Source organism: uncultured Cellulomonas sp. (assembly GCF_947494015.1).
Lineage (GTDB): Bacteria > Actinomycetota > Actinomycetes > Actinomycetales > Cellulomonadaceae > Pengzhenrongella.
On the sequence record NZ_CANLTL010000019.1, the window covers coordinates 1 to 56,620 of the forward strand.

51 protein-coding genes and 1 pseudogene (1 of these 52 cut by a window edge) are annotated in these 56,620 nt (G+C 74.3%); 35 read left to right on the top strand and 17 right to left on the bottom strand.

Annotated elements, in window-relative coordinates; translation table 11 throughout:
• A partial coding sequence (locus Q0840_RS17240; RefSeq protein ID WP_298461999.1) for a DUF222 domain-containing protein occupies positions 1–1,109 on the bottom strand: 1,109 nt, incomplete at its 3' end.
• A 457-nt stretch (positions 1,110–1,566) separates the two neighbouring features.
• On the opposite strand from Q0840_RS17240, the gene Q0840_RS17245 reads away from it, so the two are divergent.
• The 6 genes from Q0840_RS17245 to Q0840_RS17270 all read left to right on the top strand — a co-directional run bounded on the left by Q0840_RS17245 (position 1,567) and on the right by Q0840_RS17270 (position 6,835).
• Positions 1,567–2,637, top strand: coding sequence for a spore photoproduct lyase family protein (locus Q0840_RS17245; protein ID WP_298461855.1), 1,071 nt, complete (start codon positions 1,567–1,569; stop codon positions 2,635–2,637).
• Positions 2,638–2,826: 189 nt separating this feature from the next.
• A complete protein-coding gene (locus Q0840_RS17250) occupies positions 2,827–3,876 on the top strand; it encodes a spore photoproduct lyase family protein (RefSeq protein WP_367183150.1) in 1,050 nt (349 codons plus the stop codon).
• 109 nt (positions 3,877–3,985) lie between these two features.
• The gene (locus tag Q0840_RS17255) at positions 3,986–4,534 is read left to right on the top strand and encodes a dihydrofolate reductase family protein (RefSeq protein ID WP_298461860.1); all 549 of its coding nucleotides are present in this window, start codon (positions 3,986–3,988) and stop codon (positions 4,532–4,534) included.
• 15 nt (positions 4,535–4,549) lie between these two features.
• Positions 4,550–4,855: a DUF1905 domain-containing protein gene (locus Q0840_RS17260; protein ID WP_298462001.1), complete on the top strand. Its 306-nt coding sequence runs from the start codon at positions 4,550–4,552 to the stop codon at positions 4,853–4,855.
• A gap of 136 nt (positions 4,856–4,991) precedes the next feature.
• Entirely contained in the window at positions 4,992–6,212 is a 1,221-nt protein-coding gene (locus Q0840_RS17265; RefSeq protein WP_298461865.1) for a M20 family metallopeptidase, read from the top strand.
• A gap of 149 nt (positions 6,213–6,361) precedes the next feature.
• Complete coding sequence (locus Q0840_RS17270; RefSeq protein ID WP_298461868.1) at positions 6,362–6,835, top strand: aromatic ring-opening dioxygenase LigA; 474 nt, start codon at positions 6,362–6,364, stop codon at positions 6,833–6,835.
• A 109-nt stretch (positions 6,836–6,944) separates the two neighbouring features.
• On the opposite strand, the gene Q0840_RS17275 is transcribed toward Q0840_RS17270, so the two are convergent.
• Entirely contained in the window at positions 6,945–7,724 is a 780-nt protein-coding gene (locus Q0840_RS17275; protein WP_298461873.1) for a sulfite exporter TauE/SafE family protein, read from the bottom strand.
• A gap of 120 nt (positions 7,725–7,844) precedes the next feature.
• Between Q0840_RS17275 and Q0840_RS17280 the strand changes: the two genes are divergently transcribed.
• The gene (locus Q0840_RS17280) at positions 7,845–8,273 is read left to right on the top strand and encodes a pyridoxamine 5'-phosphate oxidase family protein (RefSeq protein ID WP_298461876.1); all 429 of its coding nucleotides are present in this window, start codon (positions 7,845–7,847) and stop codon (positions 8,271–8,273) included.
• Positions 8,274–8,336: 63 nt separating this feature from the next.
• On the opposite strand, the gene Q0840_RS17285 is transcribed toward Q0840_RS17280, so the two are convergent.
• Complete coding sequence (locus tag Q0840_RS17285; protein ID WP_298461879.1) at positions 8,337–10,340, bottom strand: S-layer homology domain-containing protein; 2,004 nt, start codon at positions 10,338–10,340, stop codon at positions 8,337–8,339.
• Between the two features lie 284 nt (positions 10,341–10,624).
• Here Q0840_RS17285 and Q0840_RS17290 point away from each other — a divergent pair, with 284 nt between their 5' ends.
• Positions 10,625–11,974: a Gfo/Idh/MocA family protein gene (locus tag Q0840_RS17290; RefSeq protein ID WP_298461882.1), complete on the top strand. Its 1,350-nt coding sequence runs from the start codon at positions 10,625–10,627 to the stop codon at positions 11,972–11,974.
• Positions 11,975–12,012: 38 nt separating this feature from the next.
• Here Q0840_RS17290 and Q0840_RS17295 read toward each other — a convergent pair whose 3' ends face one another.
• Complete coding sequence (locus tag Q0840_RS17295) at positions 12,013–13,227, bottom strand: Gfo/Idh/MocA family protein (RefSeq protein ID WP_298461885.1); 1,215 nt, start codon at positions 13,225–13,227, stop codon at positions 12,013–12,015.
• Positions 13,228–13,637: 410 nt separating this feature from the next.
• On the opposite strand from Q0840_RS17295, the gene Q0840_RS17300 reads away from it, so the two are divergent.
• The 3 genes from Q0840_RS17300 to Q0840_RS17310 all read left to right on the top strand — a co-directional run bounded on the left by Q0840_RS17300 (position 13,638) and on the right by Q0840_RS17310 (position 16,905).
• Positions 13,638–14,576 carry a carbohydrate ABC transporter permease gene (locus Q0840_RS17300; RefSeq protein ID WP_298461886.1) on the top strand — a complete coding sequence of 313 codons (939 nt, stop codon included), beginning with the start codon at positions 13,638–13,640 and terminating at the stop codon, positions 14,574–14,576.
• Complete coding sequence (locus Q0840_RS17305) at positions 14,569–15,471, top strand: carbohydrate ABC transporter permease (protein ID WP_298461889.1); 903 nt, start codon at positions 14,569–14,571, stop codon at positions 15,469–15,471. The genes Q0840_RS17300 and Q0840_RS17305 overlap by 8 nt, the downstream gene beginning before the upstream one ends.
• Before the next feature lie 93 nt (positions 15,472–15,564).
• Positions 15,565–16,905, top strand: coding sequence for an ABC transporter substrate-binding protein (locus Q0840_RS17310; RefSeq protein WP_298461892.1), 1,341 nt, complete (start codon positions 15,565–15,567; stop codon positions 16,903–16,905).
• Between the two features lie 89 nt (positions 16,906–16,994).
• Here Q0840_RS17310 and uvsE read toward each other — a convergent pair whose 3' ends face one another.
• Together uvsE and Q0840_RS17320 are read right to left on the bottom strand one after the other, a co-directional pair.
• A complete protein-coding gene (uvsE, locus tag Q0840_RS17315; RefSeq protein ID WP_298461894.1) occupies positions 16,995–17,981 on the bottom strand; it encodes a UV DNA damage repair endonuclease UvsE in 987 nt (328 codons plus the stop codon).
• 174 nt (positions 17,982–18,155) lie between these two features.
• The gene (locus Q0840_RS17320; protein ID WP_298461898.1) at positions 18,156–18,344 is read right to left on the bottom strand and encodes a hypothetical protein; all 189 of its coding nucleotides are present in this window, start codon (positions 18,342–18,344) and stop codon (positions 18,156–18,158) included.
• Between the two features lie 142 nt (positions 18,345–18,486).
• Here Q0840_RS17320 and Q0840_RS17325 point away from each other — a divergent pair, with 142 nt between their 5' ends.
• Positions 18,487–19,830 (top strand): FAD-dependent oxidoreductase, encoded by a 1,344-nt coding sequence (locus tag Q0840_RS17325; RefSeq protein WP_298461901.1) that lies wholly within the window; start codon positions 18,487–18,489, stop codon positions 19,828–19,830.
• Positions 19,831–19,832: 2 nt separating this feature from the next.
• On the opposite strand, the gene Q0840_RS17330 is transcribed toward Q0840_RS17325, so the two are convergent.
• The 3 genes from Q0840_RS17330 to Q0840_RS17340 form a co-directional block, all read right to left on the bottom strand.
• Positions 19,833–20,666, bottom strand: coding sequence for an SDR family NAD(P)-dependent oxidoreductase (locus Q0840_RS17330; protein ID WP_298461904.1), 834 nt, complete (start codon positions 20,664–20,666; stop codon positions 19,833–19,835).
• A gap of 121 nt (positions 20,667–20,787) precedes the next feature.
• Entirely contained in the window at positions 20,788–23,784 is a 2,997-nt protein-coding gene (locus tag Q0840_RS17335; RefSeq protein ID WP_298461907.1) for an amidase family protein, read from the bottom strand.
• A 340-nt stretch (positions 23,785–24,124) separates the two neighbouring features.
• On the bottom strand, positions 24,125–24,799 hold the full coding sequence (locus Q0840_RS17340; RefSeq protein WP_298461910.1) for a hypothetical protein: 675 nt from the start codon (positions 24,797–24,799) through the stop codon (positions 24,125–24,127).
• Positions 24,800–24,950: 151 nt separating this feature from the next.
• Here Q0840_RS17340 and Q0840_RS17345 point away from each other — a divergent pair, with 151 nt between their 5' ends.
• Positions 24,951–26,594, top strand: a complete 1,644-nt coding sequence (locus tag Q0840_RS17345) for a phospholipase D family protein (protein ID WP_298461912.1) — start codon at positions 24,951–24,953, stop codon at positions 26,592–26,594.
• A 54-nt stretch (positions 26,595–26,648) separates the two neighbouring features.
• Here Q0840_RS17345 and Q0840_RS17350 read toward each other — a convergent pair whose 3' ends face one another.
• Entirely contained in the window at positions 26,649–26,999 is a 351-nt protein-coding gene (locus Q0840_RS17350) for a hypothetical protein (protein WP_298461915.1), read from the bottom strand.
• Positions 27,000–27,117: 118 nt separating this feature from the next.
• Here Q0840_RS17350 and Q0840_RS17355 point away from each other — a divergent pair, with 118 nt between their 5' ends.
• The 7 genes from Q0840_RS17355 to Q0840_RS17385 all read left to right on the top strand — a co-directional run bounded on the left by Q0840_RS17355 (position 27,118) and on the right by Q0840_RS17385 (position 33,567).
• Positions 27,118–28,083, top strand: coding sequence for an ATP-binding cassette domain-containing protein (locus Q0840_RS17355; protein ID WP_298461917.1), 966 nt, complete (start codon positions 27,118–27,120; stop codon positions 28,081–28,083).
• Positions 28,080–28,901: an ABC transporter permease gene (locus Q0840_RS17360; protein WP_298461920.1), complete on the top strand. Its 822-nt coding sequence runs from the start codon at positions 28,080–28,082 to the stop codon at positions 28,899–28,901. Before Q0840_RS17355 ends, Q0840_RS17360 begins: the two co-directional genes overlap by 4 nt.
• A gap of 78 nt (positions 28,902–28,979) precedes the next feature.
• Positions 28,980–30,065: a hypothetical protein gene (locus tag Q0840_RS17365; protein WP_298461923.1), complete on the top strand. Its 1,086-nt coding sequence runs from the start codon at positions 28,980–28,982 to the stop codon at positions 30,063–30,065.
• Between the two features lie 47 nt (positions 30,066–30,112).
• Positions 30,113–31,234 (top strand): sensor histidine kinase, encoded by a 1,122-nt coding sequence (locus tag Q0840_RS17370; protein WP_298461926.1) that lies wholly within the window; start codon positions 30,113–30,115, stop codon positions 31,232–31,234.
• The gene (locus Q0840_RS17375; protein WP_298461931.1) at positions 31,231–31,896 is read left to right on the top strand and encodes a response regulator transcription factor; all 666 of its coding nucleotides are present in this window, start codon (positions 31,231–31,233) and stop codon (positions 31,894–31,896) included. The genes Q0840_RS17370 and Q0840_RS17375 overlap by 4 nt, the downstream gene beginning before the upstream one ends.
• Before the next feature lie 150 nt (positions 31,897–32,046).
• A complete protein-coding gene (locus Q0840_RS17380; RefSeq protein WP_298461934.1) occupies positions 32,047–32,526 on the top strand; it encodes a VOC family protein in 480 nt (159 codons plus the stop codon).
• A 54-nt stretch (positions 32,527–32,580) separates the two neighbouring features.
• Positions 32,581–33,567 carry an aldo/keto reductase gene (locus Q0840_RS17385; RefSeq protein ID WP_298461937.1) on the top strand — a complete coding sequence of 329 codons (987 nt, stop codon included), beginning with the start codon at positions 32,581–32,583 and terminating at the stop codon, positions 33,565–33,567.
• A 79-nt stretch (positions 33,568–33,646) separates the two neighbouring features.
• Here Q0840_RS17385 and Q0840_RS17390 read toward each other — a convergent pair whose 3' ends face one another.
• The gene (locus Q0840_RS17390) at positions 33,647–35,038 is read right to left on the bottom strand and encodes a 6-phospho-beta-glucosidase (RefSeq protein WP_298461939.1); all 1,392 of its coding nucleotides are present in this window, start codon (positions 35,036–35,038) and stop codon (positions 33,647–33,649) included.
• 242 nt (positions 35,039–35,280) lie between these two features.
• On the opposite strand from Q0840_RS17390, the gene Q0840_RS17395 reads away from it, so the two are divergent.
• From Q0840_RS17395 to Q0840_RS17410, 4 genes are read left to right on the top strand one after another with little or no spacing between them, the layout of a single operon-like run.
• A complete protein-coding gene (locus tag Q0840_RS17395) occupies positions 35,281–36,462 on the top strand; it encodes a PfkB family carbohydrate kinase (RefSeq protein WP_298462004.1) in 1,182 nt (393 codons plus the stop codon).
• Positions 36,459–37,823 carry an ABC transporter substrate-binding protein gene (locus Q0840_RS17400; RefSeq protein ID WP_298461941.1) on the top strand — a complete coding sequence of 455 codons (1,365 nt, stop codon included), beginning with the start codon at positions 36,459–36,461 and terminating at the stop codon, positions 37,821–37,823. The genes Q0840_RS17395 and Q0840_RS17400 overlap by 4 nt, the downstream gene beginning before the upstream one ends.
• The gene (locus Q0840_RS17405) at positions 37,795–38,730 is read left to right on the top strand and encodes a carbohydrate ABC transporter permease (RefSeq protein WP_298461944.1); all 936 of its coding nucleotides are present in this window, start codon (positions 37,795–37,797) and stop codon (positions 38,728–38,730) included. The genes Q0840_RS17400 and Q0840_RS17405 overlap by 29 nt, the downstream gene beginning before the upstream one ends.
• Positions 38,727–39,545, top strand: a complete 819-nt coding sequence (locus tag Q0840_RS17410; RefSeq protein ID WP_298461948.1) for a carbohydrate ABC transporter permease — start codon at positions 38,727–38,729, stop codon at positions 39,543–39,545. Before Q0840_RS17405 ends, Q0840_RS17410 begins: the two co-directional genes overlap by 4 nt.
• A 20-nt stretch (positions 39,546–39,565) precedes the next feature.
• On the opposite strand, the gene Q0840_RS17415 is transcribed toward Q0840_RS17410, so the two are convergent.
• A complete protein-coding gene (locus tag Q0840_RS17415; RefSeq protein ID WP_298461950.1) occupies positions 39,566–40,408 on the bottom strand; it encodes a formate/nitrite transporter family protein in 843 nt (280 codons plus the stop codon).
• Positions 40,409–40,736: 328 nt separating this feature from the next.
• Here Q0840_RS17415 and Q0840_RS17420 point away from each other — a divergent pair.
• The 4 genes and pseudogenes from Q0840_RS17420 to Q0840_RS17435 form a co-directional block, all read left to right on the top strand.
• Positions 40,737–40,844: pseudogene (locus Q0840_RS17420) on the top strand (alcohol dehydrogenase catalytic domain-containing protein); the annotation flags it as partial.
• A 255-nt stretch (positions 40,845–41,099) separates the two neighbouring features.
• Positions 41,100–41,669, top strand: a complete 570-nt coding sequence (locus tag Q0840_RS17425; protein ID WP_298462007.1) for a hypothetical protein — start codon at positions 41,100–41,102, stop codon at positions 41,667–41,669.
• Between the two features lie 2 nt (positions 41,670–41,671).
• Entirely contained in the window at positions 41,672–42,058 is a 387-nt protein-coding gene (locus Q0840_RS17430) for a cupin domain-containing protein (RefSeq protein WP_298461951.1), read from the top strand.
• Between the two features lie 111 nt (positions 42,059–42,169).
• Positions 42,170–43,042 carry an SRPBCC family protein gene (locus Q0840_RS17435; RefSeq protein WP_298461954.1) on the top strand — a complete coding sequence of 291 codons (873 nt, stop codon included), beginning with the start codon at positions 42,170–42,172 and terminating at the stop codon, positions 43,040–43,042.
• Positions 43,043–43,189: 147 nt separating this feature from the next.
• Here Q0840_RS17435 and Q0840_RS17440 read toward each other — a convergent pair whose 3' ends face one another.
• Positions 43,190–45,001 carry a SpoIIE family protein phosphatase gene (locus Q0840_RS17440; RefSeq protein ID WP_298461958.1) on the bottom strand — a complete coding sequence of 604 codons (1,812 nt, stop codon included), beginning with the start codon at positions 44,999–45,001 and terminating at the stop codon, positions 43,190–43,192.
• Positions 44,998–46,260, bottom strand: a complete 1,263-nt coding sequence (locus Q0840_RS17445; protein WP_298461961.1) for an ATP-binding protein — start codon at positions 46,258–46,260, stop codon at positions 44,998–45,000. Before Q0840_RS17445 ends, Q0840_RS17440 begins: the two co-directional genes overlap by 4 nt.
• A 203-nt stretch (positions 46,261–46,463) precedes the next feature.
• Between Q0840_RS17445 and Q0840_RS17450 the strand changes: the two genes are divergently transcribed.
• The 6 genes from Q0840_RS17450 to Q0840_RS17475 all read left to right on the top strand — a co-directional run bounded on the left by Q0840_RS17450 (position 46,464) and on the right by Q0840_RS17475 (position 51,198).
• Positions 46,464–46,676, top strand: a complete 213-nt coding sequence (locus Q0840_RS17450) for a DUF2945 domain-containing protein (protein WP_298461964.1) — start codon at positions 46,464–46,466, stop codon at positions 46,674–46,676.
• On the top strand, positions 46,673–47,020 hold the full coding sequence (locus Q0840_RS17455) for a DUF3140 domain-containing protein (protein WP_298461966.1): 348 nt from the start codon (positions 46,673–46,675) through the stop codon (positions 47,018–47,020). The genes Q0840_RS17450 and Q0840_RS17455 overlap by 4 nt, the downstream gene beginning before the upstream one ends.
• A 121-nt stretch (positions 47,021–47,141) precedes the next feature.
• On the top strand, positions 47,142–48,287 hold the full coding sequence (locus Q0840_RS17460; protein ID WP_298461968.1) for a hypothetical protein: 1,146 nt from the start codon (positions 47,142–47,144) through the stop codon (positions 48,285–48,287).
• 149 nt (positions 48,288–48,436) lie between these two features.
• Positions 48,437–49,363, top strand: coding sequence for an ABC transporter ATP-binding protein (locus Q0840_RS17465; RefSeq protein WP_298462009.1), 927 nt, complete (start codon positions 48,437–48,439; stop codon positions 49,361–49,363).
• Complete coding sequence (locus tag Q0840_RS17470) at positions 49,350–50,192, top strand: ABC transporter permease (RefSeq protein WP_298461971.1); 843 nt, start codon at positions 49,350–49,352, stop codon at positions 50,190–50,192. Before Q0840_RS17465 ends, Q0840_RS17470 begins: the two co-directional genes overlap by 14 nt.
• 31 nt (positions 50,193–50,223) lie before the next feature.
• Positions 50,224–51,198 (top strand): pentapeptide repeat-containing protein, encoded by a 975-nt coding sequence (locus Q0840_RS17475; protein ID WP_298461974.1) that lies wholly within the window; start codon positions 50,224–50,226, stop codon positions 51,196–51,198.
• Between the two features lie 30 nt (positions 51,199–51,228).
• Here Q0840_RS17475 and Q0840_RS17480 read toward each other — a convergent pair whose 3' ends face one another.
• Positions 51,229–51,474 carry a YbdD/YjiX family protein gene (locus tag Q0840_RS17480; protein WP_298461977.1) on the bottom strand — a complete coding sequence of 82 codons (246 nt, stop codon included), beginning with the start codon at positions 51,472–51,474 and terminating at the stop codon, positions 51,229–51,231.
• Positions 51,474–53,771 carry a carbon starvation CstA family protein gene (locus Q0840_RS17485; protein ID WP_298461980.1) on the bottom strand — a complete coding sequence of 766 codons (2,298 nt, stop codon included), beginning with the start codon at positions 53,769–53,771 and terminating at the stop codon, positions 51,474–51,476. The genes Q0840_RS17480 and Q0840_RS17485 overlap by 1 nt, the downstream gene beginning before the upstream one ends.
• Before the next feature lie 137 nt (positions 53,772–53,908).
• On the opposite strand from Q0840_RS17485, the gene recQ reads away from it, so the two are divergent.
• Positions 53,909–55,933 (top strand): DNA helicase RecQ, encoded by a 2,025-nt coding sequence (recQ, locus tag Q0840_RS17490; RefSeq protein WP_298461982.1) that lies wholly within the window; start codon positions 53,909–53,911, stop codon positions 55,931–55,933.
• Between the two features lie 39 nt (positions 55,934–55,972).
• Here recQ and Q0840_RS17495 read toward each other — a convergent pair whose 3' ends face one another.
• On the bottom strand, positions 55,973–56,620 hold the 3' portion of the coding sequence (locus Q0840_RS17495) for a DeoR/GlpR family DNA-binding transcription regulator (RefSeq protein WP_298461984.1). The gene runs 114 nt beyond the window's last position; 648 of the gene's 762 nt are visible here — the last part of the coding sequence; its start codon lies beyond the right edge, outside the window; the stop codon is at positions 55,973–55,975.

Consider the following 56,620-nt stretch of genomic DNA (forward strand, 5'->3'; position numbering starts at 1 on the left):
GGGTATTGGCAGTGCTTGTCGCGGGCGGTGATCGCGGCGCGTAGGTGTCGGGTGAAGGTGCGTTCGGCGCGTCCGACATCGAGGACTTCCGCGTGGGGTCCGAAGATGATGCGGTTGATCTGGCTGTCGCACGCGATCCGGTCCAGCAGCGCGCGGGGGATCGGGGTGCGGTCTTCGTACTGCGGCCCGCCGGCGACCGCCTGACCGGTGAGCATCGCCGCCGTCAGCGCTGGCGGAGCGCTGGGGGCTGAGTCGTGGCCGCTGGCCGGGGTGACCGTCTCCTCAAGCAGCGTGCCCTGGGTGGGACGGGCCAGGGCGGCTCGGGCGCGGGCGCGGAACGTCGGTTCGTCGACCAGCACCGTGACCCGGGGCCGTACCGTCCGGCCGGTCCCGACCAGTCCCTGGTCCAGGGTGATCGCTGCGAGGTCGGCCAGCGCCTGGGCGCGGCGTTGGGTGGGGGTGCGGTCGTCGTCGACCGCCGGCACCGGCGTGACAGCGGCCAACGCGGCCTTCAACGTCTGGCCGTGCTCGATCGTCAGCTGCCCTTCCAGGTGATACCCGTCGCCCATGCGGGACAGTTCGAGGTGTTCGCGGTCGCAGGACTCGACGTAGCCGCGGTCGTCGGCGTCGGGGTCGGCGTAGGCGGCCCACTGCCGGGCCAGCACCCGCGTCTCATCCACCGACAACCGCGCCGCCTGGCCGACCAGGAACGCCTCGTTGCACTCGTGCGCCGGGTCCGCCAGCACCTCGCGGCGCTGCGCCGTGGTCGGCGCCAAGGTCGCCAGCACCTGCGCCTGCTCGACCGTGACCGCACCAGCGGCGGCGGCGTCAGAGGTGGCGGGCAGGTGGTCGCGCAGGGCCCGGCCCAGGCGGACCTGGGCCCGGGCGGTCTGCACCGACACCTGGTGGTCGTGGGACACCCACACCGGGAACGACCGGGCCCCGCTCAGCGCCCACAGCCCGTCGGTGTCGATCACCGGCAGCAGCCGCACCCGCGCCACCACCGCCCGACTGGCCACCACCGCCAACCGGCGCGCGACCACTGCCGCCGCCGGCCCGTCGACCACCGCCAGGTCCAGACCGGCCAGCACGTCGACCGCGGCCTCCATCGCCGACAACGCCGCACCCACCTGGGCGGAAAGGCGCGAAAGGTCACCGGAAGCGGCGCCCCCGGGCGGGGTGGGAGAAGTATTGTCGACACTCACGGCCCGCCCTCCTCCTGCCGGCTTGATCCCTCGGGTGACTTATTGCGATGCCGCAACTCTACGGCGGGCCACTGACATTCTCTGAAGCAGAGTCACATTGTGTGGACGGATGGTCGATGCGCGGGCCTGGGGGCGGCCGGGCTGCTCGATCTGCCGCCGCCCTGGGCGTGGGGCGGGCAGGAGATGAACAAGAAGAGCTTCGCTGAGATCGAGGGCCCGGCCAGAACCCACGGACCGTCGGTGCGCGAGCCCCTAGCAAACCCCCGAAGAACCACCGCGGAAACGCCGACGGTGACCACTCTCACAGCCTCCGCCGGTCCACCACCGGACGCCCTACGCACCCGCCGGTGTTGTCCATGACGTGCCCCGCACCCCCTGGCTCCCCAAGCGTGTCGTCGTCACCCGGTCGGCCGCTGACCTGCCGCACGGCCGGCGGATCGTCGACCGCGCGACCGCGGCCGGCGTCCCGCACGTCGAGGTGCTCGCGGGTGACCGCCTGACCGGCATGACCGCGGACACCCCTCGCGCGACCTACGCCCGGGCGAAGTCCACCCTGGCCGTCGTGGTGGCGCCGCCGTCGAAGCGCGCACTGCAGCCCATCCCGCCCAGCGCGGACTGGCGGGTCGACCTGGCCGAGGGGTGCCCTGCGCACTGCCAGTACTGCTACCTCGCCGGGTCGCTCACCGGTCCACCGGTCACGCGTACCTACGCCAACGTCGACCAGATCCTCGACGGCCTCGCGCCCGCGGTGGGACGAGGCTCGGTGACCACCGGAACCGACGCGCGCGGCGCGGAGGGCACCACGTTCGAGGTGTCCTGCTACACCGACCCCCTCGCGCTCGAGCACCTCACCGGGTCGCTGGCCGCCGCGATCACCCACGTGGGCACCACCGACCTCGGCGGCCCCGTGCAGCTGCGGTTCACCACCAAGTTCGCCGACGTCGAACCGCTGCTGGACCTGCCCCACGCCGGGCGCACGCGGGTCCGGTTCTCGGTCAACGCCGCCTCGGTCGAGCGGTTCGAGGGCGGCACCGCCCGCATGGCCGACCGCATCGCCGCCCTGCGCGCCCTCGCGCTCGCCGGCTACCCGGTCGGTCTGACCGTCGCGCCGATCATGCCGGTCGACGGGTGGCGCACCGAGTACGCCGCGCTGCTCGACGCCGTCGCCGCCGCGACCGACGACGTGCCCGGCCTCGACCTGACCACCGAGCTCATCACCCACCGGTTCACGCCCCGCAGCAAGGAGGTGCTGCTGGGCTGGTACCCGCAGACCCACCTGGAGATGGACGAGGACCTGCGCCGGCAGAAGCGCGGCAAGTACGGCGCCGTCAAGCACGTGTACCCGGCCGCGGTCATGCACGAGCTGCGCTCCTGGTTCGACGACGCGCTCGCCGAGCGTCTGCCCGCCGCCCGCTCGCTCTACTGGACCTGACGAGGAGATGACGTGACGCAGCCCACGTTCGACCTCGACCTCCTCACCACGCCGTCGCCCCGGCCCGACGACGCCCCGCCGCCCGCGCGCGTGTCCGGCGCCGCTCGCGCGACGCCGTCGTCGGCGACGGCCCGCGCCATCCCGGAGCCCGCGACGACGTCGTCCACCACGCCGCGCCCAGCCCGCCCCCTGCTCGACGTCCGCCGGATCTACGTCGAGCCGGAGGCCGCCGCGCTGCCCCGGGGCCGGCAGGTCCTGGACCGCTGGCCCGACGCCGAGCGGATCGAGGTCGCGTCGCACTGGAACATCCCCGAGCTGCACGGCGACGAGACCAACGTCGACCGCTGGGTGCGGATCAAGACCGAGGCGCTCGTGCTCGGGGTCAAGAAGTCCCTCGCCGCCCGCCCCAACGGCCGCTCGGCGGACTTCATCGCGCCGTCGACGGCGAACGGCTGCGCCATGGCGTGCGCCTACTGCTACGTCCCCCGGCGCAAGGGCTACAGCAACCCCGTCACCGTGTTCGCGAACATCGACCAGATCACCGGCTACCTGGCCCGGCACGTCGCTCGGCAGGGGGGCAAGGCCGAGCCGAACCAGTGCGACCCCCGGGCGTGGGTGTACGACATCGGCGAGAACAGTGACGTGAGCGTCGACGCAACCGTCAGCGACAACCCCCGCGACCTCGTCGACCTGTTCCGCGGCCTGCCCACCGCGAAGGCGTCGTTCGCGACCAAGTACGTCAACCGCGACCTGCTCGACTGGGACCCGCGGGGGCGTACCCGGGTGCGCTTCTCCCTCATGCCCGACCGCGTGGCCCGCCTGGTCGACGTCCGGACGTCCCGCGTCGCCGAGCGCATCGCCGCCATCGACGACTTCGTCGAGGCGGGTTACGAGGTGCACCTCAACTTCAGCCCGGTCATCGTGCACGACGGCTGGCTCGAGGACTGGGCCGAGCTGCTCGACCAGGTCGATGCCGGCATCGGTGCGAAGGCCAGGGCGCAGCTCGCGTGCGAGGTCATCATGCTGACCCACAACGAGGCCCTGCACGAGGTCAACCTGGGTTGGCACCCCCGGGCCGAGGAGATGCTGTGGCGCCCGGACCTGCAGCAGGCCAAGCGGTCCGAGTCCGGCGGGCGGAACGTGCGCTACCGCACGGGGGACAAGGGACGGTACGTGGCCGCGCTGACCGACCTCATCGCCGAGCGGCTGCCGTCCTGCCGCGTGCGCTACGCCTTCTGAGCGCGCCGGCCCCGCGCACACGGTCCCCGCGACGGGGTGACCGATGAGTTCGAGACGCCGGCCGAGTCATCCTGGCCGACACCGCACCGAGAACCGCCAGGAGCACCCCATGCGCACCGTGAGCACCGCCCTGTTCCACTCCGTCGACGGCGTCGTCGAGTCCCCGCACCTGTGGCAGCTGGACGCCTTCGACGACGAGCTCGGGGCGGCCATGAACGCCGCGCTCGCCGAGATCGACACCGTGCTGCTCGGCCGCGTCACCTACGAGCAGTGGGCCTCGTACTGGCCGGACAACGACACCGACGACTTCGGCGCGTTCATCAACCCGGTGGACAAGCTCGTCGCGTCGCGCACCCTCCAGGGCGACCTCGCCTGGAAGAACTCCCGCCTGATCGACGGCGACCTCGTCGAGTCGGTGTCCGCACTGAAGCGCACCGAGGGCGGCACCATCTCGGTGTGCGGCAGCATCTCGGTGGTCCGCCAGCTGCTCTTCGCCGGCGTCCTGGACTCGCTGATGCTGATGACGCACCCGGTCGTCGCCGGCTCCGGACGGCACCTGTTCGAGCCCGGCGACCCGCTGACGCGGCTCGCGCTCGTCGACGTCTACCGCACGTCCGCCGGCAACGTCGTCAGCACCTACGCGCGCCGCGGGTCGTGACGGGAGCGGGTGACCATGACCCTGGAGTTCGACGCCGACCTGTGGCGGTGGGACGCCCGACGCGACAGCTGGACCTTCGTCAGCGTGCCCACCGACCTGGCCGACGACGTGCTCGACCGCACGGCCGCGGCAGGGCCCCCGCGTGGCTTCGGGTCGGTGCGGGTCGAGGTGGAGCTCGGCGCCACGACCTGGCGCACGTCGCTGTTCCCTGATGCGACCCGTCGGACGTACGTCCTGCCGGTCAAGAGGGCGGTGCGCGAGGGGGCGGGCGTCGACGTCGGCGACACGCTGCACCTGCGCGTCCGGCTGCTCGACCTGTAGGCCACCGCGGTGGTCCCGGCCCCGACGTCGGGCGCCCGTGCCCCCGGGTCCGACGCCCGGCGCGTCGGCTAGCGTGCGAGGCGCACCGCACGCCCCCCACGCCGCCCACCACCCGGGCCGACCCGAGGACCTCGCCGTGACCCAGAGCGCCACCCCCGTCCCGACCGACCTGCTGGCCGAGGCGACCCGCCTCGCCGCCGACCTGACCGAGCTGCGGCACGACCTGCACCGGACCCCGGAGATCGGGCTGGAGCTGCCGCTCACGCAGGCGCGCGTGCTCGAGGCCCTCGAGGGGCTCGGGCTGGAGGTCACCACCGGCACCGGTCTGAGCTCGGTGGTCGCCGTGCTGCGCGGTGCGCACCCCGGGCCGGCGGTCCTGCTGCGCGGCGACATGGATGCGCTCCCGGTGACCGAGGACTCCGGTGAGACCTTCAGCAGCGAGCACGCCGGGGTGATGCACGCCTGCGGCCACGACCTGCACGTCGCCGGCCTCGTGGGCGCCGCCCGTCTCCTCGCCGCGCGGCGGGACCAGCTCGCCGGCTCGGTCGTCTTCATGTTCCAGCCCGGCGAGGAGGGCAACCACGGGGCGCGGATCATGATCGAGGAGGGTGTGCTCGACGCCGCGGGGGAGCGGGTCGTGGCCGCGTACGGCGTGCACGTCGTCTCGGCGATGATCGCGAACGGCGTCGTCACCGGACGCCCCGGGACCGCGATGGCGGCGGCCGACCAGATGTACGTGACGGTCCAGGGGCGCGGCGGGCACGGCTCGATGCCGCACCTCGCGGCGGACCCGGTCACCGTCGCCGCGGAGATCGTCCTCGCGCTGCAGACGGCCGTGACCCGTCAGTTCGACGCCCACGACCCGGTGGTCGTGTCCGTCGGGCGGATCGCCGCCGGCACCACGGACAACGTCATCCCGGGCGCCGCGGAGCTCGACGCCACCATCCGCACCTTCTCCCCGGAGCAGCACGCGGTCATCCCCGACCGGCTGATCCGCGTGGTCGAGCACATCGCGGCCGCGCACGGGCTCACCGCGGACGTCACCTACGTCCGCGGGTACCCGGTGACCGTCAACGACCCCGGCGAGGTCGCGCGAGCCGGCCGGGTGACGTCGGCGCTGCTCGGCGAGGCCGCCTTCCAGACGGCGCCGCGACCGGTGTCCGGGGCGGAGGACTTCTCCTACGTCCTGGAGCAGGTGCCGGGCGCCTTCGTGTTCCTCGGCGCCACCCCGCCCGGCGCGGACCCGGCGAGCGCGCCGTACAACCACTCGGCGCACGCGCGGTTCGACGACGACGCCGTCCCCGTGGCGGCCGCCGTGCTGGCCGGCCTGGCGCTGGACCGGCTCGCCCAGGGCTGAGGCGCACGCCGGTGCCTGGGTCGTTGGTCCCGGGGACCTTCGGCCCAGGTCGGCGGCCTGCGAGGGCGGCAGGGTGGGTGTCGAGCCCGGAAGCCCGCGGCTCACGAGAGCGGACGCGAACCGCCCTCGGACCACCTGGGAGGAACACCATGAGCACCAGCACGAGGTCCACCACCGTCGCCCGCCTGGCCGGGCTGCTCGCGATCATCGCGGGCGTCGTCCTGATCGCCGGGGGAGTGACGACCTGGGCGATGGTCCGCAGCCAGCTGATCGACGAGAACATCACCGTCGCCGAGGACGCCGCCCGGTTCGGCGGGGAGCGCGTCGACGGCCCGCTGGACGCCTACTTCCAGGCGGACATCATCAACCACCACGCACTCGAGGCCTCCGGCGGCCTGACCTACGCCGAGCTGGACCGCGAGGACCCGGTCCGCGAGACGATGATGAACGCCTCGTTCCTGCGGTCGTCCCTGTTCACCAGCGTGATCGCGTTCGGCGTCGCGGCGTTCGCCGCGGGCATGGGCATCATGCTCGTGCTGCTGGGCTGGGCGCTGCGCGCCCTGGCCGCCCGTCCCGCGGTGGGCGTCACCGGCGGTGCGACACCGCAGCACGTCGGGGTCTGAGCCCCGGCCGGCTCGCAGCCGCGACCGCCGGACGCCCACGGCCCCACGTCCACAGCCCCGCTCCCGTCACCGGGCGGCGGGGCTGTGGCGTGCAGCCGGGTGACGTCGGTCAGGCCAGCACGAGGTAGCCGGCCGAGACGACCGTGAGCACCAGGACCAGCCGGTCGAACACCGCCTGGTCGAGCCGTCCGGCCACCCGCCTCCCCACCAGCGCCCCCACCACCACGGCGGGTGCCAGCAGGAGGTCCAGCGTCAAGGTCTCGAGCGTGATGAGCCCGAGCCCCGCCGAGAAGGGGGTCTTGGCGACGTTGACCACGAGGAAGAACCACGCGGCCGTCCCGAGGAAGCGGCTGATCGGGAACCGGGCCGCGAGGAAGTACATCGACATGACCGGGCCACCGGCGTTGGCGACCATCGTCGTGAAACCCGCCAGCGCGCCGTAGACGCCAGTGTCCAGACGCCGTCGCCACGCGGGCGGCCGCGCCGGTCCGGTGTCCGGGACGACGGCCCGCTCGGCGCGCCGGGTCAGCGACCGGCGCACCAGCGTCACCCCGACCAGCGCGATCAGCAGCGCACCGATCACGCGCCGCACCGTGGCGTCGTCGGCCGCACCGAGGAACACCGTGCCCAGCACGACGCCGACCACCACGGTGGGCACCATGCGCCGCAGGGTCGGCCAGTCGGCGTGGGCGTGGTACATCCGCACCGCGAACAGGTCCCCCACGATCAGCAGCACCAGCAGCACGCCGGTCGACAGGCGGGCTGGCAGCACCGCGGCGAAGACGGCGACGGTCAGCGTCCCGGCCCCGGGGAGCGCGGTCTTGCTCAACCCGACGAGCGAGGTGGCGAGGACGAGCAGCAGGACGTCGACGCCGGAGAGTCCGAGCACGCGCCCGAGGGTGTCACGGACGACGGCGTCCGGCCCGCGCTGCGGTTCGTGGCTCGGCTTGCCAGACTGGGCTGCACGCCGCGACGCGACAGACCGCTCGCCCCGACGAGGAGGCCGGCCATGGACGACCCCCGCTGGACCGAGCTGGACCACGACGAGTGCCGCCGGCTGCTCCAGCAGCAGCGCATCGGCCGGGTCGCGGTCGTCGCCGACGGCGCGCCGCTGGTCCTGCCCGTCACCTTCGTGCTCGACGACGACGACGTCGTCTTCCGGACGTCCGTGGGCAACGCGCTCGACGCGGCCCTCGACGACTCCCCGGCGGCCTTCGAGGTCGACGGGATCGACGAGCCGAGCCGCACGGGCTGGAGCGTGCTGGTGCAGGGACGTGCCCGGTACGTCACGGGCGCGGCGGAGCTGTCGCGGGTGGACCGCCTCGGGCTGGTCCCCTGGGCGCCGGGGGACCGGCCGCGGTTCGTGCGGATCGCGGCGGACCGGACCACGGGCCGGCGGATCGGCGTCCCGCCGCTGCCGTCGAACTACTGGGGCTGACCCGCGCGCGACGACGGCGCGGCCCCCTCGGGGGAACCGCGCCGTCGCGCCGGTCGGCACCGGTCAGGTGGTGGCCCCCGCCGGTCGGAACAGGAACTGGTCGAAGCGGTGCAGGAACGCCGCCATGGCCTGCCGGGTCACCGGACGGCCGGGGCCGAAGGTGTCGGCGTCGTACCCGGTCGTGATGCGCGCCCCGTCCAGCCAGGCGATCGCCTCGGCGAACGGGTGCCCCGGCGGGACGTCGCCGTAGGACGCCGTGCCGGCGGCCTGCGGCTCACCGGCCAGGCGGTGCAGGAAGGCCGCCATCGCCTGCCGGGACACCGGCATGGTCGCCCCGAACGTGCCGTCCGGGTACCCGTCGGCGATGCCGGTCGCCACGAGCCACTCGACGGCGACGTAGAACGGGTGGTCCGGGTCGACGTCGGAGAACGACTGCGTCCCGGGCTCCGGCACCCACCCGTCACCGGCGTACCGGTACAGGAAGGCCGCGGTCGCCTGCCGGGAGACCGCCGACGCCGGGTAGAAGAACACCTCGTCGCCGACCGGGGTCCCGGTGCTCAGGCGGTTCTCGGCGAGCCACCGGATGTCCGGGTAGAACGGGTTGCTCGGCGTCACGTCGACGAACTCCGGCGCCGGGGCCGGGCTCAGCACCCCGGCTCCCGCGAACGCCTCGACGGCGGCCGCGACGTCGGAGGTCGGCAGGAGCTCGACGTCGTAGAACTCGGCCGGGTCCCAGCGGGCCTCGTCGAGCAGCGGCTCGTCCGCGGTGGCGTTGAAGGCCGCGAGCACGTCGACGGGCTCCCCGTTCACCTCGGAGCCGTGCTCGTGCAGCCGGGTCCCGCCCCAGTCGGCGATGATCCGCCCCGGGTCGACGCCGTCGGCCAGCACGAACGCGTTGTTCTCCGCGTACAGGCTCGACTCGACGCCGGCGCCCCAGTAGTAGGAGAACAGCCCCTCGTCGGTCTGCTCGTACAGGTTGTTGTAGACGTGCACGTCGCCGTAGCGCACGCGCGGTGCGCGCTGGCCGATGTCGCGCCACAGGTTGTGGTGCAGGGTCACCCGGTGCTCGCCCAGGTCCTGGGTGCGCGAGTCCGACGAGCCGATCAGCATCGTCTTGTCGTGGTCGTCGAAGACGTTCCACGACACCGTGACCAGGTCCGCGCCGTTCGTGATGTCGAGCAGCCCGTCGTGGATCTCGTAGTGGCGGCCGTAGACGTCCGGCAGGCTCCCCGGGGGGGTGTCGCCGTCGTCGAACGTGTTGTGGTCGATCCACACGCTGTACGAGGACAGGATCGAGACGTTGTCGTACGCGGAGTTCCAGTTGCCCTCGTCCGTGTCGCCCGGGTCCCACTCCGGGAAGCAGTCGCTCGCCTCCGAGATGTGCAGGTTCCGCAGGATGACGTTGTGCGCGTCCCGGATGCGCAGGTTGGCGCCGACGATGCCGGCGTCGTCACCGAGTCCCACGATGGTGACGTTGGAGCCCACGTGCTGCTGGATCTGCGCCGCCTGGATGCTCGAGGCGGCCTGGCGGGCCTCCTCCAGCGGTCCGGACGGGGCCGCCCGGCCCCACGGGCCTGCGGGGTCGAAGTGCGCGATGTAGTCGTCCATGCTGAACGGCTCGCCCGTGCCCTCCACGGTCACCTGGGCGGCGAAGTCGTCGCAGCTCAGGGCCGTGCCGTCCGCGGCGGTGTAGGCGTCGAGCACGCCGTCGACGTAGATGATCCGCGGCGTCGTGCTGGTGCGGGCGTCGGTCTGGCTGCCGCCGGGCGCGCCCGCGAGCGCGTCGCGCAGCTCCTGCCAGGTGTCGACGACGTAGACCTCGTCCTGGGTCGCGGCCGAGCCGCCGGTGGTGCCGGTGGCCTGCGCGTCGACGTCGTTCGGCGAGGTCGGGCCCACGAAGGACCCCCAGCCGTCGCCCTCGGCCAGGACGGCGCGCCCGAGGTCGCCGGCCTCCTCGTGCTCGGCCGCTGCCGCGGTCGGTGCGCCGGCGCCGACCAGCAGCATCGACCCTGCCGCCGCGGCCACGCCCCAGCGTGTCCCTGCTCCGTGTCGTGCGGTCCTGCTCATGCGAGACCCCCTCGTCCCAGTGCGGCCGCCGTCGCCCGGTGACGGTCAGATGTGCGGGCGCGTCGCCCGCGGGGTCGACGGCGGTGATGGTGACGCCCATGGCCGCGACGTCCCTGTCTCGGCCCGGCACAGGCGCCGGGTGCCGACCTCACCATGACACCGGCCACGGGGAAAGCGCAATCCTTCCCGTCCGCCCGATGTCCGTGCGGCGACGACGCCCGGGATCACGCCTCGTGGCATCCTAGAGGTAAGCGCTTTCACCCCTCAGACCCGGGAGCTTGCCGATGACGTCAGCCACAGCCCTCCGCCGCTACGCCGTGGCCGGGACGGGCCACCGGTCCCAGATGTACGTCGACGCGATGCTCGGCGACCACGCCGACGTCGCCCAGCCGGTCGCCTGGTGCGAGCCCAACCCGGGCCGCGCCGCCTTCTACGACGGCCTGCTCGAGGCGGCCGGCCGCGGGCCGCTGCCGCGGTACGAGCCGGACCGGCTCGAGGACATGATCTGCGAGCAGCGGGTCGACGTCGTCGTGGTCACCGCGCCGGACCACACGCATGCCGACCTGGTGACCCGCGCGCTGCGGGCCGGCGCGGACGTCGTGGTGGAGAAGCCCCTGACGATCGACGTCGACGGCTGCCGCCGCATCAACGCCGCCATCGCCGAGACCGGCCGCGACGCCGTGATGACGTTCAACTACCGCTACTCGCCGCGCAACTCCTCGCTCAAGGAGGTGATCGCCTCCGGGCGGATCGGCACCGTGACGTCGGTGCACTTCGAGTGGGCGCTGGACACGGTGCACGGGGCCGACTACTTCCGCCGCTGGCACCGCGAGAAGCGGCTGTCCGGCGGCCTGCTGGTCCACAAGTCGTCCCACCACGTCGACCTGGTCAACTGGTGGCTCGACGACGCCCCCGAGCGCGTCTACGCGCGCGGCCGGCTCGCCTTCTACGGCGACGCCGGGTCCGGTGCGGCCCAGGCCGGGCCGCGACCGGCGCGCGGCAGGGACGCCGAGCCGGGGGACCGGTGGTCGCTCGACATGACGCAGGACGAGCGGCTCCGACGGCTGTACCTGGACGCGGAGCACCACGACGGGTATCTGCGCGACCAGGACGTCTTCGCCCCCGGCATCACGATCGAGGACACCATGGCCGTCGTCGTGGACTACCGCGGCGGGGCCCTGCTGACGTACTCGCTCAACGCGCACGCCCCGTGGGAGGGCTACCGGGTCACGGTCAACGGCTCGGAGGGCCGCGCCGAGCTCGAGGTGGTCGAGCGCGGGTCGGTCGAGTTCGACGCCTCCGGCCACGCGGTGCTCGACCCGAGCGCCCGGGAGGCGGCGAGCGCGGACGTGCTGCGGCCGCAGGGGCAGCGGCTGGTCGTGCAGCGCCACTGGGAGCGGGCGCACGAGGTCCCGGTGCCGATGGGTCGGGGCTCGCACGGCGGCGGCGACGCGATCCTGCTCGCCGACGTCTTCCGCGGCCGCATCCAGGACGACCCGCTGGGCCGGCCGGCCGGCCACGTCGACGGCGTCCGCGCGGTCGCCGTGGGCATCGCGGCCAACGAGTCGATGCGTACCGGGCAGGCGGTCGACATCGACGCGCTGGGGCTGGGAGCGGACCTGCGCAAGCGCTGAGCGGCGCGTCGGGACGTGCGCGGCGGCGCCTGCGCCGGTCAGTCGGCGGGGGCGCCGGCCGACGCGGCGGAGGTGCCGGCCTCACCGGCCCGCGTCCACGGCGCCCCCAGTGCGGTGAACGTCCGCAGCTCGGTGGCCACCCGGGCGCACCACTGCTCGACGTCGCGCACGACGGCGTGCCGGTCGGGGCCCTCGCCGCGCCACTCGACGAGCTCGGCGGGGACCGGGGCGGGGTCCGGCGCGGTCCGGATCGCCTCCATGACGCGCATGAACCCCCCGGACTCCACCAGCGGGCTGACCAGCCGCACGTCCGGGTCGCCGACGTGGTCCACCAGGTTGGCGAGCAGTCCCGTGCTCGTGCACGCGACGGTGCGCGCCCCGGCCACGCCGTCGACCTCGACCACGTCGGACTTGTACCGGAAGGTGATCCGTCCGGCGGAGCCGTGCACGGTGACGCGCGGCTCGGTCTGCTCGGCCGCGCACACCGTCAGCCCCATGGCGATCGTCGTGCCGCCGGCGGCCGGTGTGGTCACCACCCGGACGGCCGAGGTGTCGTCGGCCTCGATGTCGTTGGCGCGGTAGAGGTCGGTCTCGACCTCGGCGACGTCCTCGGCGCGGTTGGCGCCGGCGAGCCGCAGCGCGGCGGCGACGGCGTGGGCGAGCGGGTTGGTCACCACCCCGTCGACGACGTCGACGCCGTCCAGCCGGCGTCGCCCCGCCCACGGGGCACGCTCGAAGTAGGAGACCGGGCGCAGCCACGTCCCCTCGACGCCGATGCCGGTGACGTCCCCGATCTCGCCCTCGGCGACGAGCCCGGCGATGTGCGCGTAGGCGTCCGAGCCGTTCGCCTGGAAGCCCACCTGGCAGGCGCGGCCGGTCTCGGCGGCGACCGCGAGCAGCGCCCTGTACTCGGCGAAGGACGCCGTCGGCGGCTTCTCGAGCAGCACGTGGCAGCCCGCGCGCATCGCGGCCGTGGCCAGCGGGGCGTGGGTCGGGATCGGGGTCGCGATCGCCACCACGTCCGGGGGGTCGGTGGCGAGCAGGTCAGCGAGATCGGTGTGGTAGGCGGCGTCGCCGGCCAGCTCGGCGGCCTCACCGGACAGCGGCCGGCGGTCCACCACGCCAGTGACCACGCACCGACCGGCGGCCGCGAGGGGTTGCAGCGTGCGAAGGTGGACCAGCCCGAAGCCGAGGACGCCGACGACGGCGACACGGACGGGCGGGCGGGGTGTGGCGTCGCGGAGGCCGGACATGCTGGAAAGCGTTTACTCACGCGTGGGGGATGTCAAGCGGCCAGGTCGCTGGTGCGCCGGCCGGCCCGACCGGGGGGTCACCTGCCGCCCCGTCCCGCGGTGACCGGCCCGCAGTCCACGCAGGGCACGGTTCGGTATCCATCCGCCGACGCGCTTGACGACGCCCGGAGCGCGGTCGCATAGTGGAAGCGCTTTCCGAGGGCGGCGGTGTCGCGTGCCCGCTGTCCGGGAGTTTCTCGGTCCATCAACGACGATCCACCGAAGAGGGAGCATGATCCGTCCTCCCCATGCAGGTCCGCGCGGAGCCGTCCGCGCCGACCGACCCGTGCTCCCCGCCGGCCCGTGGCGCCCCGCTGCGCGCGCCGGCGCGCGGACGGCCGTCGGGGCCCTGACCGTTCCCGGAGGTGTCGATGTCCGCCCTGTCTGAGCTCGGGTCCCTGCGCAAGCAGAAGGGTCAGGCGAGCCGCAGCCCGTTGGAGAAGAACGACGGCAAGTACGCCATGTTCTTCCTCGGGCCGTGGCTGATCGGCCTGGTGCTCATCACGGCCGGGCCGCTGCTCGCCTCGCTGTACCTGTCCTTCACGGACTACGACCTGCTCAGCGACCCTGAGGTCATCGGCGTCGAGAACTACCGGGCGATGCTCGAGGACCCCCGGCTGCTGACCTCGTTGCGGGTCACGTTCACCTACGTCTTCGTCTCGGTGCCGCTGCAGCTGATCGCCGCGCTCGGGCTGGCCCTGCTGCTGGACCGCGGCATGCGCGGGCTGGCCCTGTACCGGTCGGTGTTCTACCTGCCGTCGCTGCTCGGTGGCTCGGTCGCCATCGCGATCCTGTGGCGGCAGATCTTCGGCACGTCCGGGCTGGTGAACCAGTTCCTCGGGCTGTTCGGCGTCGACGGTCCCGGGTGGGTGTCGCACCCGGACTACGCGCTGGACACGCTCATCATCCTCAACGTGTGGACGTTCGGCGCGCCGATGATCATCTTCCTGGCCGGTCTGCGGCAGATCCCGGAGATGTACTACGAGGCGGCCGCGATCGACGGCGCCACGAAGCTGCGCCAGTTCTGGTCCATCACCATCCCGATGCTCACCCCGATCATCTTCTTCAACCTCGTGCTGCAGTTCATCGGGGCCTTCCAGAGCTTCACGCCGGCATTCGTGGTCTCCGGCGGGACCGGTGGGCCGGCCGACTCGACGCTCTTCTACACCCTGTACCTGTACCAGCAGGGGTTCACGAACCTCGACATGGGCTACGCCTCGGCGATGGCCTGGCTGCTGCTGGCGATCATCGCCGTCCTCACCGCCCTGAACTTCTTCCTCTCCAAGTACTGGGTCTTCTACAATGACTGATCTCCAGGACGCCGCCGAGACGTTCGTCGTCGCACCGAAGCGGCCCGCCGACCGGCCCGAGCCCCGCACGGGGCGGGCGCGGTCCGTCGTCAAGCACCTCGTGCTCATCGCCGTCGGCGTGGTGATGCTCTACCCGCTGCTGTGGATGCTCTCGTCGTCGATCAAGCCGAACGACCTGATCTTCCGCGAGCCGGGCCTCATCCCGTCCGAGCTGGACGTCAGCAACTACACGGTGGGCTGGGACGCGCTGCTGCACCCGTTCAGTCACTACCTGATCAACTCGGCCGTGATCGTCATGGGCTCGGTGCTCGGGAACCTCATCTCGTGCGCGCTGGCGGCCTACGCGTTCGCCCGGTTGAACTTCAAGTTCCGCACGCTGTTCTTCGCGATCATGCTGATGTCGATCATGCTGCCGATCCACGTCGTGATCGTGCCGCAGTACATCCTGTTCTCCGAGCTGGGCTGGATCAACACGTTCCTGCCGCTCATCGTGCCCAAGTTCCTGGCCACCGACGCGTTCTTCGTGTTCCTCATGGTCCAGTTCTTCCGCGGCATCCCCAAGGAGCTGGACGAGGCGGCGCGCCTGGACGGGGCGGGGCACATCCGGATCTTCTTCCGGATCATGCTTCCGCTGTCGCTGCCGGCCCTGGCCACGACCGCGATCTTCACGTTCATCTGGACCTGGAACGACTTCTTCTCCCAGCTCATCTTCCTGACCAACCCCGACAAGTACACCGTCCCGGTCGCACTGCGGACGTTCGTGGACTCCACCGGCGCCAGCTCGTGGGGCTCCCTGTTCGCGATGTCGATCGTGTCGCTCATCCCGGTCTTCCTCGTGTTCCTCTTCGGCCAGAAGTACCTGGTCAAGGGGATCGCGACGACCGGCATCAAGTAGTCACCGCCCTCCACACCGCCCGGGCGCCGGTCTCGACGACGAGGCTCGGACCACGACCCCGCGACCAGCGGGAACGACGCACAGGAGACACCGATGCGTACCACCCTGCGTACCACTGACCGGCCGCGCCGCCGGCTGATCACCATGGCCACCGTCCTGACGGCCGGTTCGCTCGCGCTGGCGGGCTGCGGCCAGGCCGACAACCTCGCCGAGAACAGCGGCGAGGAGCCCGCCGCCGAGGGGGGCGACTGCGAGCAGGCCGAGCTGCGCTACGCGTGGTGGGGCTCGGACGTGCGCCACCAGCTCAACCAGGAGGTCATCGACGCGTTCGAGGCCGAGAACCCGGACATCACGATCACGCCCGACTTCACCGACTGGGCCGGGTACTGGGACAAGCTCGCCACCGGGGTGGCCGGTGGTGACACGCCGGACATCCTCATGCAGGAGGAGCGCTACCTGCGCGACTACGCCGAGCGCGGGGTCATCGCGAACCTGGACGACTACGACATCGCCACGGACGCGATCGACGAGAACATCCTCGCCGCGGGGCAGACCGACGGTGCGCTGTACGGCATCCCGACGGGCGTCAACGTGTACTCCGTGCTGGCGAACCCGGCCGTCTTCGAGCAGGCCGGTGTGCCGATGCCGGACGACACCACGTGGAGCTGGGACGACTTCCAGGAGACCGCGATCGCGATCGGGCAGACCGACGGCCTGTTCGGCATGCAGGACCACGGGTACAACGAGCCGGGGTTCATGGTCTTCGCCCGCCAGAACGGCGAGCAGCTCTACACCGAGGACGGCGAGCTCGGGTACCAGGACGAGACCCTGGTCGAGTGGTGGGAGATCGCCCTGAACCTGCAGCGCAACGGTGGTCAGCCGTCCGCGTCCGAGACCGTCGAGATCCAGTCGCTCGGCCCGGAGCAGTCGCTGCTCGGCACGAACCGCGGCGCCATGGGTGCCTGGTGGACGAACCAGCTGACGGCCATCGAGACGGCCGCCGGGACCGAGCTGGAGCTGCTGCGGTGGCCGGGGGAGAGCCAGGGCGAGCGCACCGGCATGTACTTCAAGCCCGCGATGTACATCTCGATGTCGGCGGACACCGAGTGCCCCGACGCGGCCGCGGCGTTCATCGACTTCATGGTCAACAGCGAGACGGCCGGTGAGCTGCTGCTCTCCGACCGTGGTCTGCCGGCCAACACCGACGTCCGCGCGGCGATCGCGGACGACCTGAGCCCGAGCGAGAAGAAGGCGGCCGACTTCATCGCCGACCTGGAGGACGAGATCATCGACGGCACCCCGGTCCCGCCGATCGGGGCCGGCGAGGTCGCGGCGATCCTCGACCGCTACAACAACGAGGTGCTGTTCGAGCGCATGACGCCGCAGGACGCCGCCGAGCAGTTCCGCTCGGAGGTCGAGGCCGCGATCGGCTGACCCGGTCACCGGCGGCACGCCGCCGGGACCACCGACGGACGCCCCGCACGACGGCATGTCGTGCGGGGCGTCCGTGCGTCCCGGCCGGGTCAGCGGGCGCTGCGCTCCTCCGCCGCGGCCAGGTCGGGGAACAGCCGCTCGAGCGCCGCGCGCGCGTGCCGCACGGCCAGGTCCTTCGCCTTCGCCTCGAGCATCACGTCGAGCGGTCCGGGCGCGGACCGCAGCAGGTCGACGAGGTCCCACGGCGCGATGAAGTCGGCGTGCGGAGTCAGCCGCGGAGTGACGGGCACCCGCTCGATCCGACGGCTCCCGGCAGGCTTGCGCTCGGCGACCTCCAGGTCGACGCGTGGGCTGGACAGGTGCACCTTCGGGCGCACACCGGGCGCCCAGGTGCGGTAGGTGTCGGCCAGCGCCTGCGCCGGGGGGAGGGTCACCGACTCCACCGACGTGCGGTGGTGGTGGTGGTCGTAGGCGATCCGCACCCCGGTGCGCCGGTGCAGCTCGAGCACGTCGGCGACGCCGAAGGGTCCGTCGTCGTTCTCCAGGGCCAGCCGCGCCCGGGCACGGTCGGAGAGCCGCTCGTAGGCGCGCGCCCAGCGGTCCAGCGCCGAGGGTCGGTCGCCGTAGAGCCCGCCCACGTGCACGACGACGGCGCCCTCCGGCCCCTGGCCGAGGGCGTCCAGCAGCGCGGTGTCCTGCTCCAGGTCCGCGGCCGACTTCCCGGTGAGCACCGGGTCGGCGGAGTTCAGCACCGTGTACTGGCCGGGGTGGGTGGACAGGCGCAGCCCCATCGCGGTGGCCCGCGCTCCCAGCGCGGTCAGGGCGTCGCGGCACTGGTCGATCTGCCGGCGGTAGTCCAGGTCCGGCAGGTCGGGGTGGGTGCCGTACGGGATGGTCTGGCTGGACAGCCGGAACATGCGCACGTCGATCGCCTCGAGGCGGTCCAGCACCGGCCCCAGCATCTCCAGCGAGCGGGACAGGTGGGGTCCGCTCTGCCAGCGTCGGGTGTCGGCGGTGGGCAGGCCGCCGTCGCCGAGCACCTTGACCGCGAAGCCGAGCCGGTAGGGGTGGGGCACGCGCCCATCCTGACCCGGACCGCCCGGCCCGGCCCGTCGAGCCGCCCGTCGAGCGGCCCGGCCCGGCCCGTCGGGCGGCCCGTCGGGCGGCCCGTCGGGCGGGCTACCGGGCGGTCGGTCGGCCGAGCGGGCCGGCCGGGCGCCCGACGGCTCCGCGGCCGGCCCACGTCGCCGTCAGTGGCGGCCGGCGCCGTCGTCGTCGACGTCCGCGGCGGCCGGTCCGGGGCCGGTGTCGGGCTGCGCCGCACCGGTCCCGTCGCCCCCCGTCGGCGAGGCGGCGCGGGTCGAGTCCGGCCCGGGACCGGTGGGTGGCGTGACCGTGGTGTCGTCGGGGTCGGGGGTGCGTGAGTCGGACGTGCTCATCGGTGCTCCTCGAGGTCGTCGCCGGGCGGGTCGCGGGGTCGCTGGCAGGGACGCCGCGGGCACCGCCGGCAACGATGCCCGCACGGTCGCACGCTAGACCTCAGCGGGAGGGCGGCGCGACGCCCGGCCTACGCTGCAGGCCATGGACTGCGACGTGGTGGTGGTCGGTGCGGGGGTGGCGGGGCTGGAGTGCGCCCGGTCCCTGCACGAGCGGGGCGTGTCGGTGTGTGTCCTGGAGGCCGCGGACGCCGTCGGCGGGCGGATCCGCACCGACCACGTCGACGGCTTCACGGTGGACCGCGGGTTCCAGCTGCTGAACCCGGCCTACCCGGCGGTCCGCCGTCGGGTCGACGTCGCCGCCCTCGAGCTGCGGCCGTTCCTGCCCGGGGTGGCCGTGCGCCGGGACGCCGGCCTGGCCCTGCTCGCCGACCCGCGACGCGCACCCTCCCGGCTGGGACGGACGCTCGCGAGCGGCTACGCGCGTCCGGGTGAGCTGCTGGCCCTGGCGCGGTGGGCGGCGCCCGCCCTCGGCCCGGTCGACCGCCTGCTCCGGCGGCCCGACGCCCCGCTCGGGCGGTCGCTGACCGACGCCGGCGTCCACGGGGCCGTGCGCCGCGAGGTGCTCGAGCCGTTCCTGGCCGGCGTCCTCGCCGAGGACGTCGGCGCGACGTCGGCGCAGTTCGTCCGCCTGCTCGTCCGCAGCTTCCTGCTGGGCACCCCCGGTGTCCCGGCCGCCGGCATGGCGGCGCTGCCGCAGCAGCTCGCCCGCGGCGTCCCGGACGTCCGGCTGGGTGTGCAGGTCCGGGGCCTGGAGCGCACCGGCGCCGGGCAGCGGGTCCTGACCGACGGCGACGCGGTGACCTCACGCGCCGTCGTGGTCGCCACCGACGGCCCGGCCGCGGCCCAGCTCGTGCCGATCCCCGCACCGTCGATGAACGGCCTGGTCACGCACTGGTACGCCACCGACCAGCCGCCGTCTGCCGGCGCGCCGACCGGTCCGACGGCCAGGTCGTCGACGTCGTCCGTGGTGGTCGTCGACGGGCGCCGCCGCGGGCCGGTCGTGAACGCCGCCGTGATGACCGCGTCGGCGCCGACGTACGCCCCCACCGGCATGCACCTGGTCGCGGTCACCTGCCTGCTCGGCGCCACCCCGCCGGACGAGGCGACCGTCCGGCGGCAGGCCGGGCAGATGCTCGGCACCGACCCGCGGCCCTGGAACGAGCTCACCCGGCACCTCGTGCCGCATGCGCTGCCCGCGCAGGTCCCGCCGCTGACCGTGCGGCGCCCGGTCGACCTCGGGAGCGGACGGTTCGTGTGCGGTGACCACCGCGACACCGCCTCGACCCAGGGCGCGCTGGTGTCGGGGCGCCGCACGGCCGCCGCGGTGCGCCGGTGGCTCCGGGGACCGGACGGACCCGTGCCCGGGGACGGACCCGTGCCCGGGGACGGACCCGTGCCCGGGCCGGCCCGGCGCTCGGCCGGCTGACCTCAGGCGACCGGCACCCCCACCATCGCCGCGCTGCGGTCCCAGAGGTCCGCCGCGAGCGCCGGGTCCCACGCGCGCGGGCTGGTCCGGGCCACCCGGCGCTTCTCGTAGAACTGGCCGGGCTCCCAGTCGACGCCCGGCTGGTGCGTGGCCAGCCACACCAGGGTGTCGGCGCCCTTTGCCGGGCCGATCGTCAGCAGGCGACGCAACGGCGTGTGGTAGAGGAACCGCATCACGTCGGTGGAGTCCGCGGCGAAGTTGGTCGCAACCACCCCGGGGTGGAAGGCGGCGGCGGACAGCCCCCGGTCGCCGAACCGCCGCTGGAGCTCCGCGGTGAACAGGATGTTCGCGAGCTTGCTGTCCCCGTAGGACTTGCGCGGCGAGTACGCCCGCTCGTTCTGCAGGTCGGCGGTGTCCAGCCCGCTGAACAGCCGGGCCGCCGCGCTCGACGTGGTGATGACCGACGCGCGGGCGGCCAGCAGCGGCTCGATGAGCAGGTGGGTGAGCAGGAACGGTGCCAGGTGGTTCACCTGCAGGGTGCGCTCGAACCCGTCGACGGTGAGCTCGCGGGTGCCCATCAGGCCCCCGGCGTTGTTCGCCAGGACGTCGATCCGCGGGAGCGTGGACCCCAGCGTGTCGGCGAGCCGGCGGACGTCGTCCAGCCGGGCGAAGTCGGCCAGGTGGAAGGGTGCGTCGAGCTCCCGAGCCACCGCCTGCGTCTTGCTCGCGGAGCGGCCGACGACGACGACCTGCTCACCGCGCTGGACCAGCGCTCGCGCCGCGGCGGCGCCGATCCCGTCGCTGGCTCCGGTCAGGACGATGGTGCGGTCGGGCATGGGGCAGCCTCTCGTGGTCGGGCCTCGATCATCACCCGTCGACGCGGGGTGACGCGCGCCGAGCGCCATGGCGGCCCCGCACCCGGTCCGGGTGCGGGGCCGCCATGGCCGGGGGCGCCGGTCACTCGCCGTACTGCTCCTGGGGCAGTCGGCCCGGCCCGTCGGTGCGCAGCGGGGCGGGGGTGGGTGCGACCAGCGTGGACGCCGTCGGCTGCCGGGCCTCGAGCGGCCCGTCGGCCAGCCCGTCGAAGCGGTGCAGGAACGCGGCCATCGCCTGCCGGCTGATCGGCACCGCCGGGCCGAACGTGCCGTCCGGGTACCCCTCGGCGACCCCGGTGTCCTGCAGCCAGGCGATCGCGTCGACGAACGGGCTGCCCGCCGGGACGTCGGTGAACGCCGCCGGTCCGTCGACGGCGGGCTCGCCCGCCAGGCGGTACAGGAATGCGGCCATCGCCTGGCGGCTGACCGGGCGGGCCGGACCGAACAGGTCGCCGTCGTAGCCGGTGGCCAGACCCTCGGCGGCCATCCACTCGATCGCCGCGAAGAACGGGCTGCCGGGGGCGACGTCGTCGAAGGTCTGCCGGCCCGGGGCGGGCGTGTGCACGACCCCGGCGTAGCGGTACATGAACGCCGCCATCGCCTGGCGGGACATGGCGCGGTCGGGGTAGAAGTACACCTCGTCCCCGACCGTGGTCCCGGTGGACAGCCCTGAGTCGGCCAGCCAGCGGATGTCGTCGTAGAAGTCCTGCCCCGCGACGACGTCCACGAACTGCGGCGGCTCGAACGGCGCGACGTGCTCCAGGGGCGGGGCGAACCCGGTCACGAGCCGGCCGTCGGCCTGCTGCTCCAGGGCGTACCCCATGCCGAGCACGGCGGCGTCGTCCCAGGCACGGCCCACCAGCTGCATGGCCACCGAGTAGCCGTGCTCGTTGGTGCCCACGGGCACCACGACGGTCGGCAGCCCGACGCTGGAGGTCAGCACCCCGGTGGCCCGGTCGGCGGTGAGCTGGTTGGTCGCGCTGTCGTTGTTGTAGACGTCGCTGAGGAAGCCGGGATAGACGACGGCGTCGACGTCGTGCTCGTCCATCCAGGCCGCGATCGCGACCTTGGCGGCGTCGCGGTAGGCGAGCCAGGCGTCGACCTCCTCGGGCGTCATGCGGGGGGTGTCGCGCAGCTCGCGCCGGTTGTACGGCAGCACCAGCGGCGAGGCGAGCAGGGCGTCGCCGTCGACGAACGGGAAGTCGTCGTGCAGCTCGATGTAGCGCGCCCAGCCCTCCTCGGTGCGGCTGCCGGACGGCGCCCGGCCGAGATCGGGCGGCGCCGGCATCTCGACCATCGCGGCGCCGGCGGCCTGGAGGTCGGCGAAGTGGCCGCGGACCGCGGCCCCGGTGTCGTCGTCGGAGTAGCCCGAGACGAAGGAACCGGGCAGGTAGCCGATCCGCGTGCCCTGCAGGGCGGTCGTCGTCAGCGTGTCGGTCCAGTCGGCCGGGCGGTGGGCGTCCGCCTGCGCGGTCAGCACGTCCTTCGGGTCGGTGCCGGTGGTCGCGTTGAGCAGGTACGCCAGGTCGGTGACGGTGCGGGCCATCGGGCCGGCGTAGTCCTGACCCCAGGACAGCGGCATGACGCCGTGCACGCTGGCCATCCCGTCGGTGCCGCGGAAGGTCGTGATGCTGTTGCCGACGCTCGGCGCGTACAGCGACACCCCGGTCTGGCTGCCCATGGCCGCCGCCGCCATGCTGGCGGCGACCGCGACCGCCGACCCGCCGCTGGAGCCGAACGACGTCTTGGACGGGTACAGGGCGTTCCAGGCCTGACCGAAGGCGCTCTCGCTGTAGCCACCGGAGTTGGCGAACTCCGACAGGGTGGTCTTGCCGATGATCACCGCGCCGGCGTCGCGCAGCAGCGCGACCTGGTGGGCGTCCGCGTCCGGCTGCCAGTCCGCGAGCGCGAGCGTGCCGCCGGTCGTGGGCATGTCCCGGGTGTCGTACAGGTCCTTGAGCGCGATCGGGATGCCGAGCAGCTCGCCGGTGGCGCCGCCCGCCCGGGCCGCGTCGGCGGCCGCGGCCTGGGCCATGGCGTCGTCGGCGACCGTGATGAACGCGCCGAAGCCGAGCTGGCCGGTGTCGTACGCCGCGATCCGGTCCAGGTAGGCGCGGGTGATGCTCTGCGAGGTGGTCGCGCCGCTCTCCAGGTCCGCCTGGAGCTCGGCGATCGACGCGTCGACCACGTCGTACGGCGAGCTCGTGACGGTCGGCGGGGCCGCCGGTGCCGGGGAGATCGGCAGGGTCGTCACGGCGGCGCAGTCCGCCGGGTCGAAACCGGCCACCGTCAGCGCGGTCAGGTCCCAGTTCTCCAGGGTGCAGATCTCCCCGGGCGTCAGGCCCGTGAGGTCGGGGGCGGCGGTCAGGGCGGTAACGTCGACGGCTGCGTCGTCGACCGCCCCCGGCTCCCCGATCTGGACGAAGCGGGCCAGCGACTCCGTCTCGCCGGGTGCGACGGTCAGCGTGGTCACGAAGCCGTAGAAGTTGGACTCGTGCCCCTCGGTCGCCCGGGCGGTGCGGAACGGGTCGCGCTCCTGGTTGCCGATGCTGGTCAGGGCGCCGGGGAACGGCGCGGGCGTGCCCAGGACGACGCCGACCGGTCGGTCGGCAGGCTCGGTGGTGGCCACGACGGTCCAGGCGTCGTCGGGCGTGAGCGCCGTGTCGCCCGACGACGTCGCCCGGACCGCTCCCTGGTCGGCGCCGCTGCCGTACCCGAGCGCGCCGCCGAAGGAGACCTCCACGGTGACCGGCTCGGCGGTGGTGTTGGTGAACGTGTCGAAGAAGCGCGTCGCGCTGCTTGCGGCCATGACCGTGAGCTCACGGGTGATGTGCACGCCGCCGAGGTCGACCGACTGCGTGGTGGCGAAGGTGTCGGCGCCGTCGAAGGTGAGGCCGAAGCCGCGCATGAGCTCACCGTTCAGCCGCGGCTGCGGCTCGACGTCGACCTGGACGGCGATGTTGCCGAACCCGTCCACGGGTGACCCGCTCACCGACCGCAGGCTGCCCGTGTCCAGGCCGGGCCGGGCGGCGTCGTGCACCTGCCAGGTGATCCCCGTGCCGCCGGGCACGTCGGTCACCGCGGACGCCGGGGCCGCGACGAGCGCAGCCGAGGCGGTCAGTCCCGTGACGAGGAGCGCGGATCCCCGTCGGTGCCACGCCCGGCAGCGCGGTGTCGGTGAGTCGTCGGTGGCGCGTGGCCACCGTGGTCCAGCAGACGGCATGGTGTCTCCCTGTCGGCGAGCCGCAGCGACCTGCCGCGGTCCGCCGGACGCTAGACACGCCCTGTCACCGGGGGATTTCGCGGTCGCGTCGGGCCGGTTTCCCGGCCCGACGGTTGCCCGACGGCAGACGGTCGGCCCACAGCGGCCGGACAGCGACCCGACGGCGGCCCGACCGGTGGCCCCGGCGTCGCCGGGATCAGCGAGGTCGGGGGCCGCCTGCGGTGCGTCCCGAGTCGGTGCGGCGCCGTACGGCGCCGTCGTCGGGCACGGGGTCGGGCGACGCGGCCGCGCGCCGGGCCAGCGTGACGAGTCCGTGCCCGGCGACCAGCGCGCCGATGCCCCCCGCGGCCAGGTCGCCGAGGGTGTCGACCTCGTTGACGTTGATCGACGGGTCGACGTACGTGTGGCCCAGCCACTCGGCGATCTCCCACAGCACGCTGAGCCCGAGGCCGAGCCCGGTCACCAGGGCGGCCACGCCCCACCGGTGGACGACGGCGTCGGCGTCGGCCGGGTCCCGCGCGACGCCGACCCGGACGGCGACGAGGTACCCGATCACCGCGACCATGCCGGTCACGGCGGTGTGGACCGCCAGGTCCCACCAGGAGATGCGCTCGTAGAGACCGAGCACGCCGCTCCAGGCGGCGACCAGCAGGCTGGACCCGTAGGCGACGTCGACCCGGCCCGGGATGCCCAGTGCCCGCGGGACCATCAGGCCGCCCAGCACGAGCAGCATCAGCGCGACCGCGACCCCGTCGAACCCGACCACCGCGACGGCGATGCTCAGGAGCCCGGCGACGCGCACGGCGTCGGCGGGCACCCAGGCCGGGGGACCGGAGGGGGGACCGGAGGTCGGTGCGGGGTCGTGGTCCACCCCGTCGAGGATACCGGCGGCCCGGGTGCCCGGCCGGGTGCCCGCCGCACGCCCCGGCCGGGTGCCGACGGTCCGCGCCTCGCGCACCGGACGCTCAGGTCGCCCGGTCGGTGGGCTGCGCCGCCGTGGGGTGCTGTGCCACGTTGTCCCGGTGAGCACCGGACGTCGTGACCGGCGTGCCGAGCGGGCGGCCGCCACCGGACCGCGCGCCCGGGCGGCGGCGGGCGACCACCCGTGGTTCCTCACCGCGGTGCAGCGCGGCAACGACGCCACCCGGCTGCGGCCGTGGACCCAGGGCAACGAGGTGCGTGCGCTGGTGCACGGTCAGGCGTACTTCGCCGCGCTGGCCCGAGCGCTGGCCGGCGCCGGCGCCGGCGACCTCGTGCTGTTCGCCGACTGGCGCGGCGACCCGGACGAGCGGCTGGCTCCGGACGGACCCACGGTGGGTGCGGCGCTGTCGGGCGCTGCCGTGCGCGGTGCCCGGGTCAAGGGGCTCATCTGGCGCTCCCACCTGGACCGGCTGCGCTTCTCGGCCGACCAGAACCGTGACCTGTCGCAGGACGTCAACGGCAGCGGGGGCGAGGCCCTCCTGGACCAGCGGGTCCGGCCGCTGGGCAGCCACCACCAGAAGTTCGTCGTCGTCCGCCATGGCGACCGGCCGGCGGACGACGTCGCGTTCGTCGGCGGGATCGACCTCGCCCACAGCCGACGCGACGACGGGTCGCACGCCGGCGACCCGCAGGCGCAGGCCTTCTCCCACTGGTACGGCCGCACCCCGGCGTGGCACGACGTGCAGGTGGCGGTGCGCGGTCCGGCCGTGCGCGACGTCGAGGACGTGTTCCGTGAGCGGTGGCAGGACCCGGCGGCGCTGTCCCGGCTGCCGTGGCACGTGCTGCCCGACCTGGTCCGGCGGCAGGACCGTGACGCCGGCCGGCTCCCGCCACCCCGGCCCGACCCCCCGCGGGCCGGCACCTGCGCGGTGCAGCTGCTGCGCACGTATCCCAACCGGTGGCCTGGGTACCCGTTCGCACCCGACGGCGAGCGCAGCATCGCCCGCGGGTACGCCAAGGCGATGCGGCGGGCGCGACGGCTGGTCTACGTGGAGGACCAGTACCTGTGGTCGAGCGCCGTGGCCCGGGTCTTCGCCGACGCGCTGCGCCGCGAGCCGGGCCTGCACCTGGTCGCCGTCGTGCCCCGTCATCCCGACCACGACGACGCGCTGACCCTGGCGACCGGCCGGCTCGGTCACGCGCAGGCCCTGGACCTCGTGCGCGCCGCGGGCGGGGACCGGGTGCTGGTGCTCGACGTGGAGAACCCCCGCGGACTGCCGGTCTACGTGCACGCAAAGGTGTGCGTGGTCGACGACGTGTGGGCGACGGTCGGCAGCGACAACTTCAACCGGCGGTCCTGGACGCACGACTCCGAGCTCAGCGCCGCCGTCGTCGACGACGCCCGGGACCCGCGCGAGCCGCGCGACCCCGGCGGCCTGGGCGACGGGGCGCGGCGGTTCGCGCGCGACCTGCGCCTGGAGCTCATGCGCGAGCACCTCGACCTCGACGACGACGCCGACCTGGTCGACCCGCTCGCGGCGGTGGACGCGCTGCGTCGCAGCGCCGAGGCGCTGGACGCCTGGCACGACGCCGGGCGGGTCGGTCCGCGCCCGCCCGGTCGGCTGCGTTCCCACACGGTGCACTACCCGCCGCGGTGGCAGCGGGCCGTTGCGGGCCTCGCCTACCGGACGGTCGTGGACCCCGACGGGCGGCCACCGCGGCTGAAGCTGGGTGGGGGCCACTGAACGCCGCGGCCCGCCCGTCGGTGCGCACCGCGACGGGCTCGCGGGAGCGTGGGGTCAGGAGGCGGCGTCGTCCAGGCGCTGGAGCAGGTCGTCGGCGGCGGCCGCGATCTCGTCGTGGTCGTTCTGCGACGCGCGCTGCTTGGCGTGGATGAGGGCCGCCCGGTTCACCGTCGAGAAGTCGCCGTACGGGAAGCCGTAGCGGCCCTTGGTCTGCTCGGAGCCGTCGGGGTCGATGCCCAGGTGCCAGTCGCCGAACGCGTCGTACCCGTCGGACTCGACCAGGGCGTTCTCCTGGTCGGTGCTCGGGGCGGCGTCCGACCACTCGGTGGTCGTGTCGACCTCGCCGGCCTCGATCAGCGTGCGGGCGTGGGCCACTGCGGAGGAGTTCACGTCGTAGTGCGGCATGGGACCCACGCTACGAGCGGTCCCCGGGACCCGCAGCCGGTGGCCGGCGGGCCGTCGTGCCGGGGCCGGCGCGCCGAAGTCCTGGCCGCATGTGGGTGGCGGCATCCACACTGTCCCTGTGCCGACCATCTCCGCGCAGGGCCTCGTCAAGACCTACGGCAGCGTCCGGGCGTTGGACGGCCTGGACCTCACCGTCGAGCAGGGCACCGTCCTGGGGGTGCTCGGTCCCAACGGGGCGGGCAAGACCACCGCGGTGCGGGTGCTGACCACGCTGCTGCTGCCCACCGACGGCAGCGCCACGGTCGCCGGGCTCGACGTCGTCCGGGACGCCACCGCGCTGCGGTCCCGGATCGGGGTCTCCGGCCAGTACGCCGCCGTCGACGAGCACCTGACGGGGTACGAGAACCTGGACATGGTCGGCCGGCTGTACCACCTCGGGCGGGCCCGGTCCCGCGAGCGGGCCTGGGAGCTGCTGGAGAGGTTCGACCTGACCGACGCCGCGAAGCGTCCCGTGGGCACCTACTCCGGCGGCATGCGTCGACGCCTCGACCTGGCCGGGGCGCTGGTCGCCGAGCCGGAGGTGCTGTTCCTCGACGAGCCCACCACCGGCCTGGACCCGCGCAGCCGGCTGGGCATGTGGGACGTGATCGCCGAGCTCGTCGCCGGCGGGACGACGCTGCTGCTGACCACCCAGTACCTGGAGGAGGCGGACCGGCTGGCCGACCGCATCGCGGTGATCGACCACGGGCGCGTCATCGCCGAGGGCACCGCGGACCAGCTCAAGGCGCAGGTGGGCGGGGAGCGCATCGAGGTGACCGTGGCCCACGGCGGGGACCTGCCGCGAGCACGCACGGTGCTCGGACCGCTCGCCGTCGGGGAGACGGCGGCCGACGAGCACGCCCGCACGGTCACCGTCCCGGTCTCGGGCGGGGCTTCCGCGCTGGTGACCGCGCTGCGCGCGCTGGACGACGCCGGCGTCGAGGTGCTCGACGCCGGCATCCGGCGGCCGACGCTCGACGACGTCTTCCTCACCTTGACCGGCCACGACGCCGAGACCACCACGGACGACAGGGGCCAGGCATGACCGGCGTCGGGCAGGCGCTCGCGGACGGCTGGACCGTCACGCGCCGCAACCTCATCAAGATCAAGCGCGTCCCCGACCTGCTCGTGGGGTCGATCATCGCGCCGATCATGTTCGTGCTGCTGTTCGCGTTCGTCTTCGGCGGCTCCATCTCGCTGCCCGGCGCCGCCGAGATCGACCCGGCGCTCTACCGCCAGTTCCTCATCGCCGGCATCTTCGCCCAGACGATGATCTTCGGCGCCACGATCACCGGCACCGGCATGGCGCAGGACGTCAAGAGCGGCATCGTCGACCGGTTCCGCTCGCTGCCCATGGCGCCGTCCGCGGTCCTGGTGGGCCGGACCACCGCGGACGTGGTCAACAACGTGCTGACGATCCTCATCATGACCCTCACCGGTCTGGTGGTCGGGTGGCGCATCACCACGTCCGTGCTCGACGCGGTCGTCGGTTACGCGCTGCTGCTGTTCTTCGCCTACTGCATCAGCTGGCTGATGGCGTACGTCGGCCTGCTCGTGCGGACCCCCGAGGTGTTCAACAACGCCTCGTTCGTGGTGATCTTCCCGCTGACGTTCATCGCCAACACGTTCGTCCCGTCGGAGAACCTCCCCGGGCCGCTGCGCACGTTCGCGGAGTGGAACCCGGTCTCGAGCGTGACGCAGGCGGCCCGCGAGCTGTTCGGCAACATCATCCCGGGCACGCCGCCCCCGACGGCGTGGCCGCTGGAGCACCCGGTGCTGTACACGGTCCTGTGGGGCGTGGTGCTGCTGGTCGTCTTCGTGCCGCTCACCGTGCGGCAGTACCAGCGCGCCGCGGCGCGCTGACGTCTCACCCTGCAGGGTGAGGCCAGGTCCCCGCCGCGGAGGACGACGGGTGCCCGCGTGCGCCGCGACGCTCACGTCATGACCCTGACCCGCGGCCCCGCCCCGCACCCCGCCGTCCCGACCACCCCGCCGACCACTGCGCCGGCCGCGCTCGTCCCGGCGCACGGCGCCGGCCGTCCCCGGCCGCTCGAGCGTCGTCACGCCGTCGTCGCGCAGCTGCGCGACGCCCTCGCCGACGCCGTCCCGCGGACCGGGTACGCCCGCGCCCTCGCCGGGGTCGGGCTGCTCCTGCTCGCGGCCGGTGTGGTGCACGCCGCCGTCTGGCTGGCGGACGGTACGCCGTGGGAGGGCGCCGTCTCCTGGCGCAAACCGATCCTGTTCTGCGTCTCCTTCGGGCTGTTCGCGCTGTCGGCCGCCTGGGTGCAGCACGTGCTCCCACGCAGCGCCCTCGCGGGGTGGACCACGACCGGTCTGGTGGCCGTCGGCGGGCTCGGCGAGGTCGGGCTCATCTCGGCCCAGCAGTGGCGGGGCACGGCCTCCCACTTCAACGTGCTGACCTCCACCGACGCCACCGTCTTCATCCTCATGGGGGTGACGATCGGCATCTTCGGGGCCGGGACGGTGCTGCTCGCCGCGTGGGTGGTGCGCCGCCTGCGCCACCCGGCACCGACGGTGCTCGCCGTCGTGGTCGGGCTCGGGCTGGTCCTGCTGGCCTCGGCCCTCGGCGGCGACCTGATGGGCCGGGGGATGTCCTACGTCGCGACGCACGACGCCGTCCCGTCCGCGGTCGTGGTCGGGGCGGCGGGCTCGGGCAAGCTCGCGCACGCCGTGGCGCTGCACGGGCTGCAGGTGCTGGGCGTGCTCGCCCTGCTGCTCGGCCGGTCCGGGCTGAGCCCGACCGCACGGACCCGGTCCATGGTGCTGGGCGCCACCGGCTACGTGGCGCTGACCGCCCTCGTCATCGGGCAGGCGTACGCGGGCCGCGCGCCGCTCGACCTCACCCCCGCGACCGGGCTCGCAAGCGTCCTCGCGCCGGCCGCCGTCGTGGCAGCCTTCGGGTGGGCGCTGCGGCCCGCGCTGCTGGGCACGCCAGCCGCCGCCACGGCCACCCCGGCCACCACGGCCGACGGCCGGCCGATCGGCGACGGCGGCGTGACCGGGTGAGCAGCCGCCGGGCAGCGACGGGCAGGACACGGACGCGGAGGACACGCATGGGACGGCACGGCGGCCTGACGGCGTGGGACCTCGCGCTCGCTGCCGTGGCCACCACGCTCCTGGTGGCGGAGGCCGTCGCCGAGGACCCGGGGTCGCCGGTGCCCGTGCTGCTGGCCGGAGCGATGGGCGCCTGCCTGGCCACCCGGCGCCGGTTCCCGTTCGCGTCGTACCTGGTCAGCTCGGCCGGGCTGCTGCTGCTCGCCGGGTTCTTCTACGACGCCGGCTTCTACCCGTTCCCGAACGCCCTGTCGCTGTACGCCGTGGGGGCGCACGCGACCCGGCGACGGTCCGTGGTCGGCCTGGTCGTCGGCCTGGGCGGCGTCGCCTGGTACTGGGCTCTCGTGCCGTCCGTCGGCATCCCGTGGCTGCCCGGCCTCATCGTGGCCGGGTGGGCGCTGGCCTGGGTCGCCGGGCAGGCCGAGCGCGGTCGCCGCCGGGCCGCCGCCGACGTCGTCCACCGGGCCCGCGAGGCCGAGGAACGGCGCGAGGTCGAGCGTGCCGCAGCGGTCGCCCGCGAGCGCACCCGGCTCGCGCACGAGGTGCACGACATCGTCGGGCACGCGCTGAACGTCATGGTGCTGCAGGCCGGCGCGGCACGCCGGATGCTCGACCTCGACCGGGCCGCCAGCGCCGACGCACTGGCCACGGTGGAGGCCGTGGGCCGCGACGCGCTCGGCGAGCTCGACGGCGCGCTGGGGGCCCTCGACGGCCCCGCGCTGCGCCGCCCGGCCCGTGGCCCGGACGACCTCGACGAGCTCGCGGCCCGGTTCACCGGCGCGGGCGTGCCGGTCACCGTGCAGGTCGCGGGCACGCCCCGGCCGCTGCCGACCGACGTCGGCATCGCGCTGTACCGTGCGGCGCAGGAGGCCCTGACCAACGTGGCCAAGCACGCCCCGGGTGTCGGTGCGCAGGTCGACCTGCGCTACGACGACGACGCCGTGCGGCTGCGGGTGACCGACCGCGCGCCCGCCGCGGCGCCGCCCGACCCGTCGGGGCGCGGGCTGGTGGGGATCCGCACCCGCATGGCCGCGCTCGGCGGCACCGCCGAGGCCGGCCCCGACCCCCACGGTGGCTGGACCGTGCGCTGCACGGTTCCGATGGCGCCGGCGTCGTCGTGATCCGGGTGGTGCTGGTCGACGACGACCACCTCGTGCGCAGCGGGGTGCGCATGATCCTGGCCAGCGCCGGCGACCTGGAGGTGGTGGGGGAGGCCGCGGACGGCGCCGCGGGGGTCGCGGCGGTGCTGCGTGAGCGGCCCGACGTCGCGCTGGTCGACATCCGGATGCCGGTGCTGGACGGCATCGAGGCCACGGCTCGGATGACCGGTGCCGCGCCGGGGACCCGCGTCGTGGTGCTGACGACCTTCGAGCACGACGAGTACGTGGTCGACGCCATCCGCGCCGGCGCGTCCGGCTTCCTGCTCAAGCGCACCCCGCCCGAGGAGCTCATCACGGCGGTCCGGGTCGTCGCCGGGGGCGACGCGATGCTCTCGCCGTCGGTCACCCGGCGGCTGGTCGAGACCGTGGCGCGGGGCCCCGCCGGTCCCGGCGCGCCGCCGCCCGCGCTCGACCGGCTCACCGACCGCGAACACCAGGTGCTGATCGCGCTGGCGACCGGCGACTCGAACGCCGAGCTCGCCGTCCGGCTGCACATCACCGAGGAGACGGTGCGCACCCACGTCAAGCGGGTGCTGCACAAGCTCGGACTGCGCGACCGCGCCCAGGCGATCGTGTACGCCTACGAGTCGGGCGTGGTCGTCCCCGGGGAGCGTCGGGGCTGAAGGCGTCGCCCCGCGCGTCTCGCACCGCCCGCTCGCATCGCACGCCCCGTGCCCGTGCCCTGCCCCTGGCGGACAGGCCCCGCGGCCCGTCAGGATCGAGCGACCGACGCCGCGGGCACCCGGCCGTGGCGCGCACCCTGCGGAGGAACCATGACCGACGTGCCCCTGCCCACCGCGGCGTCCGACCCCACCCCGGACCCCACGTCCGGACCGACCACGCCGAGCGCTGCGCCGCTCAACACCGTCACGTGGTGGGAGCTTCCGGTCAGCGACCTGCCGCGCGCGCAGGCCTTCCTCGGGCCGCTGTTCGGCTGGACGTTCAGCTCGTTCGGCGACGACGCCGAGGGGTTCGCCGGCGTGCACCACGCCGGCGCGCTGATCGGCGGTCTCTACCGCACCGACGCCGACCCCTCCGCGCCGCCGTCCATCCGCACCTACGTCAACGTCTCGGACCTCGAAGCCGTGCTCACCACCGCCGAGACGCTCGGCGGCGCCGTGCGCACACCGCGCACCGAGGTGGGCGGCGACATGGGCTGGTGGGCCGAGATCGCCGACCCGGACGGTCGCTGGATCGGGCTCTGCACGGACAACCCGCCGCCGGCCCGGGACGCCGGGCCCACGGGGGCGTGATGGGATGAGCGACGCCGTGCCGACCCCCCTCCACCAGTGACGACGGAGACCGCCATGACCACACCTGCCCCCGGGAGTCCGAGCTGGACCCGTCCGCTGGGAGCGACCGGGCTGACCGTCACGGCCGTGACCGTCGGCGGCAGCCCGCTGGGCAGCATGCCGCGCCTGTACGGCCGGGACGTGAGCACCGACGAGGGGATCGCCACGGCGCGTGCCGCGCTCGACAGCCCGATCCGCTCGCTGGACACCTCCAACGGGTACAGCGACGGCGAGAGCGAGCGGCGCATCGGGGCCGCGATCGCGCAGGGCGGTGGGCTGCCGGGCGACGTCGTCGTGATGACCAAGGTGGACCCGCGCGACCGCGACTACTCGGGCGACCGGGTCCGGGCGTCGGTCGACGAGAGCCGCGAGCGGCTGGGCCTGGACCACCTGCCGCTGGTGCACCTGCACGACCCGGAGAACTTCGCCTTCGAGGAGCTCAGCGCCCCCGGCGGAGCCGTGGACGCGCTGGTGGCGCTCAAGGAGTCCGGCGTCGTCGGGTCGATCGGGCTCGCCGGGGGACGTGTGCAGGAGATCGCGAAGTACCTGGCGCTCGGGGTGTTCGACGTGCTGCTGGTGCACAACCGGTGGACCCTGCTGGACCGCAGCGCACGGGACCTGCTCGACGAGGCGGTCGACCGGGGGATGGGGATCCTCAACGCGGCCGTGTACGGCGGGGGCATCCTGGCCGCGCCCGGCTCGGCGCCGGACTCCGCGCCCCGCACGTACGGGTACCGGCAGGCGCCGCCGGAGATCCTCGATGCGGTCGCCGCGATGCAGGCCGTGTGCGCCGAGCACGGCACGGACCTGCGCACCGCGGCGCTGCAGTTCTCGCTGCGGGACGACCGCTTCGCCTCGACCGTGGTGGGGATGAGCCGGCCCTCGCGCATCCAGGACACCCTCGATGCGGCGTCCGCCCCGCTCCCGGACGGGATCTGGGTCGAGCTGGAGTCGCTGCTGCCGCCCGAGCGGGTCTGGCTGGACGCGCCGTTCGACCGCTGAGCCCGTCCGACCGCTGAGCCCGTCCACCGCTGAGCCGGACCGCTGAGCCGTGCCCGTGCCCGACCGGGCCGGGCGCGGCTCAGACCAGCGCGCGGCCGAGCTCGGGGAAGGCCTGCCGGTAGCCGTCCAGCAGCGAACGGCCCACGGCGACGGAGTCCACCAGCGGGTGCACCGCGAACGCCTTCCAGGCGAGCTCGGCCGACCCGTCGAGGGCGGCGGCGATGGTCAGCTGCTCGGCCGCCTTCGTCTGCGCCATGAGACCGGCCATGTGACCCTCGACCGGCGCGACCGGCCACGGGTGCACGCCGTCGTCGTCCACCGCGCAGCCCACCTCGACGACGGCGTCCGCGGGGAGCTGGGGCACCAGGTCGCCGTTGCGGACGTTGAGGATCATCGTCGCCGGCCGCCCCGTCGTCAGCGCCGCCATGAGGTCCAGCGCGACGCGGTGGTAGCCCCCCTCGACGTCCTCCTCGTGCCGGGCGCCCCCCTCGCCCTCCGGACGGCTCTCGGCCATGTACGTCGCCTCGCGCTCGTGGTGGTACCGGTGCCAGACGGCGAGCGGGTCGGCGCCCTCGGCGGCGGCGTCGGCGTAGAAGGCGGCCTGCTGGTCGGCCAGGAACTGCCCGCGGGTCGTCGCCGAGGTGCTGATGCGCTGGGTCGCCTCCCGCGTGAAGTAGTAGTAGTAGAGGTACTCGTTGGGCAGGGCGCCCAGGGCACGCACCCAGTCGGCGCCCATGAGCCGCGCCTCCTCGATCCCGGCCAGGGCGGCGTCGTCGGCGAGCAGGTCGGGCAGCCGGTCGACGCCGTCCACCCGCACCGAGCGCAGCCAGCCGAGGTGGTTGAGGCCGACGTAGTCGAACTGGCCGGCGGTCGGGGCGTACCGCGCCGCACCCGCACCCGCGCCGGCACCTGCGCCGGCTCCGTCGAGCCGGGCGATGCTGCGCGCAGCCCGGCGCATGAGGCCGATGGGGGTGTCGCAGATGCCGACGACCCGGTCGCCGAGCACGCCCCGCATGGCCTCGGTGACCATCCCGGCGGGGTTGGTGAAGTTGATGACCCAGGCATCGGGTGCGACCACGGCGATCCGGCGGGCCAGGGCGACCATCACCGGCACCGTGCGCAGCGCGTACGCCTGGCCGCCGGGCCCGATCGTCTCCTGCCCGAGCACCCCCAGCCCCAGCGCGGTCCGCTCGTCCAGCACCCGGCTCGCGGTGCCGCCCACCCGGACCGCCGCGAACACGAACTGCGCCCCGCGCAGCGCCTCGTCCAGGTCGGCGGTCACGGTGACCCGGGGCGGCCGGGCGAGCGAGCCGACCAGCTGCCGAACCACCCCAGCGACCACGGCCAGCCGCCGGGCGTCGACGTCGTGCAGGGCGACCTCGTCGATGCGGACGAGGGCGTCCGGGTCGACGACCGCCGCGAGCACCTGGGGGACCCGGAACCCACCGCCACCGATGATCGTGAGCTTCATGCTGCGAGGACCTCCACCCTGCGGCGGCGCCGACGGCCGGCGCCCGGTGCCGCACACGCCGGCACCGTGCCGCCCGGTGAGGATAGGCGCTCGCGGCCGGCGTGTTTGAATGACCGGGTTCGCCCGGGAGTGGCGACGTGCTCAGGTCGCGCGGACGGCGCGCGCCGGGCGCCGGACCGGCCGGCAGGTCGCAGAGACGGGGTGCAGCAGTGGGGAACGCCCGGTTGCCGGCGGCGTCACCGCTGCGGCGCGGGGACCCGCTCGCCCGGCTGCGCGCCGGCGGCCCGACCGAGCTGGACGTGCTGCTCTCCGGGCCGGTCTTCTTCGACATCGTCTTCACCGACCTGCCCGCCGACCCCGCCCCGGGCACCGAGGTGTGGGCCGGCGGCATGGGGTCCTCGCCGGGCGGCATCTCCAACCTGGCGGTCGCGGCCAGCCGGCTCGGCCTGCGGACCGGCCTGGCGGCCGGGTTCGGTGACGACGTCTACGGCAACTGGTGCTGGGAGGTGCTCGGCGAGCAGGAGGGCATCGACCTGCGGTACTCCCGGCGCATCCCGGGCTGGCACTCGGCGGTCACCGTCTCGGTCGCGACCCGCGGCGACCGCAGCATGATCACCCACGGTCACCCGGACCCGTTCACGGCCGCCGACCTGCTCACCCCGCCCCCGCCGGTGCGCGCCGCGATCGTCGAGCTCGCCGCGGCGGGGAGCGGCAGCGCCCCCTGGTGGCGGTCGATGGCCGCCGCGGGCGCCCTGGTCTTCGCCGACGTGGGCTGGGACCACACCGGCGTGTGGGACCGCGCCACCCTGGACGCGCTCGCCGACTGCCACGCCTTCACGCCGAACGTGGTCGAGGCCATGGCGTACACCCGCACCGACGACGCCGCCGCGGCGCTGGACGCGCTCGCCGAGCGGGTGCCGCTCGCGGTGGTGACCTGCGGCGCCGACGGCGCGCTGGCCCAGGACGCGACGACCGGGGAACGGGTCCACGTCCCGCGCGTCGACGTCCGGGCCACCGACCCGACCGGTGCCGGTGACGTGTTCGCCGCGTCGCTGGTGGTCGGCACGCTGGCCGGCTGGCCGCTCGCGGACCGGATCGCGTTCTCCGCGCTGTGCTCGGCGCTCGCCGTGCAGCAGTTCGGCGGGTCGCTCGCCGCCCCGGGCTGGGGCGACATCGCCGACTGGTGGCACGGCGTGCGCGCCGAGCGGCGCGACACCGACCTGGTCGCGCGGTACGGCTTCCTCGACGACGTGCTGCCGACGGACCCGGTCGACGCGGTGCGCCGCGCCGAGGCCACACTGACCCTCTACAACGACCTGCCGCACACCCGAGACCCCGCGGGGCACCCCGACGTCGACCCGGCCCCGGCCGGCCCGCGCACGGTGCCCGGGCGAGAATCCCGATCGAGAAGAGGACACCCATGACCCGCACCACCTCCCGCTGGCGCGGCGCGATCGGCGTCGCCGCCGTGCTCGGCCTCGCCGCGTGCGCCCCGGGCTCGGGCAGCGTCGAGCCCGACGGCACCGACGACACCGCCGGCGCCGGGGAGATCAGCACCGACATCAGCGACGTGCAGACCACGCTGACGGTCTGGGACCAGGAGGTCCGCGGCGGGCAGAACGAGCAGATCGAGCGGCTCAACGAGGCCTTCGAGGAGCAGTACCCGGGCGTCACGATCGACCGGGTCTCGCAGTCCTTCGAGGACCTGGCCACGACGCTGCGGCTGGCGCTGACCGACGACGAGGCCCCCGACGTCGTCCAGGCCAACAACGGCCGGGGGACGATGGGCGCCTTCGTCGAGGCGGACCAGCTGCTGCCGCTGAACGAGTACGCCGAGGCCTACGGCTGGTACGAGCGCTACCCCGCGAGCGTCCTGCAGTACTCGACGTACTCCGAGGACGGCGCCGTGTTCGGCGAGGGCAACCTGTACGGCCTGCCGCAGGTCGGCGAGGTCGTGGGCGTGTTCTACAGCCGGTCCAAGCTCGACGAGCTCGGCCTGGAGGTCCCCACCACCTGGGCGGAGCTCGACGCAGCGCTCGCCGCGGCCAAGGCTGCCGGGCAGACCCCGCTGCAGCTGGGCAACATCGAGGCGTGGCCGGCCGGTCACGTGTTCGGCCCGCTCCAGGCGGAGTACACCGACCCGGCCGACATCACGGCGCTGGGCCTGGGCAACGAGGGCGCGAGCTGGACCACGCCCGAGAACGAGGCCGCGGCCGCGCACCTGGCGGGCTGGGTCGAGCAGGGCTACTTCAACGAGGGCCCCAACGGCACCGACTACGACGCCGCGTGGCAGGCGCTGGCCGCCGGCGACGGCGTCTTCCTGATCGGCGGGTCCTGGCTGGCCGCCGACCTCGAGGACGCGATGGGCGAGGACGTCGGCTTCTTCGTGCCCGCGACCGACGACGGCACGCTCGCCACCACCGGCGGCACCGGCCTGCCGTTCGCCGTCACCGCCGACACCGACGTGCCCGACGTCGCCGCCGCGTACGTCGACTTCATCACCAGCGACGAGGCGATGGAGATCATCGCCGAGACCGGCAACCTGCCGGTCAACCGGACCGGTGAGCTCGCCCCCGACGGCGGCGTGCAGAAGGACGTGTTCGAGGCGTTCGGTGAGGTGACCACGTCCGGTGCCCTGCTGCCGTACCTGGACTACGCCACGCCCACCATGGGGGACACCCTCGGGCAGTCGCTGCAGAACCTCATCGCGGGTCAGATGACGCCGGCCGAGCTGACGGAGGCTCTCGAGGCCGACTATGGCCAGTTCGTCGGCGCTGCGGGCTGACGCCGGGCTGCGGGGCGACGTCGGACGCCGCCCCGCGGCCCCGGTCCGGCGCCGGCTCGTGCCGTACGGGTTCCTGCTGCCCGCGTTCGCCTTCTACGCCGCGTTCATGCTCGTCCCGATCGCCCGCGCGGTGCAGCTGTCGGTCTACGAGTGGGACGGCCTGACCCTGGGCACGTTCGTGGGGCTGCGCAACTACGTCGCGGTGTTCACCGACCCCGCGCTGCGCGAGGCCTTCGTGCACGCGCTGGTGCTGATCTTCTTCTTCTCCGCCCTGCCGGTCGCGCTCGGGCTCGTGCTGGCGGCCGTGCTGCACCGCGGCCGGGTCCGCGGCCTGCCGTTCTTCCGCACCGTGGTCTTCCTGCCGCAGGTGGTGGCCATGGTCGTGGTCGCCGTCGCATGGCGGCAGATCTACGCCCCGGACGGCTCGCTGAACCAGGCGCTGCGCGCGGTGGGGCTCGACGCGCTCGCGCGCCCGTGGCTCGGCGACTACACCTGGTCGCTGCCGGCGGTCGGCTTCGTCGGGACGTGGGCGTCACTCGGCCTGGTGACCGTCCTGCTGCTGGCCGGCATGTCCCGCGTGCCGTCCGAGCTCTACGAGGCCGCCCGGCTGGACGGCGCGGGCGGCGTCCGGGAGTTCTTCGCGATCACGCTGCCCGCGGTGCGCGGCGAGGTCACCGTCGCCCTGACGCTGACGATCATCGCCGCGCTCAAGACGTTCGACCTGGTCTACGTGACCACCGGCGGCGGCCCGGGGACGTCCACCACGGTGCCCAGCTACGAGGTGTACCGCCGCGCGTTCGAGCTCGGTCAGGTGGGGATGGCGGCCGCCGTGGGCATCACGCTCATGGTCCTGATCTTCGGGATCAACCTCGTGGTGAACCGGGTCGGGGACCGGTCCACCACATGACCACCTCACGCGCCGAACGGTCCGCGAACTACGTGGTCCTGGTGGCGTTCGCGGCCTTCGCCCTGTGGCCCATCGGCTCGATCCTGGTGACCGCGCTGGGCCCGGAGACGGCGTCGGTCGCCCGGGAGGGCCGCGCCCTGCACTGGGAGAACTTCGCCGAGGCCTGGGTGCAGGGCAGCTTCGGGCGCTACATGGCGACGTCGGTCGTGGTGTCGGTGCTGGTCGTCGTGGTCGCCGTCGTCTGCTCGATCATGTCCGGCTACGCGCTGGGAACCATGCGGTTCCGCGGCCAGGCCGTGCTGTTCTACCTGTTCCTGCTCGGCATCATGGTCCCCACCGAGGCGATCATCGTGCCGCTCTACTTCGATCTGCGCGCCGTGGGCCTGACCAACACCGTCTGGGGCGTGGCGCTGCCGCAGATCGCCCAGTCCATCGCGTTCGGCACCTACTGGATGCGCGCGTACTTCCGCGGCAGCAACGCCTCGATCATCGAGGCCGCGCGGCTCGACGGCGCGGGCACGCACCGAATCCTGTGGCAGATCCTGGTGCCGATCGGCCGGCCCGCGATCACCACCCAGGTGCTGCTGACCTTTATGTGGACCTGGAACGAGTTCCTCATCCCGCTGGTGATGTCGCCCGCCGGCACCGTGCGCACCGCCCCGCTCGGGCTCGCGATCTTCCAGGGCCAGTACGTGCAGGGCACGACCCTGCTGGCCGCGGCCGCGGTGCTGGTCGCGCTGCCGGTCGTCGTGGTGTACCTGGTGCTCCAGCGTCACTTCATCAAGGGGATGATCGACGGCGCCGTCCGGGAGTGAGGCCGCCGCGCGGTGGTGGCTCAGCGGTCGCTCTCGGCGGGGTCCGGTCCGGCGGCACGCCACTGCTGCAGCCGCTCCCGGCTGCGCACCACGCGCAGCAACGTGGTGAGCACGAGGCCGCCGACCAGGTTCCCCGCGACCACCAGCCCGAACCACGGCAGCCAGGTCCCGTAGGAGATCCCGGGCTCGCCGGCGTGGATCGCGACGAAGATGATCAGGGTGTCCAGCACCGAGTGCAGCAGCCCGGTGCCGACGATCACGAAGGCGATGGCCACGGCGGCGACGATCTTGGCGACGTCGTTCTCGGTGCCCTGCTGCATGCGGGTCAGCAGGGTGATGGCGCCGCCGGCCAGGATGGCCAGGACGAACGCGCGACCGTCGAGCGCGGCCGTGTACTCGCGCGCGGAGGTCCCGGCCGCCTCGTGCAGGTCGGGCAGCCCGACGGCGATCAGCCAGGCCAGCAGCCAGCCACCGACCAGGTTGCCCACGAGCGTCCCGCCCCACAGCCGCAGCAGCTGGCCGACCGTGGCCTCCTTCGCGGCGACGACCATGACGGGGATGTGGAAACCCTCGGTGAACAGCTCGCTGTGGCCCAGGCGCAACGCGATCAGGCCGATCGAGAAGGCCAGCGCGGCCAGCAGGCGGCTGCCCGTCAGGTGCTCCACCGTGAGCAGCGCGAGCACTCCGAACCCCACCTCGACGCCCGCCACGGCGCCGGTCGCAAGCAGGTCCGGGGTGCTGCGGTGCAGCCGCGGGATGCCCTCGAGGATCACCCGGTCCAGGGCGGTGTCCTTCTCTTCGGTGCTCTCCGCGTCGTCCTCGCGGCTCGAGGGCCGGTCCTCGCTCCGGTCCTGTGTGCTCACGCCGTCCCCCTCCAGCCTTGCCGGGGCGGCTGTCGCTGCCGCTGCGGACACCCCACCACGCCGGGGCGGCCGGCGCGCGGCAGCCCGGTGGGCGGTGTGCGGGCCGGGCAGGTGCGTCGCTGGGCGCGGGGGCGCGGACCGTGTGACGCTGACGCTCGTCGACGAGCGCCACCGACTCACGACACGCACGCCCACGACACGCACGCCCACGACAGGCAAGGCGGCTCCCATGCACGCGATGGTCTACCGCGGCCCCGGCAAGATCCGGGTCGAGGAGGGGGACGTCCCACGGATCGAGCACCCGAACGACGCGATCGTGCGGGTCACGATGGCGGCGATCTGCGGCTCCGACCTGCACCTGTACCACGGGCTGCTGCCCGACACCCGGGTCGGCCACACGTTCGGCCACGAGTTCATCGGCGTCGTGCACGAGGTCGGCTCGTCGGTCCAGAACCCCAAGGTCGGGGACCGGGTGATGGTGCCGTTCAACATGATGAACCAGGCCCCGGGAAGCGTCAGTGGCCGCGGCTGTTCGAGCACTTCCGCAACGGCTACCTCACGCCGAGCGACATCGTCACCCACCGGATCCCGCTCGAGCACATCGCCGAGGGCTACCACCCCTTCTCGTCGAAGCTCGACGGGTGCATCAAGCCGATCATCGTCCCGGACGCGGGCTGAGGAGGAGACGACCATGGCCGACACCGCCGACAAGCCGGCCCTGCCCGAGACGGCCGCGCAGCTGCGTGGCCGCATCCCGGGGTGGGGAGCGGACCTGGACCCCGCGGTCCGGCCCGCCGTCCCGCGCGAGGTCCTCGACCCCTCGGCCAGCGGCGCGCACTGGACCTTCCCGGAGCGCCAGCCCGAGCTCGTCCCGCGCGAGCGGTCGATCGAGCACGGCCGGCTCACCCCGGTGTTCGGCACCTCGGCGCCGCTGCACGGCGCCTCCGGGGCGATCCGCCGCTACGCCTACCGCCGGTTCAGCGAGGCCCGCGCGGCCCACTGGCTGCTGCTCGTCGCGACCGACCGGGCCGACGCCGCGGAGAGCCACCTCACCTCGTTCGCCACCCGTCGCCCGGCCGCCCCGGTCACCGAGACCGGCGTCCCGAGCGAGGCGAGCCATCACCCCGTGCGGTCGCGCGCCGGGCGCGTCGACGTGCGCCACCACGCCCTGGACCCGGTGCTCGTGGCCGGCCCGTGGGTGGTGGCGGGGTCGGTCGCCGCCCTGGCGGTCCGCGGCGCCGTCCGCCGGTCGCGGGGCTGACCGTGACCGGCGAGGCGCGCAGCATCCCGGCCGCGCTGGACGCCGTGACCGGGTACTGGCAGCCCTACCGGCTGACCAGCGTCAACGACTACGACGTCAAGGTGGTCAAGCTCCGCGGCGAGTTCGTGTGGCACACCCACCCGGACACCGACGAGCTGTTCCTGGTGCACGCCGGCCACCTCGTCATCCAGCTGCGCGACGGCGACGTCACGCTCGGCCCCGGTGACGTCTACGTAGTGCCGGCGGGTGTGGAGCACTGCCCCCGCGCCGACGAGGAGGTCGCCGCCGTCCTCGTCGAGCCCCGGGGCACCGTCAACACCGGCGACGCCGGCGGTGACCTCACCGCGGTGGTGCGCGAGCTGGAGGAACGTCGCGGGCCACCGGGCTGACGGGTCGCTCTCGCCGGGCGGGTGCGGTGCCCGTCGGCCATGCTGGACCGGTGCCACCCGCGACGGGACACGCACACCCGCCCGTCGCCCGAGTCAACGTAGGGAGAGGTCATGACGACGACAGTCGAGAAGACGATCCTGGTGAACGTTCCGGTCAGCGTCGCGTACAACCAGTGGACCCAGTTCGAGGAGTTCCCCCACTTCATGGGTGGGGTCACGAAGGTCACCCAGGAGACCGACGACCGTCTGCACTGGGTCGCCGAGATCGCCGGCGTCAAGCGCCAGTGGGAGGCCAAGATCCTCGAGCAGGTGCCCGACCACAAGGTGGCCTGGGCAGCGACCGAGGGGGCCACCAACGCGGGCGCCGTGACCTTCGAGGACCTCGGCGGCGGCCAGTGCCGCGTGCACCTGCACCTCGAGTACGAGCCCGAGGGCCTCGTCGAGAAGGTCGGCGACAAGCTCAACATCGTGGAGAACCAGGCCGAAGGTGACCTGGAGCGCTTCAAGGCGTTCATCGAGGACGAGGGCTACGCCAGCGGTGCCTGGCGCGGCACCCTCAACGCCGGTGCCGGCGTCGACGCCGGGGTCGAGCACGCCTCGGCCTCGCGCGGCAGCTCGGGCAAGGCCGGCATCTCCGGTACCGCTGCGGCTGTCGGGGTCGGCGTCGCGGCCGCGGCGACCGCCGCCGCGCTGGCCGGCAAGAAGCACGCGGAGAACGACACCGAGGTCCAGACCGTGGACACCACCCCGGCGCCGGTCGCCCAGCCGGTCGCCAGCACCCCGGCGACCAGCACGCCGGCCGCCAGCACCCCGCCGGTCACCGGCGCGGTGCCCGACCCGGTCGAGCCGGTCCGGCTCGAGGACGACCGCGAGGAGCAGCCGGGCACCGGCGGCTCGCCGGCGAACCCGGTGGTCGAGGACCCGGCTGGCCCGGACCCGGTGCTCGGTCTGGGCGGCGACGACGACCGCGACCGCCGCGCCTGAGGGCGCGCGACCCCGCTGACCGGCTCGCCGGTCGGTCGGGGAGCTCGGCAGTGACCTGGGCAGTCACCGGAGGGGAGTGGCCACGGCCGCTCCCCTCCGGCACGCCCGGGAGGGCCGCCGGGCGCGCCGGCACCGGCACGCGGACCGCTACGCCGGGCCGGTCCCGCGCAGCACGAGCAGCGCGACGTCGTCGTCGTGGCTGTCCGGTCCCAGGTCGCGCAGGATGCGCTCGGCGACGTCCTCCGCCGGCGCGTCGCCCGCGGCCTGCACCGTCCGGACCAGCCGGGCGATGCCCTCGTCGAGCCCGGCGTCGCGCCGCTCCACCAGGCCGTCGGTGTACAGCACGAGCGTGCTGCCCGGCGGCAGGTCGGTCACCGTCTCGGTCCGCAGGCATCCCGGGTCCCAGCCGAGCAGCAGGTCCGCGTCGCCGGCGGGCTCGAGGACACGGACCTCGCCGTCCGCGGTGCGCAGCACCGGCGGCAGATGGCCGGCGTTGGACCAGCGCAGGCGGTGCACCGGCACGTCGGCACCCGGGACCTGCTCGACCCGGGCCAGCACCGCGGTCGCGAGCGTGTCCAGGCCGAGCCCGCGCATCGCGCCGTCGAGCCGGCTGAGCAGCTCGGCGGGGCTGTCGTCGCTGTCGTAGGCCATCCCGCGCACGAGGTTGCGCAGCTGACCCATGAGGGCCGCCGCGGTGCGGTCGTGTCCGTTGACGTCGCCGACGACCAGGACGGTCCCGCCGGAAGAGGTCGCGAACGCGTCGTACCAGTCGCCGCCGATGTGCGCCTTCGCGGCGGCGGGCTGGTACCGCACGGCGATCTCCAGGGTGTCCGAGCGCGTGGGCTGGGTGAGCAGGCTGCGCTGCAGGGTCTCGGACAGCTGCTGGGCCTCGGCGGCGGCGGCGCGCTGCGCCTCGGTCGCCCAGATCCGCTCGAGCGCGAGCGCGAGCTGCGCGGCGAAGCCGTCGAGCAGCTCGAGCTCGTCGGCGGCCGGCGCGTGCTCCTCGGCCCAGGCGACCGCGAGCGAGCCGATCAGCTTGTCACCCACACGCAACGGCAGCAGCGCCCAGCCGAGCCGGCGGGTGTTCTCGTAGGTCTCTGCCATCACCGGGTGGAACCGCAGGCCCGAGTCCCGGGTGGGCAGGATGAGCCGCTGACCCGTACGGGCCACCCAGCAGGCCGGCAGCGGGCTGTCGTAGGGCAGCCGCTGGTAGGCGTCCATCGCGGCTTCGGGCAGGGCGGCGCTCATGGAGACCTGCCAGCCGCCGTCGGGGTGCGGGGTCACGACGGCGCCGCCGTCCGCGCCGAGCACCTTCATCCCCTGCCCGACGACGATCTGCTCGACCTCGGCCAGCGTCTCCGCGGACGTCAGGAGCAGCGCGACGTGCGCGAGGCTGGCCAGCTGGCGGGCCGCCACGTCGCGGTCGCGCAGCGCGGCCTGGACCTCCTCGGCGCGCGCGAACAGGTCGGCCTCGACCTCGTCGATCCGCCGCCGCCACTCGCGTCCGCGTTCCCGGTCGGCCTCGGTCCGCTGGCGCTCGCGGACGAAGTCGGTCACGTCCTCCGCCCGCTGCACGACGAGCACGGTGCGGCCCTCGCGGTCCGGCACCGGCACGCTGATCAGCGACCAGAACCGCTCCACCGTGCCGCCGTGCACGAGGTCCGGGATGTCGTACCGCTGGACTGGCATCGCGTCGAGCCGGCCCGTGTCCCGGGCCCGCTCGAAGGACCGCTGCACCCGCGACACCCCGGTGTGGTCCAGGGCGTCGTCGGACGGCGGGAAGGCCTCGAACACCGGCTGCCCGACGATCTCCTCCCGCGTCCGGCCGACGCTGGCCAGGTAGGCGTCGTTGGCGTCGACCACGACGAAGTCCGGGGTCATCACCAGGTACCCGGTCGGCAGCAGCCGGAACAGCCCGAGGTAGTCGACGGTCGGCAGCCTGCCCGTGGTGGGGGTCATCGCGCGGTGCCCGGCGCGGTGGACCCGGTCGCGTCGTGCGTTTGCCCGGGGCCCAGCGCGGGCCATGCCACCGGTGCGCCGCCCGCGAGCTGCGCCGCGACCTGCCCGCACGCCCAGTCCCGGACCGCGACGACCCGGGGGCGCCCCGGACGGGCCAGCAGCTCACCGGCGCCGGCCAGCGCCTCGGCGGCGTCAAGCGCCTGCTGCAGCGCCATGAAGTCGCCGGCCGCCCCGGCGCGCACGACCAGCGTCAGGTCCACCGTGGACGCGGGGTCCGCGCGGTCCGCGGGGTCGTCGGCGACGGCTGGCTCGGCGCCGTCCGCCGGGCGGGCGACCGTCGTGGCGACCGTGGTGGCGATCGCTGTGGCGACGGCCGCGGACAGGACCGAGCGGGCGCGGTCCGCACCGACGAGGTCGAGCCGGTCGTCCGGGTGGCGCGTGACGTGCAGGACCAGCTCACGCAGCAGGGCGTCGTGGTGCTCGGCGGCTGCGAGCCACAGCGACGCCGGCAGGCCGCTCAGCAGCACGGGCTGGTCGAGCCCGTCGGGCGTGGCGTCGCGGCCCGGTGCGTCGTCGAGCCCGCCGGGCGGCTCCGACGGACCCGCCGCGCGCGCGTCGTCGGGCGCGGTGATGGCAGGCCCGGCGTCGTCGCGCGCGGTGGGGGCGGGCGCGGTGGTCTCGGGCGCGGTGACGGCGGGCGCGGTGCTCTCAGGCGCGGTGCTGTCGGACGCGGTGGTCTCGGGCGCGGTGCTGTCGGACGCGACGGCCTGGCGAGCGCCGGGCAGGTCCCAGTCGGCGGCTCCCCAGGCGCGCAGCAGCTCCTGCTCGGTGTCGTCCCGCTGCCCACCGCCGACGGTGAACCACACGGTCTTGCCGGTCGGTCCCACGTCCGTGACCCCGTAGGCGTCGGTGACCGCGGCGACCAGCGCGAGGCCTCGACCGGTGGTCGCCTGCGCGTCGTAGTGGGGGTGCCGCGGCAGGGAGGCGTTGCCGTCGTGGACGGCCACCCGCACGGAGTCGACCACGTCGACCGTCACCTCGATGGCGGTGTGCGCGTGCAGGACGGCGTTCGTCACGAGCTCGGTGCAGGCGAGCTCGGCGGCGTCCAGGCAGTCCAGCCGGTCCGCCTCGGTGAGCACCCGGCGCAGCACCTGGCGCGCCTGCGCCGGGCTCGCCGGGTCGGCCGGCAGCACCACGGCGAGGTGGCCGCGTGAGCGCTGCGCGCAGCAGGACGCGCGGGCCGGACCGGGGTCGCTCATCGGTGCACTGCCCCCGCCCTCGTCGTCGCCGCCCGTCCCACACGGGCCAACGTAACCGAGGACGCCGGCCCGGACCCGTCGGGTCACCCTGCTGCACCAGCGCGCCCGTCCCGCCGCCGCTGGCCGTGCCGACCGGACGGGTTCGGCGCATCATGGCGGGGACCCGTCCCGACCCCCTGACCCCGCCCGCGGAGGAGATCACCATGGCCGACGACGACCTGAGCACCGGCGACCACGTCACCTGGAAGAGCCACGGCGGCACCGCCGAGGGCACGGTCGAGAAGAAGATCACCGCGGACACCGAGGCCGCCGGCCGCACCGTGCGGGCCTCGCCGGACGAGCCGCAGTACCTGGTCAAGAGCGACAAGAGCGGCGGTGAGGCCGTGCACAAGCCGACCGCGCTGGACGAGCAGTGAGCAGCGGCACCGACCCGGCCGTCGCCGGCGTGTGGGACGACTGGTCGGCCGCGGTCACCATGACCCCCGCCGCGCTCGAGCGGTGGCTGGCCACCGACGAGTCGCGGTCCGTCGGCGACACGTCCGGCGACGGGGAGTCCACCGGGCACGCGTCCGGTCGCCGCATCGTGGACCTGCTGCGCACCAACAAGACCGACCTCACCGCCGACGACGCCGATCACATGCGGACCGTCGTCGGGTACGTGCACCGTCACCTCGCGCAGCGCCCCGACGGGGACGTCACCGAGACCCGGTGGCGGTACTCGCTGATGAACTGGGGCCACGACCCCCTCGCGGACGACTGACGGCCGGGCACGGGAGCGGGTCAGGCGGACACGGACGGCGACCAGCCCCGTTCGCTCCGAGGTGACGCACCGGGCACCGCGAGCCCTCGACGCACGCGCCGGGCGGGGTGAGGATGGAGTCATGTCCACGACATCGCGTCCCGCTCTGCGCTGGGCGGTGCCCGCAGGGGTGACCGCCCTCGTCCTCTCCGGTGCCGTCCTCGGGCCCGCGCTGAGCGCGTCCGCCGAGGTCGAGCTGCCCGAGCGCACCCCCGAGCAGCTGCTCACCGACCTGCAGACCGCGGACGTCGACGCCTTCTCCGGCACGGTCGCGCACCACGCCGACCTCGGGCTGCCGTCGCTGCCGTCCGGGATGGGCGGCGGTGAGCACAGCACCGACGCCGCCTCGCTGCTGGACGGCTCGCACGACCTGCGGGTGTGGGCCGCCGGGAACTCCGCCCGGGTGTCCCTGCACGGGGAGATGGGCGAGCTCACCGTCGTGACCGACGGCGAGGACCTGTGGACGTGGTCCAGCGACGAGCAGACCGCGACCCACGCGGACCTTCCCGCGCACGACCCTGCCGCGGCTGCCGCGGCTGCCGAGGCCCGTGCCGCGATGCCCACCGCGACGCCGGAGGCCGTGACGGACGCCGTCCTGCAGGCGCTCGACCCGACGACCACCGTGACCAGCGGACCGAACGTCACGGTCGCCGGACGCCCGGCGTACGTCCTGGTCCTCGAGCCCGCGGAGCCCGGATCGCTGGTCGGCAGCGTCCGGGTCGCCGTCGACGCGGGCGAGCTCGTCCCCACCCGCGTGCAGGTCTTCCCGGCCGGCTCGTCGACCCCGGCGCTCGACGTCGGCTTCACCAGCCTGAGCTTCGAGACGCCCGACGCCGACCTGTTCAGCTTCACCCCGCCCCCCGGCGCGACCGTCGAGGAGCGGACCTCCGACGGCCACGGCATGCTCCCCGGCGACCTGCCGTCCGGCCTGGCCGGGAACGCCGACGTCCCGGGCGACGTGTGGAGCTACGCCGCGCGCGTGGGCACCGGCTGGTCGACCGTCCTGGTCGGCCGCGTGCCGGCCGGGGCGCTGGCTGCCGCCGAGGGCGACGCCGCCGCCTTCCTGGGCGCCCTGCCGCGGGTGAGCGGCGACTGGGGCAGCGGCCGCCTGCTCACCTCGCGCCTGTTCTCGGCGCTCGTGACCGACGACGGCCGCGTCCTGGTGGGCGCCGTCGACGGTGACACGCTGACGGCCGCGGCGGCGGACCCCGCCGCGGACCTGGGCTGAGGCCCGGACCGCACGGCCCCGGGACGAGCAGCACCCCCGTGACCGGCCCGGCGGCCGTCACCCCGCCCCCCGGCCGTGATGACGCCGGCGACCCCGACGGGTCTGCGCTCGCGCCCGGACCCGCGCCCCGGGACGACGCGGGCGCCGGTCTGGCGATCTCCTCGACCGGCCTGACCAAGCGCTTCCGCTCCGGGCAGGTCGCCGTCGACGGCGTCGACCTCGCGGTGCCGGTCGGGTCCGTCTACGGCTTCCTGGGACCCAACGGCTCGGGCAAGACGACGAGCATCCGGATGCTGCTCGGGCTGCTGCGACCCACCGCCGGCAGCCACCGGCTGCTGGGGGAGCCCATGCCGGACCGCGCGGCGCAGGTCCTGCCCCGCGTCGGTGCACTCGTCGAGGGCCCGGCCTTCCACCCGTACCTGTCCGGGGTGGACAACCTGCGGCGGACCGACGCCGCCGACCGCACGGTGGACCCCGCGACCGCCCGCGACCGGATCGACCGTGCCCTGGACCGGGTGGGTCTGGCCAGCGCCGCGGGCAAGCGGTACCGGCACTACTCGCTCGGCATGCGCCAGCGGCTCGGTCTGGCCGCCACCCTGCTGCGGCCCCGCGACCTGCTCGTCCTCGACGAGCCGACCAACGGCCTGGACCCCCAGGGCACCCGTGAGGTCCGCTCGCTGCTGCTCGAGCTCGCAGCGGCCGGCACCACCGTGGTGCTGTCCACGCACCTGCTGTCCGAGGTGCAGCAGGTGTGCTCGCACGTCGGGGTCATGCACCGCGGGCGGCTCGTCGCGCAGGGGCCGCTGGACGAGCTCGGCGCCCGGTCGGCGGCCCGCGCCGCCGTGGTCTCGCCGCGGCCCGACGACGCCGCGGCCGTCCTGACCCGGCTGGGGCTGGCCGGGATCCGCCACGACGGCGACGCCGTGACGGCGTCGCTCGGCGACGTGGAGCCCGAGGCCGTGGTGGCCGCCCTGGTGCACGCCGGGGTGCCGGTCCGCGGGTTCCGCGTGCTGACCGCCGATCTGGAGGAGATGTTCGTGGAGCTGACCGGGCAGGGCTTCGATGTCAGCGCCTGAGGCCACCGTCCGGGCCGGGGTGTCGACACGGTTCCTGCGCTCGGAGCTGTGGCTGGTGTACGGCCGCCGGCGCAATTGGGTCGGCGCGCTCGTGCTGGCGAGCGTCCCGGTGATCCTCGCGGTCGCCGTCCGGCTCTCCTCCTCGGGCGCGCAGGGCGGACCGGGGTTCCTGGACCTCATCACCAGCAACGGCCTGTTCGTCGCCCTCGCCGCCCTCACGCTGGAGCTGCCGCTGTTCCTGCCGGTCGCGGTGGCCACGATCGCCGGGGACGCCGTCGCCGGCGAGGCGAACCTCGGCACGCTGCGCTACCTCATCGTCACGCCCGTGGACCGCACCCGGCTGCTCGCGGTGAAGTTCGCGGCCATGGTGGTGTTCACGATCTCGGCGACCGTGCTGGTCGCGGGCGTGGGCGTGCTGCTGGGTCTGGCGCTGTTCGGAGGCGGCCCGCTGCCCACCCTCTCGGGCACGACACTGAGCTTCGCCGAGGGGCTCGGCCGGCTCGCGTTGATCTGCGGGTACATCAGCCTGTGCCTGGTCGCGCTCGGCGCCATCGGACTGTTCGTCTCCACGCTCACCGAGCAGCCCATCGGGGCGACCATCACCGTGCTCGTGCTGACCCTCGCGAGCCAGATCATGGACGCCATCCCGCAGCTGTCCGCGATCCACGAGTACCTGCCCACGCACTACTGGCTCGCGTTCGGGGACCTGCTCCGCGACCCCATCGCCACCGAGGGGTTGCGACCTGGCATCCTGTCGGCGCTCGCCTACGTCGCGGTGTTCACCACCGCGGCGTGGGCGCGGCTGACCACGCGGGACATCAGCTCCTGACGGCTGCAGCACCCCGCCAGGAGGGACCGACATGAGCCAGGCACCCGACATGAGCCAGGTGCCCGCCACGCCGCCCGGTCCCGGCCGGCGGCACCTGACCACGCTGCGTGCCGACTGCGCGCGCTGCGTCGGGCTGTGCTGCGTGGTGCCCGCCTTCGCCCGGTCGGCCGACTTCGCGCTCGACAAGCCCGCGGGGCGCCCCTGCCCGAACCTGGGCGCCGACTCGGCGTGCACCATCCACGACCGGCTGCGGCCGAGCGGGTTCCCCGGCTGCGTCGTCTTCGACTGCTTCGGCGCCGGGCCCGTCGTGGCCGCCGGCGCCCTCGGCGGCCAGGACTGGCGCGCGTCGCCGGCTGCGGCCGGCGCGATGATGACCGCCTTCCCGGTCGTCCGTGCCCTGCACGAGCTGCTCTGGTACCTCGACGCCGCCGTCGCCCGCCCCGCCGCCGCCGGCCTGCGGCACGACCTGGTGACCGCCTACGACCAGGTGGAGGCGCTCACCCGGCTCCCGGCCGCGGGGCTGGCCGAGGTCGACGTCGACGGCGTGCGTGCGCGGGTCGCCCCGCTGCTGCGCAGGGTCGGCGAGCTGGTCGCGGCCGGCACCCCCGGGCCCGGCAGGGAGCTGCGTGGGGCGGACCTGGTCGGTGCCCGCCTGCGCGGTGCTGACCTGCGCGGTGCTGACCTGCGCGGGGCCGTGCTGCTCGGCGCGGACCTGCGCGATGCCGACCTGCGCCTGGCCGACGTCATCGGCGCGGACCTGCGCGGGGCCGACCTGCGCGGCGCCGACCTGACCGACACCCTGTACCTCACCGGGATGCAGCTGGAGTCCGCCCGCGGCGACGCCGCGACCCGGCTGGGGCCGGACCTCGACCGCCCGGCGCACTGGACGACGCCGTCGCGTCCGGCGCCGGTGCCGCTGCCGACGCCGTCGTCACGCCCGCCGGCGCCGCCCGCCGGGCGGACGACCGGCGCACGAGGTGCCCGTGCGGGCCGTCGCCCGCGGTGACGCCGGCGACGACCGCGCACCGCGAGCCCGTCAGCAGCATCGCCCCTGCGGGTTCACGTCCTGCCGGTCGGTGCGGTCCCGCCAGAACTCGCGCTCGGTCAGGAGCGGATGGTCGGCGGCGCCCCGGGCACGCTGGGCCTGGACATGGTCGCGGTACCGCTCGTAGGCGTCCTCCCCGACGACGCCGCGCCAGACCCGCCTAGTCTCGCGGGCCCCGCGCCGGGCGGCGTCGAGCACGGCGCCGAGGTGGCCGCCCGGCCCTGCGACGGCGGCCATCAGTGGCCGGACCGGACGGGACGGCGGTCCTGGGGCACGGCGGACCAGCGTTCCTCGAGCTGCTTCTCCGCCGGGGTCGCGACCAGCCCCGCGGGGGCGTAGATCCGGGACGGCACCGGGTCGTCCTCGCTGGTCGCGCTGGCGCGGGACCGGTACGCACGCCACGTCGCGGCCACGGCGGCCGCGATGACCACGATCGACAGGGTGACGAACACGACCGACAGCACGCCCTGGATGAGCGTGTTGCGGATGACGGCGTCCATCGCCTCGGGGGTCGCCGCGGTGCCGAAGCTCGTCTCACCCGCGTCCCGGGCCGCGGTGAAGGCGCGGTTCTGGGCGAAGTACCCGATGGCAGGCACGTCGGAGAAGATCTTGAGGAAGGACGCCGTGATCGTGACCACCGCGGCGAAGCCGAGCGGCAGGGCGACCACCCACAGGTACCGGAACAGCCCACGCTTGGCCACGATCGCCAGGCACACCGCCAGCGCGATCGCCGCGAGCAGCTGGTTGGCGATGCCGAACAGCGGGAACAGCGTGTTGATCCCGCCGAGCGGGTCGGTCACGCCCATCAGCAGCACCGCACCCCACGCGGCGACCATGATCGCCGTCGTCAGCCACGCACCCGGCCGCCAGGAGGTGTCCCGGAAGCGCGGCAGCACGTTGCCGAGGCTGTCCTGCAGCATGAAGCGGGCCACGCGCGTGCCGGCGTCCACCGCGGTGAGGATGAACAGCGCCTCGAACATGATCGCGAAGTGGTACCAGAACGACATCAGGCCGCGGCCGCCGACCAGCTGGGCCATGATCGTGGCCAGACCGACCGACAGCGTCGGTGCGCCCCCGGTACGGGACACGATCGACTCCTCGCCGACGTCACGCGCGGTCTGCTCCAGCAGCCCGGGCGTGACGTCGACGCCGGCCAGCCCGAGACCGTTGACGAAGGCGGCCGCACCCTCGATCGTGCCGCCGGTGGCGGCGGCCGACGAGTTCATCGCGAAGTAGATGCCGCGGTCGATCGACAACGCCGCGACCAGCGCCATGATCGCCACGAACGACTCCATGAGCATGCCGCCGTAGCCGATGAACCGGGTCTGGCGCTCCTTCTCGACCAGCTTGGGGGTCGTACCGGACGCGATCAGCGCGTGGAAGCCGGACAGCGCACCGCACGCGATGGTGACGAAGAGGAACGGGAACAGGGGACCGGCCACGACCGGGCCCTGGCCGGTGGACGCGTACTCGCTCACCGCCGGCACCGAGATGACCGGCCGCACCAGGACGATCGCAACCGCGAGCATGACGATCGTGCCGATCTTCATGAATGTCGACAGGTAGTCGCGCGGCGCCAGCAGCAGCCACACCGGCAGCACGGCGGCGATGAAGCCGTAGACGACGATCCCCCAGGCGAGGGCCACCTTGTCGAGGGTGAACACGTCGGCGCCCCAGGTGGTGTCGGCGATCGCGCCGCCGCCGATGATCGCGGCCAGCAGCAGCGCGAAGCCGACCACCGACACCTCGGTGACCTTGCCGGGCCGCCAGAACCGCAGGTAGCAGCCCATGAAGATCGCGATCGGGATGGTCATCGACACCGAGAACACGCCCCACGGGCTCTCGGCGAGGGCGTTGACGACCACCAGGGCCAGGATCGCCACGATGATGATCATGATGACCAGCGTCGCGATCAGCGCGGCGGTGCCGCCGATCACGCCGAGCTCGTCGCGGGCCATCTGGCCCAGCGAGCGTCCGCCGCGGCGCATCGAGAAGAACAGCACGAGGTAGTCCTGGACGGCGCCGGCGAAGATGACGCCGACGATGATCCACAGCGTGCCGGGCAGGTAGCCCATCTGGGCGGCGAGCACCGGCCCGACCAGCGGCCCGGCCCCGGCGATCGCCGCGAAGTGGTGGCCGTACAGCACCCGGCGGTCGGTCGGGACGTAGTCCTTGCCGTCCGCCTTGTACTCCGCGGGGGTCGCGCGGCGGTCGTCTGGCCGCAGCAGGTGCTTCTCGATGTAGCGCGAGTAGAAGCGGTAGGCGATGAGGTAGGAGCACACCGCCGCGAACACGAACCAGATCGCGTTCACGGTCTCGCCGCGCACGACGGCCAGCACGACCCAGGCGGTCCCGCCGAGCAGGGCGACGACCGCCCACACCGCGATGCGGGCCGGTGTCCACCGCCGCGACTCGGCGTCCAGGACGTCGTCGTCGACGGCGACCGGGGGCAGGTCCTCGACCCCCAGCGCCCCCCGCCCGGGGTCGGAGCCGACCCGGTCCCGTCCCGCGGGACCGCTGCTGTACGCGCCCATGTCATCCCCCTGACCACGCTCGGCGTCCGATGGACGGACGCATCGGGGCGCACGCTAGCGACGTGCACCCGGCTGCGCGCGCCGAGGTCGCTGTGGGCGGCTCCCGGGTCGGTCCGGACGGCTCGTACCCTGGTGCGGTGGTGAACCCGGGGTGGACTGCGCTGGACGACGACGAACCGCCGTACGACCCGGAGTACGACCGGTTCCCACCGGACGACGAGGACCACGCGGCCGTCGCCGTCGCCCCCTCCGCCGTCGCCCCCTCCGCCGTCGTCGCCGCGGCCACTGCGCCGGCCCAGCAGTCGCCGTCGGCCGCACGGTCCGGTGTCCCCGCCGTCTCGACGGCGACCCCGCTGGACGTGCTGCGCACCGTGTTCGGCTACGACGCCTTCCGCGGAGACCAGGCCGAGATCATCGACACCGTCGTCGCCGGGGGCGACGCGCTCGTGCTCATGCCGACCGGTGGCGGCAAGTCGCTGTGCTACCAGGTCCCGGCGCTCGTGCGCCCCGGGACCGGTGTGGTCGTCTCGCCGCTGATCGCCCTCATGCAGGACCAGGTCGACGCGCTGTCCGCGCTGGGGGTGCGGGCGGGGTTCCTCAACTCCACGCAGGACGCCTCGGCCCGCCGGCGGGTCGAGGACGCCTTCACGGCCGGGGAGCTCGACCTGCTGTACCTCGCGCCGGAGCGACTGCGGGTGCCGAGCACGACCGACCTGCTGGACCGCGGCCGGATCGCCCTGTTCGCGATCGACGAGGCGCACTGCGTGTCGCAGTGGGGGCACGACTTCCGCCCCGAGTACCTGCAGCTGTCGGTGCTGCACGAGCGCTGGCCCGACGTGCCCCGCGTCGCGCTCACCGCGACCGCGACGGCCGCGACGCACGCGGAGATCGCCGAGCGGCTCGACCTGCGGTCGGCGCGCCACTTCGTGGCCAGCTTCGACCGGCCGAACATCCAGTACCGCATCGTCGGCAAGGACAACCCGCGCGCCCAGCTGCTCGACCTGCTGCGCACCGAGCATGCCGGGGACAGCGGCATCGTCTACTGCCTGTCGCGTGCCTCGGTGGAGTCCACCGCCGAGTACCTCGTCGGCAAGGGAATCCCCGCCCTGCCGTACCACGCGGGCCTCGATCGCTCGGTGCGGGCGGCCAACCAGTCCCGGTTCCTGCGCGAGGACGGGCTGGTGATGGTCGCCACCATCGCGTTCGGCATGGGTATCGACAAGCCCGACGTGCGGTTCGTCGCGCACCTGGACCTGCCCAAGTCGGTCGAGGGGTACTACCAGGAGACCGGCCGCGCCGGCCGAGACGGGCTGCCCGCGACCGCGTGGCTCGCGTACGGCCTGCAGGACGTCGTCCAGCAGCGCCGCATGATCGACACGTCCGACGGCGATGCCGCCCACCGCCGGCGCCTGGGTGCGCACCTGGACGCGATGCTCGCGCTCTGCGAGACCGTCGGCTGCCGCCGCCAGCAGGTCCTGACGTACTTCGGGCAGGACAGCGGGCCCTGCGGCAACTGCGACACCTGCCTGACGCCGCCGGAGTCCTGGGACGGGCTGGTGGTGGCGCAGAAGCTGCTGTCCACCGTGGTCCGGCTCGAGCGGGACCGAGGCCAGCACTACGGGGCCGGGCACCTCGTCGACATCCTGCTGGGCCGGGCCACGCCACGGGTCACCCAGCTGCGCCACACCGAGCTCAGCGTGTTCGGCGTCGGCGCCGACCTGTCCGAGGCCCAGTGGCGCGGTGTGGTGCGCCAGCTGCTCGCCCAGGGCCTGCTGGCGGTGGACGCCGACGGGTACGGCACCCTGCGCCTGAGCCCGATGAGCGCCGAGGTGCTCGCCGGGACCCGTGCGGTCCGCCTGCGCCGGGAAGCGCCGCGCACCGGGGGAGCGGGCGGCGCGCGGGCGCCGCGCTCCGGCCGCAAGGCCGCGGCGACCGACCTGGACCCCGCCGCGTCGTCGCTGTTCGACGCGCTGCGCTCCTGGCGTGCCGCGACGGCCAAGGAGCAGGGCGTGCCCGCGTACGTCGTCTTCCACGACGCCACGCTGCGGGACATCGCGACCCGCCGGCCGGGATCGCTCGAGGAGCTCGGGTCGGTCAGCGGGGTCGGCGCGACGAAGCTCGAGCGCTACGGCCCCGGGCTGCTCGAGGCGCTGGCCGGCTGACGGCGAGGTTGCCGGCTGGGTGTGTGGTGCCGGGGCGCGCTAGGCGGACTCATCGGTGACCGGGACCCGCACGACCTCGACGCCGCAGGTCGCGGCGACGTCCGCGGGCAGGCCGTCGTCGGTCACCACGAGCCCCACCTGGTCGAGACCGGCGAGCCGGACGAGGGCCGACCTGCCGAAGGCGGAGCTGTCGGCGACGACCACGACCGTGGCGGCGGCCGCGATCAGGGCGCGCTTGACCGGCGCCTCGAACGAGTCCGCGATTGCGATCCCCCGTGGGCCCACCGCGTCGGCGCCCACGACGGCGTAGTCCAGCTGCAGGTCGCGCGCGAGGTCGGTCGCACGGTCGCCGACCAGGGTCGATCGGTCGGCGAGCACCTCGCCGCCGAGCACGACGAGCCGCACGTCCCCCTGGGCGGCGAGCTCGGTCGCGACCCGCAGGCTGTTGGTCACGACCGTCGTGCCGGGCACCGACCGCAAGGCGCGAGCGACCTCCAGGGTCATCGGCGCGCCGTCCAGTCCCACGGACCGGTCGTCACCGATCAGCGCCGCGACCGCCCGGCCGATCGCCCGCCGGTGCGGGGCCTGGCCGGTGCCGTCGCCCGCGGCGGCCGGCGACTGCTCGGCCGGGAGCGACGCGCCACCGTGGTTGCGGATCACCAGGCCCAGCCGCGCCAGCGCGTCCAG

Bases quoted from the DNA above. Each gene is read 5' to 3' on its own strand.
- Q0840_RS17290 (WP_298461882.1), top strand. From the start codon at position 10,625: ATGACGTCAGCCACAGCCCTCCGCCGCTACGCCGTGGCCGGGACGGGC.
- Q0840_RS17485 (WP_298461980.1), bottom strand. From the start codon at position 53,771: ATGGGCGCGTACAGCAGCGGTCCCGCGGGACGGGACCGGGTCGGCTCC.
- Q0840_RS17360 (WP_298461920.1), top strand. From the start codon at position 28,080: ATGACCGGCGTCGGGCAGGCGCTCGCGGACGGCTGGACCGTCACGCGC.
- Q0840_RS17280 (WP_298461876.1), top strand. From the start codon at position 7,845: ATGGACGACCCCCGCTGGACCGAGCTGGACCACGACGAGTGCCGCCGG.
- Q0840_RS17425 (WP_298462007.1), top strand. From the start codon at position 41,100: ATGGCCGACACCGCCGACAAGCCGGCCCTGCCCGAGACGGCCGCGCAG.
- Q0840_RS17260 (WP_298462001.1), top strand. From the start codon at position 4,550: ATGACCCTGGAGTTCGACGCCGACCTGTGGCGGTGGGACGCCCGACGC.
- Q0840_RS17365 (WP_298461923.1), top strand. From the start codon at position 28,980: ATGACCCTGACCCGCGGCCCCGCCCCGCACCCCGCCGTCCCGACCACC.
- Q0840_RS17470 (WP_298461971.1), top strand. From the start codon at position 49,350: ATGTCAGCGCCTGAGGCCACCGTCCGGGCCGGGGTGTCGACACGGTTC.
- Q0840_RS17320 (WP_298461898.1), bottom strand. From the start codon at position 18,344: ATGAGCACGTCCGACTCACGCACCCCCGACCCCGACGACACCACGGTC.
- Q0840_RS17300 (WP_298461886.1), top strand. From the start codon at position 13,638: ATGTCCGCCCTGTCTGAGCTCGGGTCCCTGCGCAAGCAGAAGGGTCAG.
- Q0840_RS17350 (WP_298461915.1), bottom strand. From the start codon at position 26,999: ATGCCGCACTACGACGTGAACTCCTCCGCAGTGGCCCACGCCCGCACG.
- Q0840_RS17440 (WP_298461958.1), bottom strand. From the start codon at position 45,001: ATGACCCCCACCACGGGCAGGCTGCCGACCGTCGACTACCTCGGGCTG.
- Q0840_RS17385 (WP_298461937.1), top strand. From the start codon at position 32,581: ATGACCACACCTGCCCCCGGGAGTCCGAGCTGGACCCGTCCGCTGGGA.
- Q0840_RS17310 (WP_298461892.1), top strand. From the start codon at position 15,565: ATGCGTACCACCCTGCGTACCACTGACCGGCCGCGCCGCCGGCTGATC.
- Q0840_RS17380 (WP_298461934.1), top strand. From the start codon at position 32,047: ATGACCGACGTGCCCCTGCCCACCGCGGCGTCCGACCCCACCCCGGAC.
- Q0840_RS17445 (WP_298461961.1), bottom strand. From the start codon at position 46,260: ATGAGCGACCCCGGTCCGGCCCGCGCGTCCTGCTGCGCGCAGCGCTCA.
- Q0840_RS17330 (WP_298461904.1), bottom strand. From the start codon at position 20,666: ATGCCCGACCGCACCATCGTCCTGACCGGAGCCAGCGACGGGATCGGC.
- Q0840_RS17285 (WP_298461879.1), bottom strand. From the start codon at position 10,340: ATGAGCAGGACCGCACGACACGGAGCAGGGACACGCTGGGGCGTGGCC.
- Q0840_RS17400 (WP_298461941.1), top strand. From the start codon at position 36,459: ATGACCCGCACCACCTCCCGCTGGCGCGGCGCGATCGGCGTCGCCGCC.
- Q0840_RS17390 (WP_298461939.1), bottom strand. From the start codon at position 35,038: ATGAAGCTCACGATCATCGGTGGCGGTGGGTTCCGGGTCCCCCAGGTG.
- Q0840_RS17255 (WP_298461860.1), top strand. From the start codon at position 3,986: ATGCGCACCGTGAGCACCGCCCTGTTCCACTCCGTCGACGGCGTCGTC.
- Q0840_RS17450 (WP_298461964.1), top strand. From the start codon at position 46,464: ATGGCCGACGACGACCTGAGCACCGGCGACCACGTCACCTGGAAGAGC.
- Q0840_RS17405 (WP_298461944.1), top strand. From the start codon at position 37,795: ATGGCCAGTTCGTCGGCGCTGCGGGCTGACGCCGGGCTGCGGGGCGAC.
- Q0840_RS17370 (WP_298461926.1), top strand. From the start codon at position 30,113: ATGGGACGGCACGGCGGCCTGACGGCGTGGGACCTCGCGCTCGCTGCC.
- Q0840_RS17475 (WP_298461974.1), top strand. From the start codon at position 50,224: ATGAGCCAGGCACCCGACATGAGCCAGGTGCCCGCCACGCCGCCCGGT.
- Q0840_RS17270 (WP_298461868.1), top strand. From the start codon at position 6,362: ATGAGCACCAGCACGAGGTCCACCACCGTCGCCCGCCTGGCCGGGCTG.
- Q0840_RS17325 (WP_298461901.1), top strand. From the start codon at position 18,487: ATGGACTGCGACGTGGTGGTGGTCGGTGCGGGGGTGGCGGGGCTGGAG.
- Q0840_RS17295 (WP_298461885.1), bottom strand. From the start codon at position 13,227: ATGTCCGGCCTCCGCGACGCCACACCCCGCCCGCCCGTCCGTGTCGCC.
- Q0840_RS17410 (WP_298461948.1), top strand. From the start codon at position 38,727: ATGACCACCTCACGCGCCGAACGGTCCGCGAACTACGTGGTCCTGGTG.
- Q0840_RS17305 (WP_298461889.1), top strand. From the start codon at position 14,569: ATGACTGATCTCCAGGACGCCGCCGAGACGTTCGTCGTCGCACCGAAG.
- Q0840_RS17435 (WP_298461954.1), top strand. From the start codon at position 42,170: ATGACGACGACAGTCGAGAAGACGATCCTGGTGAACGTTCCGGTCAGC.
- Q0840_RS17480 (WP_298461977.1), bottom strand. From the start codon at position 51,474: ATGGCCGCCGTCGCAGGGCCGGGCGGCCACCTCGGCGCCGTGCTCGAC.
- Q0840_RS17460 (WP_298461968.1), top strand. From the start codon at position 47,142: ATGTCCACGACATCGCGTCCCGCTCTGCGCTGGGCGGTGCCCGCAGGG.